The organism is Streptomyces longisporoflavus, from assembly GCF_014649775.1.
GTDB lineage: Bacteria > Actinomycetota > Actinomycetes > Streptomycetales > Streptomycetaceae > Streptomyces > Streptomyces longisporoflavus.
In genome coordinates, this window is the sequence record NZ_BMTR01000039.1 from 1 (window position 1) to 48,691 (window position 48,691).

The following is a 48,691-nucleotide window of genomic DNA, read 5'->3' on the forward strand; positions in this document are numbered from 1 at the left end:
ACACTCATCCAGTACGGCATCCAGGGCATCGGCGAACACCGGGTACTGGTCGGCCAGTTCACGGCCCATTCCGAGCCGCTGCGAACCCTGGCCGGAGAACAGGAAGCCCAGCAGGCCGGGGACGACGGTGCCCGTCGCCACGCCCGGCGCCTGCTTGCCCTCGGCGAGCGCGGTGAGGGCGGTCAGCCGGGTGTCCTCGTCCTCCGCGATGACGACCGCGCGCTGTTCGAGTGACGCCCGCGTTGTCGCGAGGGAAAAGCCGATATCCCTGGGGTCCAGGCCGATGATGCCGGAGATCAGTCGCGCCGCCTGGTCGCTCAGGGCCTCGGCGCTCCGTGCCGACAGGACCCACGGCACCGGTCCTGCCGCGGCGGACGCCACCGACGGGGTCGAATCCTCGAACTCCGGGGCCTGCTCGATGATGGTGTGCGCGTTTGTGCCGCTCACGCCGAACGACGAGATGCCGGCCCGCCAGGGCTGCCCCGTCCGCGGCCACGCGCGGGTCTCCGTCAGGAGTTCCACCGCACCGGCCGACCAGTCGACGTGCGTGGACGGTTCGGTGACGTGCAGCGTCTTGGGCAAGACGCCGTGCCGCATCGCCATGACCATCTTGATGACGCCGGCGACACCAGCGGCGGCCTGGGTGTGGCCGATGTTGGATTTGATCGAGCCGAGCCACAGCGGCCGCTCGGCGGGGCGGTCCTGGCCGTAGGTGGCGAGGAGCGCCTGCGCCTCGATGGGGTCGCCCAGTCTGGTGCCGGTGCCGTGGGCCTCCATGGCGTCCACGTCGGCCGGGGTCAGGCCGGCGCTCGCCAGGGCCTGGCGGATGACGCGCTGCTGGGAGGGGCCGTTGGGCGCGGTCAGGCCGTTGGACGCCCCGTCCTGGTTGACGGCGGAACCGCGTACGACCGCGAGGACCTGGTGGCCGTGCCGCCGCGCGTCGGACAGGCGCTCCACCAGGAGCATGCCGACGCCCTCGCCCCAGCCGGTACCGTCGGCGCTGTCGGAGAACGCCTTGCAGCGGCCGTCGGGGGCGAGGCCGCGCTGCCGGCTGAACTCGATGAAGGAGCCCGGCGTGGACATCACCGTCACGCCGCCGACCAGCGCGAGTTCGCATTCGCCCTGGTGCAGGGCCTGGGTCGCCAGGTGCAGGGCGACCAGCGAGGACGAGCACGCCGTGTCGACCGTCACGGCGGGGCCTTCGAGGCCGAAGGTGTAGGACAGGCGACCGGAGATGACGCTCGCCGAGATGCCGGTGCCCGCGTATCCCTCGACCTCTTCCCGCGCGGCCATCAGCAGGGCCCCGTAGTCCTGGCCGTTGGTGCCGACGAACACGCCGGAGCGGCTGCCGCGCAGGGAGTTGGGGTCGATGCCCGCGCGCTCGAAGGCCTCCCAGGAGGTTTCCAGGAGCAGGCGCTGCTGCGGGTCCATCGCCGCGGCCTCGCGCGGGGAGATCCCGAAGAAGCCGGGGTCGAACTCCGTTGCTTCGTAGAGGAATCCGCCTTCGCGGGCGTAGGTGGTGCCGGTGTGGTCGGGGTCCGCGTCGTACAGGGACTGCAGGTCCCAGCCGCGGTCGGTGGGGAATCCGGCCACCGCGTCGGCGCCGGACTCGACAAGACGCCACAGGTCCTCGGGCGACGTGATCCCGCCGGGGAAGCGGCAGCTCATGCCGACGATGGCGATCGGCTCGCTGTCCTTCTCCTCGACCTCGCGGAGACGTTGCTTGGTCTGCCGCAGGTCGGCGGTCAGGCGCTTCAGGTAGTCGAGGACCTTGTCGTCGGTCGACATGTGCTTGTTACCCCTCTGGGTGAGAGTCCGTGCCCGTGGTGACGGGAGTCCGTACCGGCTGGTCAGGGTGGTGGGGTCGCACTCCCGCCGATCAGGGGCGGGAGCACGTTTCCGCTGGTCAGGACTTTCCGAGTTCCTCGTCGATGATGTCGAAGACGTCGTCGAGGGTCGCCGAGGTCAGATCGTCCGTCGGGGCCTCGGGTTCGCTCTCGTCCCAGGTGGACAGGAGCGAGCGGAGCCGCAGCCGGATGTCTCCGGCCAGGGCGTCGTCCGGGTCGAGTTTGGAGATGGTGACCGTGAGCTTGTTCAGTTCGCCGAGCACCTCGGCGGCGGGTGAGTTGTCGCCGGTGAGCACCGTGGTGCGCAGGTGGGCCGCGAGTGCCGCCGGGTTGGGGTGGTCGAAGACCAGGGTGGCGGGCAGGCGTGAGTCGACTTCGGCGTCGAGCCTGTTGCGCAGTTCCACGGCGGTGAGTGAGTCGAAGCCGAGCTCCTTGAAGGCCCGTTCCGCCTCGACCGCCTCCGTTCCCGGGAAGCCGAGCACGGCCGCGGTGTGGGTGCGGACGAGCTGCACCAGGGCGCGGTCCTGCTCGGCCTCGGTGAGGCCGGCGAGTCGTTGGGCGAGCGGGACCGCGGTGGTGCCGCCGTCGCCGGAGCGTGCCGCTCGGCGGGTGGGTGTGGGTACCAGGCCGCGCAGGAGTGGCCGCACCTGTCCGGGGTCGGCCCGCAGCGCGGTGAGGTCGAGGGCGGCGGGTACCGCGGTGGCGGTGCCGGTGGTCTGTGCCGCGTCGAACAGTGCCATGCCGGTCTCGTTGGACAGCGGGGTCATGCCGCCTCTGGCCATCCGCTGTACGTCGGCGTCGTCGAGGTGGCCGGTGATGCCGCTTGCCTCGGCCCACAGGCCCCACGCGAGGGAGGTCGCGGGCAGGCCCCGCGCGTGGCGGTGCTGGGCGAGCGCGTCGAGGAAGGCGTTGGCGGCCGCGTAGTTGCCCTGACCGGGGCCGCCGAACACGCCGGCGGCCGCGGAGAACAGTACGAACGCCGTCAGGTCGTGCTCCTTGGTCAGCTCGTGCAGGTGCAGTGCGGCGTCGGCCTTGGGTGCGAACACCGTGTCGATGTGCCGCGGGGTCAGGGACTCGATGACGCTGTCGTCGAGGGCGCCCGCCGTGTGGACGACGGCGGTCACGGGGTGCTCGGCGAGGAGCGCGGCGAGCGCGGCGCGGTCGCTGACGTCGCAGGCGGCGACGGTGACGCGGGCGCCGAGTCCGGCGAGTTCGCGGCGCAGTTCGTCCGCGCCCGGGGTGGCCGGGCCGCGCCTGCCGGTCAGGACGAGGTCCCGTACGCCGTGGCGGGTGACGAGGTGGCGTGCGGTCATGCCGCCGAGTACGCCGAGGCCGCCGGTGACGAGCACGGTGCTCTCGGGGGTGAACGCCGGCTGCCGGGGGGCGTCGGCGGGGGCGGCGAGCCGCGCGAGCCTGGCCACCGTGGCGGTGCCGTTCCTGATGACGACCTGCGGTTCTCCGGTCGCCACGGCGGCGGGCAGCCTGCGCGGCGACTTCTCGTCGCCGTCCACGTCGACCAGGACGAACCGCCCCGGGTGCTCCGACTGCGCCGAGCGCACCAGGCCCCACGCGGGGGCGCGTACCAGGTCGGGTACGCCGTCGTCGGGGCCCGCAGGTACCGCCCCGTTGGTGACGAGGATGAGCCGTGACGCGGTGAACCGGTCGTCCGCGAGCCACTTCTGGAGCAGGTCCAGGGTGTGGTGTGCCGCCTCGCGCGGGGTCGTCGCGCCCTCGCCGGGTGTCACGGCCACGCACCGCGGTACGGGCAGGCCCGCGTCGGCGGCGGCGAGGAGCGCGGCCAGGTCGGCGTGCTCGTCCACGGGTTCGCCCGCCGTGGTGAGCGCGTGGGCCAGGCGTGCGGTGTCGCCGCCGATGACGGCCCAGGTGCCGGTCTCGGGAGCGGCGTCGGGCATCGGTGCCCACGTGACCTCGAAGAGCGCGTCGCGGTGGGCGGAGCGCGCGGCGTCGAGCTGGTCGGCGGAGAGGGGGCGCAGGCTCAGTTCGTCGACGGCGGCGACCGGCTCGCCGGAGCTGTCGGCGACGAGTACGGCCACGGTGTCCACGCCGACCGGTGTCAGCCGGACCCGCAGGGACGTCGCCCCGGTCGCGAGGAGCCGCACCCCGGTCCACGAGAACGGCAGCAGCCCCTGCGAGCTCGTCGCGAGCCCGGTGGCGTGCAGCGCGGCGTCCAGGAGAGCGGGGTGCAGGCCGAAGCCGGTGTCGGTGAGGTCGTCGGGGAGGGTTACTTCGGCGAACACCTCGTCGCCCTTGCGCCAGGCGGCGCGCAGTCCCTGGAAGGCGGGGCCGTGGTCGAGGCCGGACGCGGTGACGCTGGCGTAGTGCTGTTCCAGGTCCACCGGTTCGGCTTCGCTGGGGGGCCAGGCCACGAGGTCGCCGGTGACGGGGGCCGGCTGGGGGGTCAGGGTGCCGGTGGCGTGGCGGGTCCAGTCCCCGCCCTCGTCACCGCGGGAGTCCACGGTGAACGCCCGCCCGCCGGACGCGTCGGGGCCGTCGAGGCTGAGCCGTATCTGGACGCCGTCCCGTTCGGGCAGCACCAGGGGCGCTTCGAGGACCAGGTCGTCCAGACAGGCGCAGCCGACGTGGTCTCCGGCGCGCAGCGCGAGGTCGACGTAGGCGGCGCCGGGGAGCACCGCGGTGTCCAGGACGCGGTAGTCGGTGAGCCAGGGGTGGGTGCGCGGGGACAGTCTGCCGCTGAACACCAGGGCCTCGGAGTCGGCGAGTTCGGTGACGGCGGCGAGCAGGGGGTGGTCCACCCGGCCGAGGCCCGCCGAGGTCACGTCGCCGGAGGCGGTGTGCGTCGTGGTGGGCCAGAAGCGCCGGCGCTGGAAGGGGTAGGTGGGCAGGTCCACGTGCCGGGCCTCGGGCAGCGGCCAGTCCACCCGGCCGCCGCGTACGAACAGTCGGCTCGCCGAGTTCAGGAGCCGGTCCTTGCCGCCGTCACCGCGCCGCAGCGAGCCGACGACCAGGCCGTCGTTTCCGGTCAGTTCGCCGAGACCGGCCACCAGGACCGGGTGCGGGCTGACCTCGACGAAGGTGGTGAAGCCCGCCGCCACGAGGCCGACGACGGCGTCCGCGAACTCAACCGTCTGCCGCAGGCTGCGGTACCAGTACGAGGCGTCCAGTTCGCGGGTGTCCAGCCAGCCGCCGGCCAGCGGCGAGTAGTACGGCACGTCGCCGGAGCGCGGTGTGACGCCCGCGAGGCCTTCCAGGATGTCCGTCTCGACCTGTTCGACGTGGTGGGAGTGCGGGGCGTAGTCCGCCTTGACCCGCCGCGCCCACACGCCCTGTTCGGCGCAGACGTCCATCAGCTCGTCCAGGGCGTCGATGTCGCCGGAGACGACGACGGAGGCGGGGCCGTTCACCACGCCGACGGTGAGCTGTCCGTCCCACCGGGTGAGGAGTTCGCGTACGTCGTCCACACCGAGCGCGAGCGAGACCATGCCGCCCCGGCCCGCCAGCGCGGTCAGGGCCTTGCTCCGCAGGACGGCGAGGCGGGCGGCGTCCGGCAGGGACAGGGCGCCCGCGACGCACGCCGCGGCGATCTCGCCCTGGGAGTGTCCCAGTACGGCGCTGGGTTCGACGCCCCAGGAGCGCCAGGTGGCGGCCAGGGACACCATCACCGCGAACAGGGCGGGCTGGACGACGTCGAGGCGTTCCATCAGGACGGGGTCCTGGATCGCGTCGATGAGCGACCAGTCGACGTGTTCACCCAGTGCCTCGGCGCACTCCTCCATCCGCGTGCGGAACACCGGGGAGGAGTCGAGGAGTTCCAGGGCCATGCCGACCCACTGCGTGCCGTGGCCGGGGAAGACGAACACCGTGCCGGTGCCGCGGTTGTCGGCCGTGCCGGTCACGACGTCGGGTGCCTCGCGGCCTTCGGCGAGGGCGGTGAGGCCGGCGCGGAAGTCCTCGCGGTCCAGGCCCACCACGACGGCCCGGTGGTCGAACACCGAGCGGGACCGCAGCGAGTGGGCGACGTCGGCGACCGTCACGGACCCGTCCCCGCGCCCGAAGTCGTCGCGGAGGCGCGAGGCCTGCTCCCGCAGGGCTTCGGCGGACCGCGCCGAGAGCACCCACGGCACGACGCCCGGTTCCGCGGGCGCGATGTCGGGGGACGCCGTTTCGGGGGCCTGTTCGATGATGGTGTGCGCGTTGGTCCCGCTGAATCCGAACGATGACACGCCGGCCCGCCGCGGGCGGTCGACGGAAGGCCACTCGCGCGGGTCGGTGAGCAGTTCCATCGCGCCCGCCGACCAGTCGACGTGCGTGGACGGCTCGGTGACGTGCAGCGTCTTGGGCAGGACACCGTGCCGCATCGCCATGACCATCTTGATCACACCCGCGACACCGGCGGCGGCCTGCGTGTGACCGAGGTTCGACTTCACCGAGCCGAGCTGGAGCGGCCGGTCGGCGGGTCGGTCCTGGCCGTAGGTGGCGAGCAGTGCCTGGGCCTCGATCGGGTCGCCGAGGGTGGTGCCGGTGCCGTGCGCCTCGACGGCGTCCACATCGGAGGGCGTGAGGCCCGCACTGGCGAGTGCCTGGCGGATGACGCGCTGCTGGGAGGGGCCGTTGGGGGCGGTCAGGCCGTTGGACGCGCCGTCCTGGTTGACGGCGGAGCCCCGTACGACCGCAAGGACCTGGTGGCCGTTGCGGCGGGCGTCGGAGAGGCGCTCGACGATCAGCATGCCGATGCCCTCGCCCCAGCCGGTGCCGTCCGCGCTGTCGGAGAACGCCTTGCAGCGGCCGTCCACGGACAGTCCGCGCTGCCGGCTGAACTCGATGAACGCGCCCGGCGTCGACATCACCGTCACACCGCCCGTGAGGGCCAGTTCGCACTCGCCGGAGCGCAGGGCCTGCACCGCGAGATGCAGGGCGACCAGCGACGACGAGCACGCCGTGTCCACGGTCACCGCGGGACCTTCGAGGCCGAACGTGTACGACAGGCGGCCGGACATGACGCTCGCCGCGCTGCCCGTGGCCACGTGCCCGCCCACGTCCTCCACGGCATCGCCGAGTACCAGGCCGTAGTCCTGCACGTTGGAGCCGACGAACACGCCGACGCGCTCGCCGCGGACCGCGTCCGGATCGATGCCGGCCCGCTCGAAGGCCTCCCAGGAGGTCTCCAGGAGCAGCCGCTGCTGCGGGTCCATTGCCAGCGCCTCACGGGGTGAGGTTCCGAAGAAGGTCGCGTCGAAGTCCGCCACGCGGTCGAGGAAGGCACCTCTGCGTGAGTACGTCGTGCCGATGCCCGCGGGGTCCGGGTCGTACAGGGCCTCGATGTCCCAGCCGCGGTCGGTCGGGAACTCCGACACCGCGTCCCCGCCCGACATGAGCACCTGCCACAGGTCCTCCGGGCTCCTCACGCCGCCGGGGTAGCGGCACGCCATCGCCACGATCGCGATCGGCTCGTCGGACGCGGCCGACGGCGCGGCGGCCGGTGCCAGGGGTGTTTCGCCGTGCGGTTCCACGACGGCCGACAGCAGGTGGTCGGCGAGCGCCGCGGGGGTGGGGTAGTCGAAGACCGCGGTCGCGGGCAGGGTGAGGCCGGTCGCGGCCGTCAGCGCGTTGCGCAGTTCCACGGCGGTCAGCGAGTCGAAGCCGAGGTCGCGGAAGGCCCGTTCTGCGTCGACGGCACCGGCCGTAATGTGCCCCAGGACTTCGGCCGCCTGAGCCACCACCAGAGTACGCACCAGTTCGCCCTGCTTGGCCGCGTCGAGGCCGGTGAGCCGGGCCCGCAGCCGCGCCCCCTCCGTGTCGGAGCCGTCCGCTTCGGCGGGCCCGTCGGGACCGTCGTCCCGGCTCGCGACGGCGTCACGGGCTTCGGGCAGGTCGGCGAGGAGCGGGCTGGGCCTGGCGATGGTGAACGCGGGCGCGAACCTCTCCCAGTCGACGTCCGCCACGACGGTGCTCGCCGTGCCGGCGCCGACCGCGTCGGCGAGGGCGCCCACCGCGAGCTCGGGCGGCAGGGTCAGGAGCCCGCGCCGCGAGAGCTGCCGCTGTGCCTCGTCGTCGGCCATGCCGCCGCCGCCCCAGGGACCCCAGGCCACGGCTGTGCCGGGCAGTCCGCGGGCGGTGCGGTGCTCGGCGAGCGCGTCGAGGTAGGCGTTGGCCGCGCTGTAGCCGACCTGGCCGCCGCTCCCCCAGATGCCGGCGATGGAGGAGTAGCACAGGAAGGCGTCGAGCGGTGTGTCCGCGAGCAGTTCGTGCAGGTGCGCGGCGCCCGCGACCTTGGCGCCGACCACGTCCGCGAAGCGTGCGAGGCCGGTCTCCTGGACGGGGGTGCTGTCGTTGAGTCCGGCGGTGTGCACGACGGCCGAGACCCGGTCCCCGGCGGCGGCGAGGCCGTCGAGGAGCGCGGCCAGCGCTTCCCGGTCGGCGATGTCGACGGCGGCGACCGTGACGCGGGCGCCCAGCTGGGTGAGCTCGGCTTCCAACTCCGCGGCGCCGTCGGCCGCACCACCCCGGCGGCTCACCAGCACGACGTGCTCGGCGCCGTGCGCGGCCGACCAGCGCGCGGCCCGTGCGCCGAGGGCGCCGAGACCGCCGGTCACCAGGACGGTGCCGCGCGGCGTCCATCGCGATCCGGAGCCGGTCCGGTCGGCCCTGCGGAGCCGGCGCGTGAACACTCCGGTCCCGCGTACGGCGACCTGGTCCTCCGCCCCGCCGAGGAGCCCGCACAGCCGTGCGGCCACCCGCTCGTCCACCGTCTCCGGCAGATCGGCCAACCCGCCCCAGCGCGTGGGGTGTTCGAGCGCCGCGGCCCGGCCGAGGCCCCACACCATCGACTGCGCGAAGCCCGTGACGGTGTCGTCCGCGACCGCGGCCACCGCACCGGAGGTGACACACCACAGCGGCGCCTGTACGTCGGTGTCGCCGAGCGCCTGCACCAGCGCGAGGGTGGCTGCCACCCCGTTCGGCACCGCGGGGTGGTCTGCGTGCGGCGACTCGTCGAACGCAAGGAGCGACAGGACCCCGCCGATCTCCTCGTCCCGCGCGAGGGCCTGGCCGAGGGCTGTGCGCAGCGCGTCGGCGAGCCCCGCCCGATCCGTTCCTTCGACCTCGACCACGGCGAGCGCGAGGCCGCTGCCGGCCAGCAGTTCACTCACCGCGCGGGCCCGCTCGTCACCGGCGAACGCCACGGCCAGCCAGGTGCCCGCGGGAGGTGTCGTCGCCGGAATCCCGACGGGCCTCCAGCCGACGGTGTAACGCCACTGGTCCAGCGTCGACTTCTCGTGGCTCCGGCGCCGCCACGACGTCAGGAGCGGCAGCACGGCGCGGAGCGAGTCGGTCGCCCCGTCATCGGTGATGCCCAGGGACGCCGCGAGCGCGGTCGCCTCCTCGCTCTCCACCGCGGCCCAGAACCGCGCCTCGTCCGCGTTCGGCGCGGCCTCGGCGACGGAGGCTGGGGCGTCCATCCAGTAGCGCCGGTGCTGGAAGGCGTAGGTCGGCAGGTCCACCCGCCGGGCGCCACTGCCCGCGAAGTACGCGGCCCAGTCGACCGCCACGCCCCGCGTGTGCAGGGCGGCGACCGCCGTCACGAGCGCGGCCTCCTCGGGCCGCTCAGCGCGCAGCGCGGGCAGGAACACCGCGTCGGGCGCACAGCCCAGCCCCAGCGCGGCCAGGGTGCCACCGGGGCCGACCTCGACGAACGTGGTCACGCCCTCGTCCGTGAGTGTGCCGACGGCGTCGGCGAAGCGGACGGAGTCGCGTACGTGCCGCACCCAGTAGTCGGGGGAGGTGAGTTCGTCGGCGGTGGCTCGGGTGCCGGTCAGCGTCGAGACGATCGGGATGGCGGGTGCCTCGTAGGACACCCCTTCAAGTACCCGGCGGAAGTCGTCGAGGATCGGGTCCATCAGCGGCGAGTGGAAGGCGTGACTGACCCGGAGTCGGGACGTCTTCCGGCCCGCCGCACGCCACTTCTCCGCGACCGCCTCGACATCGGCGGCTACACCGGAGATGACCACCGAGGTGGGTCCGTTGACCGCCGCGATGCCGACCGTCTCCGACAGGTCCGGGGCGATCTCCGCCTCCGACGCTTGCACCGCCACCATCGCACCACCCGCAGGCAGCACCTGCATCAGCGCACCCCGCGCGGACACCACCTTCACCGCGTCCGCCAGCGACCAGACACCCGCCACATGCGCCGCCGCCAGCTCACCGATCGAGTGACCCGCCAGCATGTCGGGGCGCACACCCCAGCTCTGGAGAAGACGGAACAGAGCGACCTCGACGGCGAACAACGCGGGCTGTGTCACCCCCGTCTCGTTCAGCGCGTCGGCGTCCTCGCCGAACAGCACCTCACGCACGCGCGGATCACACTCGTCCAGTACGGCGTCAAGGGCATCCGCGAACACCCCGTAACGCTCGGCCAGTTCACGACCCATGCCCAGCCGCTGCGAACCCTGGCCCGAGAACAGGAAGCCGAGTCGTCCGGGTTCGCCGGCGACCGCGCTGACCACGGCGCCGTTTGTCCGGCCCTCGGCCACTGCCGTCAGGGCCGCAAGGAACTCCGATCGGTCGGCGGCGACCACCACCGCACGGTGGTCCAGCGCTGTCCGCGAGGTCGCGAGCGAGTAGCCGACGTCAAGGGGCTCGTGCTCGTCCACGAGGGACAGCAGGCGCTCGGCCTGTCCCCGAAGGGCACCCTCGTCGCCCGCCGAAAGCACCCAGGGCACCAAGCCGCCACGCACCCGCTGGGAAGCCTCTTCCGGCTCGACGCCGGGGGTTCGCAGGGCATCGGTGGCTTCCGGGGCCTGCTCGATGATGGTGTGCGCGTTAGTTCCGCTGAAACCGAACGACGACACACCCGCACGCCACGGCCGGTCCCCGACCGGCCACTCACGCTCCTCCGACAACAACTCCACCGCACCCGCCGACCAGTCCACGTGCGGCGACGGCTCATCGGCGTGCAAAGTGCGCGGCAGCACACCGTGCCGCATCGCCATCACCATCTTGATCACACCCGCCACACCGGCGGCGGCCTGCGTGTGACCGATGTTCGACTTCACCGAACCGAGCAACAGCGGCCGGTCGGCCGCACGGTCCTGCCCGTAGGTCGCAAGGAGCGCCTGCGCCTCGATCGGGTCACCCAGCCTCGTCCCCGTACCATGCGCCTCGACCGCGTCCACATCCGACGGCGCCAGGCCCGCACCGGCGAGTGCCTGGCGGATGACGCGCTGCTGCGAGGGACCGTTGGGGGCGGTCAGACCATTGGACGCCCCGTCCTGGTTCACGGCGGAACCCCGTACGACCGCGAGCACCGGGTGCCCGTTGCGCCGCGCGTCCGCCAGACGCTCGACGAACAGCATGCCCACGCCCTCGCCCCAGCTGGTGCCGTCGGCACCGGCTCCGAAGGCCTTGCACCGGCCGTCCTGCGACAGTCCGCGCTGACGGCTGAACTCGATGAACGCACCCGGCGTCGACATCACCGCCACACCACCGGCGAGCGCCATCTCGCACTCACCGGAACGCAGCGCCTGCACCGCCAGGTGCAGGGCGACCAGCGACGACGAGCACGCCGTATCCACCGTCACCGCGGGTCCCTCGAAGCCGAACGTGTACGACAGGCGGCCCGAAGCCACGCTGGCCGCGTTGCCTGTCGCCACGTAGCCGCCCACGTCCTCGCCCGCGCCGCCGAGGACGAGGCTGTAGTCCTGGGCGTTGGAGCCGACGAACACGCCGACGCGCTCGCCGCGCAGCGACGCCGAGTCGACTCCGGCGCGTTCGAGGAGTTCCCAGGAGGTCTCAAGGAGCAGGCGCTGCTGCGGGTCCATCGCCAGCGCCTCGCGCGGCGAGATCCCGAAGAAGCCGGCGTCGAAGCCGCTCACGTCCGACATGAAGGCGCCGGACCGCAGGTAGGTGGTTCCCACGGAGTCCGGGTCGGGGTCGTACAGCGCCTCGACGTCCCAGCCGCGGTCGGTCGGGAACTCCGTGACCGCGTCCCCGCCCGCCCTGAGGAATTCCCACAAGTCCTCGGGGCTCGCGACACCGCCGGGGAACCGGCACGCCATCGACACGATCGCGATCGGCTCGTCGGTCACACCCCGGGCAGCGGCCGGGGCGTGGGAGGCGGGTGTCGCGTCCGTGCCGCACAGCTCGACGCGCAGGTAGGCGGCCAGGGCCGCGGCCGTCGGGTAGTCGAAGACCAGGGTCGCGGGCAGGGCGATGCCGGTGGCGTCGCGGAGCCTGGTGCGCAGTTCGACGGCCGTCAGGGAGTCGAAACCGAGCTCCTTGAACGCGCGCGTCGGGGGTAAGGCGTCAGCGGACACGTGGCCGAGCACCGCGGCTGCCTCGTGGCGGACCAGCTCGGTGAGGTGGCGTTCCTGCTCGGCCTCGTCCAGAGCGGCCAGGCGCTGCGCGAGCTCCGACGTGCCGACCTGTCCCGCGGGAGCGGCGTCGAACAACGCGCGTACGCCGGGGAGTTCGCCGAGCAGGGCGCTCGGCCGCTGTGCCATGAACGTCCCGGCGAACCGGGTCCAGTCGACGTCGGCGACGACGATGTTCCCGTCACCGCGCTCCAGAGCGGTGGCGAGAGCGGCGACCGCCACGTCAGGGGCCATGGTCCCAAGGCCCCAGCGGTGCAGCTGGGTGGCCTGCGCGTCGGTCGCGACCATGCCGCCGCCGCCCCACGGGCCCCACGCGACGGCTGTGGCGGGCAGGCCCGCGGCCCTGCGGTGGTCGGCGAGGCCGTCCAGGTAGGCGTTGGCAGCCGCGTACGCGCCCTGCCCGCTGCTGCCCCAGACGCCGGCGATGGAGGAGAAAAGGACGAACGCGTCCAAGGGCGTGTCGGCGAGCAGTTCGTGCAGGTTCCGCGCGCCGTCGGCCTTGGCCGTCAGCACGTCGGCGAACCCGGTGAGGTCGTCCGGGTCGAGGTCGGCGAGGGCGGCGGAGCGTTCGATGCCCGCGGCGTGGAAGACCGCGGTGAGCGGGAACTCGGCGGGAACCGAGGCGAGTACGTCAGCCAGCGCGTTCCGGTCAGCCGCGTCACAGGCCGCTACCGTGACCCGGGCGCCGAGTGCGGTCAGCTTTGCGCACAGCTCGTCCACGCCCTCGGCGGCGGGGCCGCGCCTGCTGGTCAGGAGCAGGTGTTCGGCGCCCTTGCCGGCGAGCCACCGGGCGACATGCGCGCCGAGGGCTCCGGTGCCGCCGGTGACAAGGACAGTGCCACGCGGCGACCAGCTCTCTTCGGCTGCCTCGCCCACCGGGGCGGGCACCAGCCTGCGGCTCAGCACCTTGCCGCCGCGCAGCGCGATCTGGTCCTCGCCGCCGGTTCCGGCGGCCCCGGCCGCCGCGAGCACGGAGGCCAGCAGCTCGCCGGTCTCCTCCCGAGTCTCGCCCGCCGTGACATCCCGCGTCTCGGGCAGGTCGATGAGACCGCCCCAGCGGCCGGGCTGCTCCAGGGCGGCCACCCGCCCAAGGCCCCACAGCATCGACTGCTCGAACCCGGTGACCGCGTCACCGGTGCCGGTCGAGACCGCGCCCGACGTCACGCACCACAGCGGCACGTCCACATCGCCGAGCGCCCGCAGCAGACGGACCGTGGCGGCGACACCCGCGGGCACGGTCGACCCACCCGCGTCGGCGAGACCGAGCAGCGAGACCACGCCGGCCAGGACCGACGGCTCCCCCAACTCCCTTTCCCAGTCGGCGCCTCGCGGGTCCACGTGCAGGACACGCACGTCCGCGCCGTTGCGTGTCAGCGCGTCGCCGACCCACTCGGCACGCTCCTCACCGGCCGCCGCGACGACCAGCCAGACACCGTTCAATCGCCGGCTACCGACGGTCACCGGACGCCAGTCGACGCGATACCGCCACCCGTCGGCCGTGGACCGGTCACGCTGCTTCCTGCGCCACGCGGAGAGGCTGGGGAGCACGGCACTCAGCGGGTCGTCGGACGACACGCCCAGCGTACGGGCGAGATCCGCGATGTCACCCTCCTCCACGACCTCCCAGAACCGCGCCTCCTCCGGCGACACCCGCTCAGTGCCCCGGGCGGCGTCCGGGGTATCCAGCCAGAAGCGCTCACGCTGGAAGGCGTACGTCGGCAGGCCCACGCGCCGGGCACCACGGCCGGCGAAGAACGCGGCCCACTCGACCTCGACACCCCGTACGTGCAGTCGGCCGACAGCCGTCGTGGCGGCCACCGCTTCGGGACGGTCGCCGCGCAGCACCGGTACGAAGACCGCGTCCGGCGCGGACTCCTGGCCCAGCGCGGCCAGGGTGCCACCGGGGCCGACCTCGACGAACGTGGTCACGCCCTCGTCCGTGAGCGTGACCACGGCATCGGCGAACCGGACGGACTCGCGTACGTGCCGTACCCAGTAGTCGGGGGAGGTGAGTTCGTCGGCGGTGGCTCGGGTGCCGGTGAGCGTCGAGACGATGGGGATGGCGGGTGCCTCGTAGGACACCTCTTCGAGCACCCGGCGGAAGTCGTCGAGCATCGGGTCCATCAGCGGCGAGTGGAAGGCATGACTGACCTTCAGACGCGACACCTTGCGGCCTGCCTCGCGCCACTTCTCCGCGACCGCGTCCACATCGGCGGCCACACCTGAGACGACGACGGAGGTGGGTCCGTTGACCGCCGCGATGCCGACCGTCTCCGACAGGTCCGGGGCGATCTCCGCCTCCGACGCTTGCACCGCCACCATCGCACCACCCGCAGGCAGCACCTGCATCAGCGCACCCCGCGCGGACACCACCTTCACCGCGTCCGCCAGCGACCAGACACCCGCCACATGCGCCGCCGCCAGCTCACCGATCGAATGACCCGCCAGCACGTCGGGGCGCACACCCCACGACTCCAGGAGCCGGAAGAGAGCCACCTCCACCGCGAACAGCGCGGGCTGCGTCACCCCCGTCTCGTTCAGCGCCTCGGCGTCCTCGCCGAACAGCACCTCACGCACCCGCGGGTCACACTCATCCAGTACGGCATCCAGGGCATCGGCGAACACCGGGTACTGGTCGGCCAGTTCACGTCCCATGCCCAGCCGCTGCGATCCCTGCCCCGAGAACAAGAAGCCCAGCAGCCCGCCCGTGACGGCGCCCGTCACCACCCCCGCCGCCTGTCTGCCCTCGGCGAGCGCGGTGAGGGCGGCCAGCCGGGTCTCCTCGTCGTCCGCGATGACGACCGCACGCTGCTCCAGCGACGCCCGCGTCGTCACGAGCGAGAAGCCGACATCCACGGGATTCAGGTCGACCGCGTCGCAGAGCAGCCGTGCCGCCTGCTCCCGCAGGGCCCCGGCACTTCGGGCCGACAGCACCCACGGCACCGGTCCGGCGGGAGCGGCGGCGACAGCGGGAGCCGGCTCCTCGACCGTCGGGGCCTGCTCGATGATGGCGTGGGCGTTCGTACCGCTGAAACCGAAGGACGACACACCCGCACGCCACGGCCGGTCCCCGACCGGCCACTCACGCTCCTCCGACAGCAACTCCACCGCACCCGTGGACCAGTCCACGTGCGGCGACGGCTCATCGGCGTGCAAAGTGCGCGGCAGCACACCATGCTGCATCGCCATCACCATCTTGATGACGCCCGCGACACCGGCGGCGGCCTGCGTGTGACCGATGTTGGACTTCACCGAACCGAGCAGCAGCGGCCGGTCGGCGGGGCGGTCCTGCCCGTAGGTCGCAAGGAGTGCCTGCGCCTCGATCGGGTCACCCAGCTTCGTGCCCGTACCATGCGCCTCGACCGCGTCCACGTCGGACGGGGACAGGCCGGTGGTCTCCAGCGCGGCGCGGATGACGCGCTGCTGCGAGGGACCGTTGGGGGCGGTCAGGCCGTTGGACGCGCCGTCCTGGTTGACGGCGGAACCCCGTACGACCGCGAGGACCTGGTGCCCGTGGCGCCGCGCGTCCGACAGGCGCTCCACGAGCAGCATGCCGATGCCCTCGCCCCAGCCGGTGCCGTCAGCTTCGGCTCCGAACGCCTTGCACCGGCCGTCGGCCGCCAGTCCGCGCTGACGGCTGAACTCCACGAAGGCCGCGGGCGTGGACATCACCGTCACACCGCCCGCGAGGGCCAGTTCGCACTCTCCCGTCCGCAGCGCCTGCACGGCGAGGTGCAGGGCGACCAGCGACGACGAGCATGCCGTGTCCACGGTCACGGCGGGGCCTTCGAGGCCGAACGTGTACGACAGGCGGCCGGAGATCACGCTGGCCGCGCTGCCTGTGCCGAAGTAGCCGTCGACGCTCTCGGGGGCGGCCGTCATCAGCGTCGTGTAGTCCTGGCCGTTGGTGCCGACGAAGACACCGGACCGGCTGCCGCGCAGCGTTGTCGGGTCGATGCCCGCGCGTTCGAAGGCCTCCCAGGAGGTTTCCAGGAGCAGGCGCTGCTGGGGGTCCATGGCCAGCGCCTCGCGCGGCGAGATCCCGAAGAACGTCGGGTCGAAGTCGGCGACGCCGTCGAGGAAGGCGCCCCTGCGGGAGTACGTGGTGCCGACGCCCGCCGTCTCCGGGTCGGGGCTGTACAGCGCCTCGGTGTCCCAGCCGCGGTCGGCGGGGAACTCCGTCACGGTGTCGCGGCCCGACAGCAGGACCTGCCACAGGTCCTCGGGGCTCGCCACGCCACCGGGGAACCGGCAGGCCATGGCCACGATCGCGATCGGCTCATCGCTCACACCGGTCACGCCCGAGACGGTGCCGGTACCGGAGGCGGCGGGCGCCGTGCCCGACAGGGCCACACGCAGGTGGGCGGCCAGGTCGGCGGGCGTGGGGTAGTCGAAGACGACGGATGCGGGCAGGCCGATGCCGGTGGCCTCGCTGAGGCGGGCGCGCAGCTCCACGGCCGTCAGGGAGTCGAAACCGAGTTGTCTGAACGCGCGCTTCGCGGGGAAGGCGTCGGTGGACGCGTGGCCGAGTACGGCGGCGGCCTCGGAGCGGACAAGGTTGGTGAGGTGGCGTTCCTGCTCGTCCTCGTCCAGAGCGGCCAGGCGCTGCGCGAGCTCTGACGTGCCGCCCTGTTCCGCGGGAGCGGCGTCGAACAACGCGCGCACGTCGGGGAGTTCGCCGAGCAGGGCGCTCGGCCGCTGCGCCGTGAACGTGCCGGCGAACCGGGCCCAGTCGACGTCGGCGACGGTGACCTTCGTGTCGCCGTGTGCGACGGCGGAACCGAGGCCGGCGAGCGCCACGCCGGGGTCCATCGTGAGGAGGCCGAGGCGCTTGAGGTGCGCGGCCTGCCCGGAGTCCTCGACCATGCCGCCGCCGCCCCAGGGCCCCCACGCGACGGCCGTCGCGGGCAGGCCCGAGGCTCTGCGGTGGTCGGCGAGGGCGTCCAGGTAGGCGTTGGCGGCGCCGTAGGCGGCCTGGCCGCCGCTGCCCCACACTCCGGCGATGGAGGAGAACAGGACGAACGCGTCCAGGGGCGTGTCGGCGAGCAGTTCGTGCAGGTTCCGGGCGCCGTCGGCCTTGGCCGCGAGTACGTCGGCGAACCCGGTGAGGTCGTGCGGGTCGAGGTCGGCGAGGGCCGCCGGGCGCTCCACGCCCGCCGTGTGGATGACGGCGCTGAGCGGCGGCAGGCTCTCCAGCATCGCCGCGACGGCGTCCCTGTCGGCCACGTCGCAGGTGGCGAACGTGACGCGCGCGCCGAGGCCGACGAGCTCCGCCTCCAGGCCTTCGGCCCCTCGGGCGGCCCGGCCGCGGCGGGCGGCCAGCACGATGTGCTCGGCTCCGTGCGCCGCGAGCCAGCGCGCCACGTGGCCGCCGAGCGCGCCGGTACCGCCGGTGACCAGAACGGTGCCGCGCGGCGACCAGCTCTCCTCGGAGACCTCGCCCAGCGGGGCGGGCACCAGTCTGCGGCCGAGGACCGTGTGGTCGCGCAGGGCGATCTGGTCTTCGCCGGACGCGGCGACGGCTGAGGCGAGGAGGTCCCCGGTCCGCTCGTCCCACGCCTGCGCCTGCGCCTGCGCCTGGGGCAGGTCGATCAGGCCGCCCCAGCGCCCGGGGTGCTCCAGCGCGGCGGCCCGGCCCAGGCCCCAGAGCATCGACTGCTCGAACCCGTTGACCGCGTCGTCGGCGCCGGTCGAGACCGCGCCCGACGTCACGCACCACAGCGGGGCGTCCACGTCGCCAAGTGCTTGGAGCAGACCGATCGTCGCCGCGACACCGGCGGGTACGGGCCCCTCGCCCGCGTCGGCGAGGCCCAGCAGCGAGACCACGCCGCTCAGCGGCGGCAGTTCCGCCAGCCGCTCCGCCCAGTCGACCGTCCCGGCCCCCGGGTCAACGTCAACGTGCAGGACGTACACCTCGTCCGCACCGTTCCGCGTCAGCGACGCCCGTACCCACTCGGCGCACTCGTCGCCGGCCGGCGCCGCGACCAGCCAGGTACCGGCCGGTCGGCGCGTCCCGGCGGGCACCGCACGCCAGTCGACCCGGTACCGCAAGGCGTCGGCCGTCAGCCGGTCCCGCTGCTTCCTGCGCCACGCGGACAGGCGGGGCAGTACCGCGCTCAGCGGGTCGTCGGACGACACGCCCAGCGTACGGGCGAGGTCCGCGGGGTCACCCTCCTCCACGGCCTCCCAGAACCGTGCCTCCTCCGGCGAAGTACGCCCGGTGCTCTCCTCGGCCGCAGGGGCGTCCAGCCAGTAATGCTCGCGCTGGAACGCGTACGTCGGCAGGTCGACCCGCCGGGCCCCGCTGCCGTCGAAAAGGGCGGCCAGGTCCACCGGGACGCCGCGTACGTGCAGTTGGCCGATGGCGGTGGTCAGAGCGGCCAGTTCGGGGCGGTCGCCACGCAGGGAGGGTACGAAGGCAGCCTCCGGGGCGTTGACCTGACCGAGCCCGGAGAGCACGCCGCCAGGCCCGATCTCCAGGAAGACGTCAACGCCCTCCTCGCGCAGCTCCGTGACCGCGCCGTGGAAGCGTACGGCCTCGCGCACGTGCCGCACCCAGTACTTCGGCGAGGTCAGCTCATCGGCGCTCGCGCGGACGCCGGTCAGCGTCGAGACGAGCGGGATCGACGGCGCCTCGTACGACACGCCCTCAAGGACCCGGCGGAAGTCGTCGAGCATCGGCTCCATCAGCGGCGAGTGGAAGGCATGACTGACCTTCAGGCGCGACACCTTGCGGCCCGCCGTACGCCACTTCTCCGCGACCGCGTCCACATCGGCGGCCACCCCGGAAACCACCACTGAGCCGGGGCCATTGACGGCGGCCAGGCCAACCGTCTCCGACAGATCCGGGGCGATCTCCGCCTCGGACGCCTGGACCGCCACCATCGCACCACCGGACGGCAGCGCCTGCATCAGCGCACCACGCGCTGACACCACCTTCACCGCATCGGCCAGCGACCAGACACCCGCAACGTGGGCCGCCGCCAGCTCGCCGATCGAGTGACCGGCCAGCACGTCGGGGCGCACACCCCAGGACTCCAGGAGGCGGAACAGCGCCACCTCGACGGCGAACAGCGCCGGCTGGGTCACCCCGGTCTCGTTCAGCGCGTCGGCATCCTCGCCGAACAGCACCTCACGTACCCGCGGGTCACACTCATCCAGTACGGCATCCAGGGCATCGGCGAACACCGGGTACTGGTCGGCCAGTTCGCGACCCATTCCCAGCCGCTGCGAACCCTGACCCGAGAACAGGAAGCCCACCCGGTGCGGTGTCGCCTCGCCCAGGAGGACGCCGGGGGCGCCGCGTCCCTCGGCGAGGGCGGTGAGCCGGTCGGTGGTGGTGCCGCGGTCCTCGTCGGCGAGGACTACGGCGCGGTGCTCGAAGAGGGACCGTGTGGTGGCCAGCGAGAAGCCGACGCCCGCGGGGTCGAAGCCGGCGGAGGCCGTCACGGCGGACCGCAGACGGTCGGCCTGCGCGCGCAGTGCGTCGGGGGTCCTTGCGGACAGCACCCACGGTGTGACGGCGGGAGCCGACCGGTCGGTGGCCGTGGCGGAGGCGGAGACCGGCGTGTCTCCGTCGGTCGTGGCCAGGTCGAGTGCGGGGGCCTCTTCCAGGATGACGTGGGCGTTGGTGCCGCTGACGCCGAAGGAGGAGACACCCGCGCGGCGCGGTTCGCCGGTCCGGGGCCACGGCCGTTCCTCGGTGAGGAGCGCCACGGTGCCCGCCGACCAGTCGACGTGGCTGCTGGGCTCGTCGACGTGCAGGGTCCTGGGCAGCACGCCGTGCCGCATCGCCATGACCATCTTGATGATGCCGCCGGCCCCGGCCGCCGCCTGGGAGTGGCCGATGTTCGACTTCAGCGAGCCGAGCCACAGCGGGCGGTCCTCTTCGCGCTCGGCGCCGTAGGTGCCGATCAGGGCCTGGGCCTCGATCGGGTCGCCGAGGGTGGTGCCGGTGCCGTGCGCCTCGACCGCGTCCACCTGCGCGGGGGTGAGCCGGGCGCCGGCCAGGGCCTGGTTGATGACCGCCTGCTGGGCGGGGCCGTTGGGCGCGGTCAGGCCGTGGGACGCGCCGTCCTGGTTCACCGCGGAGCCGCGGATGACGGCGAGGATGGGGTGGCCGTTGCGCTGGGCGTCGGACAGGCGCTCCACCAGGAGCATGCCGACGCCCTCGCCCCAGCCGGTGCCGTCGGCGCTGTCGGAGAAGGCCTTGCAGCGGCCGTCGACGGACAGGGCGCGCTGCCTGCTGTACTCGACGAAGGTGCGCGGGGTGGACATGAAGGTGGCACCGCCCGCGAGGGCGAGGGAGCATTCGTCGCGGCGCAGCGCCACCATCGCCAGATGCAGGGCGACCAGGGACGACGAGCACGCGGTGTCGACGGTCACGGCGGGGCCGAGGAGGCCGAGGGTGTAGGCGACGCGGCCCGAGGCGATGCTGCCCGCGCTGCCGTTGGCGAGGAAGCCCTCGAAGCCTTCGGGTGCCCGGGGCAGCCGCGTGGCGTAGTCGTTGTACATGACGCCCGCGAACACACCGGTCTTGGTCTCCCTGGCCTGCGCCGGGTCGATTCCGGCGCGTTCGAACGCCTCCCAGGACGTCTCCAGGAGCAGCCGCTGCTGGGGGTCCATGGCCAGTGCCTCGCGCGGGCTGACCCCGAAGAACGCGGGGTCGAAGCCGGTGGCGCCCTGGAGGAATCCGCCGTGCCGGGTGATCGAGGTGCCCGCGTGGTCCGGGTCCGGGTCGTAGAGGCTTTCGACGTCCCAGCCGCGGTCGGCGGGGAACTCGGTCACCGCGTCGCGGCCCTCGGCCACCAACTGCCAGAGGTCTTCGGGTGATTCGATGCCGCCGGGGTAGCGGCAGCTCATCCCGATGATGGCGACGGGCTCGTTCTCCCGCTCCTCGACCTCGCGCAGGCGTCGGCGTGCGGTACGCAGATCGGTGGTGGCCCGCTTGAGGTAATCGCGGAGCTTGTCCTCGTTCTGCATCTGACGTGTGCTCCTTACGGCGGTGCGGGGGAGATCGTTGCGGTCCGGCCCGGTCACGAGGCCTCGAGTTCGTTGTCGAGGTAGCCGAAGAGTTCGTCGTCGGTGGCCGACGCGAGGTCGTCGGACTCGACGTCCTCCTCGGCGTCGTCGGCCCGTGCGTCGCTCCACCTGGCGAGCAGGGCCCGCAGCCGCAGGTCCACCTTGGTGGCGGTGCCGTCGTCGGCGAGGGCGAGCAGCGCGTTCTCCAGGTGGTCGAGCTGGTCGAGTACGCCGGTGTCGGGATCGGGTTCGGTGCGCGGGAGCAGCGTGAGCATGTGCCGGCTGATCGCGGCGACCGAGGGGTGGTCGAACACGAGGGTCGACGGCAGCCGCATGCCGGTCGCGTTGGTGAGCCGGTTGCGCAGTTCCACCGAGGTCAGCGAGTCGAAGCCGAGGTCCTGCAGGGCGCGGCCGGGCTCGATCCGGGCGCCGGTCGTGTGGCCGAGTACGGCTGCGACCTGTGCGCTGACCAGGTCGAGGACCGTCTGTTCACGGTCCTCGGCGGACTGGCGTGCGACGGTCTCGGTGAACGACCCGGCGGTGGCGGCGCTTGCCGCGGCGGCGCGGCGGGCGGGGGCGCGGACCAGGTTCCGCAGCATCGGGGGCAGTGTGCCGTCGGCCGCCTGGCCGCGCAGTGCGGCGGTGTCGAGCAGGACCGGTACGAGCTCGGGGCGGCTGTCCCTGGCCGCGGCGTCGAACAGGGCGAGGGCGTCGTCGGTGGGCAGTTCGAGGATGCCGGAACGGCCGAGGCGGGCCCGGTCGCCGGCGTCGAGTGCGGCGGTCATGCCGCTCGCGGCGGCCCACATGCCCCACGCGAGGGAGACGCCGGGCAGGCCCAGGGTGTGGCGGCGGTGCACGAGGGCGTCGAGCGTCGCGTTGGCGGCCGCGTAGCTCGCCTGTCCGGCGCTGCCGAGGACGCCGGCCGCCGAGGAGAACACCACGAACGCGGAGAGGTCGGCGTCCCGGGTCAGTTCGTCCAGGTGCAGGAGGCCGTCGACCTTCGGGGCGAACACGCGGACGACGCGGTCGGGGGTCAGCGACTCCAGTACGCCGTCGTCGACGATGCCCGCCGTGTGCACGACCGCGCCAAGCGGCTGGTCGAGGGAAGCGAGCAGCGCGGCCACCGAGTCGCGGTCTGCCACGTCGCACGCCGCCACGGACACGTGGGCGCCCAGTGTCTCCAGTTCGTCGCGGAGCGCCGCCGCGCCCTCGGTCGCCGGTCCCTTGCGTCCCGCGAGTACGAGGTTGCGTATGCCGTGCTCGGCGACCAGATGCCGGGCCACCAGGGCGCCGAGCGTGCCGAGGCCGCCGGTCACCAGGACGGGCCGGGCCGGGTCGAGGGGCGCGGGCACGGTGAGCACGACCTTGCCGACGTGGCGGGCCTGGCTGAGGTGGCGGAACGCCTCGGGTGCACGGCGGACGTCCCAGGCGCGCACCGGCAGGGGGCTGAGGGCGCCTGCCTCGAACAGGGCGAGCACCTCGACCAGCATCTCCTGGAAGCGGTCGGGTCCCGGCTGCGTCAGGTCGAACGTGGCGTACTCGACGCCGGGCGGCAGTGTGCCGGTGTCGCGCACGTCGGCCTTGCCCAGTTCGATGAACCGTCCGCCCCCAGGCAGCAGTTCGAGTGAGGCGTCGACGAACTCACGTACCAGGGAGTTCAGCACCACGTCCACGCCGCGGCCGCCGGTCCCGGCGGTGAACCGCGCCGCGAAGCCGGTGTCGCGCGAGGACGCCAGGTGGGATTCGGGTACGCCCGTCGCCCTTACGGTGTCCCACTTGGCGGGGCTCGCCGTGGCGAACACCTCGGCGCCCCAGTGGCGCGCGAGCTGTACGGCCGCCATGCCGACGCCGCCGGCCGCGGCGTGGACGAGCACGGACTCGCCCCGGCGCAGGCCGGCCAGGTCGTGCAGGGCGTAGTAGGCGGTGAGGAAGACCAGCGGCACGGACGCGCCGCGGGCGAAGGACCATCCGGCGGGCATCGGGGCGACCAGCCTGCGGTCGGTGACGGCGAGCGGCCCGAAGCCCTTGGTGACCATGCCGAGGACGCGGTCGCCCACCGCCAGGTCGGTGACCCCCGTGCCGATCTCGGTCACCACGCCGGCGACCTCGCTGCCCATGTCGGCCTCGCCGGGGTAGGAGCCGAGGGCGATCAGCACGTCGCGGAAGTTGAGGCCCGCGGCGCGTACGGCGATGCGCACCTCACCGGGCGCGAGGGGCGCGGCGGCGTCGGGGTGCGGCACCAGGGCGAGGCCGTCGAGGGAGCCGCGCTGCTTGATGTCCAGCCGCCACGGCCCGTCGGCGGGCGGGGTGAGCGCGTCGTCGTCGGTGGTGCGGACGAGCCGGGGCACTCGCACCTGGCCCGCCCTGACGGTGGTCTGGGGTTCGCCGGAGGCCAGCGCGGCGCGTACGGCGGCGGCGGGCTCCCCGGCGTCGTCGAGGTCGAGCAGTGTGAAGCGGCCGGGGTTCTCGGTCTGTGCCGAGCGCACCAGTCCCCATACGGCGGCCTGCGCCGGGTCGGGCGCCTCGGTGTCGACCGCGCCGCGGGTCACGAACACCAGGCGGGTGTCGGTGGTCCGCTCGTCGGCGAGCCAGTCCTTGAGGTGTGCCAGGGCCCGGGACACCATCTGCCTGGCGGCCTGGCCGTCGTCCTTCGCGGAGGTCGGCGGGCACGGGACGAGCAGGTCGGTGACGCCGTCGAGGGCCTCGGGGCCCGACACGGTCGGCGCGTCGACGCGCAGGCCGCCAGGGAAGCCGTCGCCGCTGTCCCCGTCCGTGGCGAGCACGGCGAGTCCGGCCGTATCGCCCGCTGTCGCCTCGGCTGTTCCCTCGGCGGGCGTCCACTCCAAGCGCAGCAGGGCGTCGGTGCTCGTGGAGGGGGCCGCGCGCAGTTCCGTCGGGCGCATGACCAGCGAATCGACGGTCGCCACGGGCCGGCCGACCATGTCGGCGACGGCCAGCGACATCGCGTCCTGTCCCTGCCCTTCGGGCGACCAGCGCACCCGTAGCGTCGACGCCCCGTGGGCGTGCAGCCGCACCCCCGTGAAGCTGAACGGCAGCCGGGGGCCGCCGCCGGTCTCGTCGAGGGCGCGCAGCACGGGTGCGTGCAGCGCGGCGTCGAGCAGGGCGGGGTGCAGGGCGAAGCCCTCCTCGCCGCTGTCGTCGGCCAGGCCCACCTCGACGTACACGTCGCCGTCGAGGCGCCACGCGGCGCGCAGGGCGCGGAAGACCGGTCCGTAGTCGTAGCCGAGCGCGGTGAGGCGGTCGTAGACGTCGTCGACGTCCATCGGAGTCGCACCCCGGGGCGGCCACACCGTGAGTCCGGCGGGCTGCGCGTCGCCCGCCGTGACCGTGCCGGTCGCGTGCTCGGTCCACGGCGCGTCCCGGTCGGCGTCCTCGGCCCGCGAGTGCACCCGGACGCCGCGCCTGCCGTCCTCCTCCGCTCCGACGGTCACCCGCAGGGCACGTCCGCCGCGCTCGGGCAGGACCAGCGGGGCGTGCAGGGTCAGTTCCTCGACGGTGTCCAGCCCGCAGTGGTCCGCGGCGTGCAGGGCGAGGTCGAGGAAGCCGGTGCCGGGGAAGAGCACCCGGTCGCCGACGCCGTGGTCGGCGAGCCACGGCTGGGTGCTCGTGGAGAGCCTGCCGGTGAAGACGACGCCGTCGGAGTCGGGCAGGGCGACGGCCGCGCGCAGCAGCGGGTGGTCGCCCGTGGCCAGACCGAGGGCCGCCGTCGCCCTGTCGCCGGTGGGGGCGACGGCCGCGGTCAGCCAGTACCGCTCGTGCTGGAAGGCGTAGGTGGGCAGCTCCACGCGGGTGCCCCGGCCGCCGGACAGGGCCGCCGGGTCCAGGCGTGCGCCGCGGACGTGCAGGAGTGCGGCGGCGAGGGCCAGCGACTCCGGCTCGGGCCGCTCGGAGCGCAGCGTGGGGACGAACGCGGCTTCGGGGGCGCTGTCCTGGCCCGTCGCGCTGAGCACGCCGCCGGGTCCGGCCTCCACCATCGTCGTCACGCCCATGGCGGCGAGCGACGTCACGCCGTCGGCGAACCGTACGGGCCTGCGCACGTGCTGCACCCAGTGCTCGGGCGAGGTCAGTTCCTCGGCGCCGACCGGTTGACCGGTCAGGGTGGAGATGATCGGCAGCGTGGGCGGGTGGGCGGTCGTGCCGGCCACGACGCGGCGGAACGCGTCGAGCATCGGTTCCATCAGCGGGGAGTGGAAGGCGTGGCTGACCCGCAGTCTGCTGACCTTGCGGCCCTGCGCCTTGAGGCGGTCGGCCAGCGCGAGCACTTCGAGTTCGCTGCCGGACAGGACGAGTGAGTTGGGGCCGTTGATGGCGGCGATGCCGACGTTCTCGGAGCACTCCGGCGTGATCTCGTCCTCGGTGGCCTGCACGGCGACCATGACGCCGCCTTCGGGCAGCGCCTGCATGAGCGCGCCACGCGCGGCGACGATCGTGCAGGCGTCGGCGAGGGAGAAGACGCCCGCCACGTGCGCGGCGGCCAGTTCACCGATCGAGTGGCCCGCGAGCGCGTCGGGCCGGAGGCCGAAGGTCTCCCACAGCCGGTAGAGCGCGACCTCGACGGCGAACAGGGCGGGCTGGGCGTACTCCGTGCGGTCGAGGGCACTTTGGTCGTCACCGAAGACGATGTCGCGCAGCGGCACGTCCAGGTGCGGGTCGAGGTGGGCGAACACCTCGTCGAGCGCGTCGGCGAACGCGGGCCGCGTCTCGTACAGTTCGCGGCCCATGCCCACGCGCTGGGAGCCCTGGCCGGAGAACAGCACGGCGAGCCGGCCGCCGTCGGGGGTGCCGCGCACCACGCCCGGGGCGTCCGCGCCCTCGGCCAGTGCCTGGAGTCCGGCGCGCAGGTCGGGTGTGCCGGTGCCCAGGACGACCGCGCGGTGGTCCAGGGCGGCCCGCCCGGTGGCGAGGGTCGCGGCGATGTCGAGCGGTGACAGTTCGGGCCTCGCGTCCACGGTGGCGGCGAGGCGGGCGGCCTGTTCGCGCAGCGCGGTGGTGTCGCGGGCCGACAGCGTCCACGCCAGGGGGCGGCCGTCGGGGTCGTCGGCCGGGGCGGGGGCCACGGGGGCGGGTGCGGCCTGCTCGAGGATGACGTGGCCGTTGGTGCCGCTGACGCCGAACGCGGAGACGGCGGCGCGCCTCGGGCGGCCCGCCTCGGGCCACGGCCGCTGTTCGGGAAGGAGTTCCACGGCGCCCGTCGTCCAGTCGACGTGCTCGGACGGGCGGTCGAGGTGCAGGGTGCGGGGCAGTACGCCGTGCCGCATCGCCTGCACCATCTTGATGACGCCCGCGATGCCGGAGGCGGCCTGGGTGTGGCCGATGTTGGACTTCAGCGCGCCGAGGAGCAACGGCCGCTCGGCGGGGCGGTCCTGGCCGTAGGTGGCGAGCAGCGCCTGCGCCTCGATGGGGTCGCCGAGCCGGGTGCCTGTGCCGTGGCCCTCGACGGCGTCGACGTCCGCGGGGGTCAGGCCGGCGTTCGCGAGTGCCGCGCGGATGACGCGCTGCTGCGCGGGCCCGCTCGGCGCCGACAGACCGTTCGACGCACCGTCCTGGTTGGTGGCCGAACCGCGGACGACGGCGAGGACCTGGTGGCCGTTGGCCTGTGCGTCGGAGAGCCGTTCCAGGAGGATCAGGCCCGCACCCTCGCCCCAGCCGACGCCGTCGGCGGCGTCGGCGAAGGGCTTGCACCGGCCGTCGGGGGCAAGGCCGCCCTGGAGGCTGAACTCGGCGAAGGGCGTCGGCGTCACCATGATCGCCGTGCCGCCCGCCAGGGCCATCGAGCACTCCCCCGACCGCAGAGCCTGCACGGCGAGGTGCAGGGCGACCAGGGAGGACGAGCAGGCGGTGTCCACGGTGACGGCGGGCCCGCGCAGGCCGAGGGCGTAGGCGATCCGGCCGGACACGACGCTCAGCGCGTCGCCGGTGAGCCGGTAGCCGTCCATCTCGGGGCTCGCCTGCTCCAGGGTGCCTGCGTAGCTCTGCGGGGAGGCGCCGACGTACACACCGGTGAGGCTGTCGCGTACGGAGGTCGGGTCGATGCCGGCACGCTCGAAGGCCTCCCAGGCCAGTTCGAGTACCTGCCGCTGCTGGGGGTCCATCGCCAGGGCCTCGCGCGGGGCGATGCCGAAGAAGCCCGCGTCGAAGCCGCCCGCGTCGTCGACGAAGGCGCCTTCCAGGGTCCGGCTGCGGCCCTGGCCCTCGGCGTCGGCCGGGTAGAGCCGGTCGGTGTCCCAGCCCCGGTCGTCGGGGAAGGGTCCGATGGCGTCGCGTCCTTCGAGGACGAGGGACCACAGGTCCTCGGGGCCGCGTACGCCGCCGGGGTAGCGGCAGCTCATGGCGACCACGGCGATGGGCTCGTCGGCGGTGCGCGGCGCGCTCTGGGCGGGCGCCGCGGTATGCCGCTCGCCGAGGACCACGGTGTGCAGGTGGCGGGCGAGAGCATCCGGCGTCGGGTGGTCGAAGACGACCGTCGCGGGCAGCCGTACGCCCGTCGCGGTGTTGAGGCGCTTGCGGAGCTCGATGGCGGTGAGGGAGTCGAAGCCCAGCTCGCGGAAGGCGCGGTCCGGCGTGACGGTGCCGGGTCCTTCGTGGCCCAGCACCGTCGCCGCGTGGCCGCGGACCAGGTCGAGCAGGAGCCGGTACTGGTCGGCGTCGGCGAGCCCGGTCAGCCGGTCGGCGAGCGCGCCGCCGGAGGCCGGCTGTTCCACCGCGTCCTGTGCGGCGAGGGCGACGACGTCGGGTATCTCGCTGATCAGCGGGCGCGAGCGGGCCGCCGTGAAGCCGGGGGCGAAGCGGGCCCAGTCGATGTCCGCGACCGTCACGGTCGTCTCGCCCGTCGCGAGGGCGGTGGCGAGCGCGCCGACGGCGAGCTCGGGCCGCATGGGCCGCAGGCCCCGGCGGCGCAGCTGGTCGTCGAGGTCGCCGGTCACCATGCCGCCGCCCGCCCACATGCCCCAGGAGACCGAGGTGGCGGGCAGTCCTTCGGTACGGCGGCGCTGTGCGAGGCCGTCGAGGAAGGCGTTCGCGGCGCCGTACGCGCCGAGTTCACCGCTGCCCCACACCGCGGAGCCGGAGGAGAACAGCACGAACGCGTCCAACTCGCGTCCGGCGCACAGCTCGTCGAGGTGCGCCGCGCCGACGGCCTTGGCCGCCAGGGCGTACGCGAGGTCCGAGGTGTCCGTGTCGGCCAGCGGCAGGGACGGGACGGTGCCCGCGGCGTGGAAGACCGAGCGGACCGGGGTGCCGTCGGCGTCGAGCCGGGCGAACAGGTCGGCGAGGGCGGCACGGTCGGCGGCGTCGCAGGCGGCGACGGTGGCCTTGACGCCGAGCCCGGTCAGCTCGGCCTCCAGCTCCTGTGCGCCGGGGGCGTTCGCGCCGCTGCGGCTGGTCAGGACGATGTGCTCGGCTCCGTTGCCCGCGAGCCAGCGGGCCACGTGGCCGCCGATGGCGCCGGTGCCACCGGTGATCAGTACGGTGCCCCGGGCGCGCCAGGCGGCTGTCGCAGCCGGTGCGGGTGCCGGAGTGAGGCGTCGCACGGACACTCCGGAGGCCCGGACAGCCAGTTGGTCCTCGTCCGCCTGCCCGGCCAGGGTTGCGGCGAGCCGTGTCGCGGTCCTGGCGTCGGGGGTTGCGGGCAGGTCGACGATGCCGCCCCAGCGGTCCGGGTGCTCGAGGCCGACGGCGAGGCCGAGGCCCCATGTCTGGCTCTGCGTCGGGTGGGTCAGCGGGTCGGACCGCCCGACGGACACCGCGCCGGTCGTGGCCAGCCACAGCGGCGCGCCGATCCCGGCGTCACCGAGCGCCCGTACCAGCTCCAGCGTGCCGGAAAGGCCGTTCGGGACGGTCGGCGCCGCAGGGTCGGGCCGTTCGTCGAGGGCCAGGAGAGAGAGCACGCCGCTGGGTACGACGTCCAGGGCGCGCAGCGAATCGGCGGAGCCGTCGGTCTCCAGGACGTCGGCTCCATGGGCGCGCAGCGCGTCGACGGCCGCCGACCGCCACGGGTGCTCGGCCTCGGACGGGGAGCCGATCACGAGCCAGGTGCCGCTCAGGGCAGGGGTCGTGGCGGTGGCGAGCGGGTTCCAGGTGACGCGGTAGCGCCACGCGTCGAGGGTGGAGCGCTCCTGACTGCGGCGGCGCCAGTCGGCCAGGCCGGCCAGTACGTCGGTGAGCGGCGCGTCGGCGGGCACGTCCAGGGTTGTGGCGAGGTCGCCGCGCTCCACCGAGGACCAGAATTCCTCCAGGGTGGGGTCGCCGGCCGCGGACGGGCGGGCCGTCTCCTCGAGCCAGAACCGCCTGCGCTGGAAGGGGTAGGTGGGCAGGTCGACGTGCTGCCCGGCGGGCACCACGGCACGCCAGTCGAACGGCAGGCCCTCGACGTACGCCTCGGCGGCGGACAGCAGGAACCGGTCGAGTCCGCCGTCGGTGCGGCGCAGCGTGCCCACGACCACGGCGTCGCCGCCGGTCGCGTCCAGCGTCTCGCGGATCCCGAAGGTGAGGACGGGGTGCGGGCTGCATTCGACGAACGCGCCGAACCCCTGGTCGAGCAGGCCGCGCGTGACCTCCTCGAACCGGACGGTGTTGCGCAGGTTCTGATACCAGTACTCTGCTCCGACCTCGGTCCCGGTCAGCCACTCCCCCGTGACCGTGGACAGTATCGGCACACTCGCCTGCCGGGGCTCGACCCCGGCGAGGACGTCCGCCAACGCCTCCTGGATACGCTCGACGTGCGGCGAGTGCGAAGCGTAATCCACCGGCACCCGCCGGGCGCGCACCTCATCGGCCGCACAGGACTCCATCAACTCGTCCAAGGCGTCGGCGTCACCCGCCACCACCACCGAGCGCGGACCATTCACGGCGGCGAGCGAAATCCGCCCCTCCCACCGCGCGATCCGCTCACGCGCGGCCTCCACCGTCACCGCAAGCGACACCATCCCGCCCTGACCCGACAGCGCCAGAATCGCCTTGCTGCGCAACGCCACCACCTTGGCGGCATCATCCAGGGACAACGCTCCCGCGACGTGCGCGGCGGCGATCTCCCCCTGGCTGTGGCCCACCACCGCGTCCGGCTCGACACCGTACGAACGCCACAGCGCGGCCAGCGACACCATCACCGCGAACAGCGCGGGCTGCACCACATCGACCCGCTCCAGCTGGGCCGCATCACCCAGCACCTCGTGCAACGACCAATCCACGTACGGAGCCAACGCATCGGCACACGCATCGAGCGAGGCGCGGAACACGGGCGAGGACTCCGCCAACTCCGCACCCATGCCCAGCCACTGCGAACCCTGACCCGGGAAAACAAACGCCACCTTGCCCACAGACCGCGCGACGCCGATCGCCACACGAGCGGCCTCCGTCCCACGAGCCACCGCCGACAACGCGTCCGCACCACCCGCCACCACCACGGCCCGGTGATCGAACACCGCTCGGGAGAGCAGGGCATGCGCCACGTCGGCCGGCGCCAGCGCCTCTGCCGCGGGGGCGAGTCGGGCGGCGTGGGCGCGCAGGGCGTCCCACGTGCGCGCGGACAGCACCAGGGGGGCGGGTCCGGACGCCGGCCGCGGGTCGGTCGGGGTGTCGTCGGGTGCCTGTTCCAGCACCGCGTGGGCGTTGGTGCCGCTGATGCCGAACGAGGACACACCGGCCCGCCTGGGCCGCTCGACATCGGGCCACGGCATGGTCTCGGTGACGAGCGACACGGCGCCCGACGTCCAGTCCACGTGCGGGGTGGGCTCGGTGATGTGCAGGCTCTGGGGCAGTACGCCGTGCCGCAGCGCGAGGACCATCTTGATCAGGCCCGCGACGCCGGAAGCCGCCTGGGTGTGGCCGATGTTGGACTTCACCGAGCCGAGCAGCAGCGGCCTCTCGGCGGGGTGCTCGCGGCCGTAGGTGGCGAGGATCGCGTCCGCCTCGATCGGGTCGCCGAGCCGGGTACCGGTGCCGTGCGCCTCGACGGCGTCGACCTCGGCGGCCGGGACACCCGCGTCGGCGAGCGCCTGCCGGATGACCCTGCGCTGCGCGGGGCCGCTGGGGGCGGTGAGTCCGTTGGACGCGCCGTCCTGGTTGATCGCGGTGCCCTTGATCAGCGCGAGTACGGGGTGGCCGTTGCGGCGCGCGTCGGACAGCCGCTCCAGGAGCACCATGGTGGCGCCCTCGGCGAGGCCGAACCCGTCGGCGCTCGCCGAGAACGCCTTGCAGCGCCCGTCGGGGGCGAGCGCGCGCTGCCTGCTGAACTCCATGAACATGCCCGGCGACGGCATGACCGTGACGCCGCCCGCCAGGGCGAGGGGGCACTCCCCCCGCCGCAGCGACTGCACGGCCAGGTGCAGGGCGGCCAGGGACGAGGAGCACGCCGTGTCGAGGGTGACGGCGGGACCGTTGAACCCGAACGAGTAGGAGAGCCTGCCGGAGGCGACGCTCGCGGTGTTGCCGGTGAGCAGATAGCCCTCAAGATCCGCGGGGGCCTCGTGAAGCCGCGGCCCGTAGTCCATCGTCATCGCGCCCACGAACACGCCCGCCTGGCTGCCCCTGAGCGTCGCCGGTGCGATGCCGGCGCGCTCGATGGCCTCCCAGCCGATCTCCAGGAGCAGCCGCTGCTGCGGGTCCATCGCCACTGCCTCGCGCGGCGATATCCCGAAGAACTCGGGGTCGAACTGCGGGGCGTCGTGCAGGAATCCGGCCTCGCGCTGGTAGTAGCCGCCCGCCCGCTCGGCGTCCTCGTCGTAGCGGCCGTCCAGGTCCCAGCCCCGGTCGGTGGGGAACGGGGTGACGCCGTCGCCGCCGGTGGACAGCAGCTCCCACAGGTCCTCGGGGCTGCGTACGCCGCCGGGCAGGCGGCAGCTCATCGCCACGATCGCGATCGGCTCGTCGTCGCCGACGGCTGCCGGGATGAGCGGCTCGTCGTCGTCATCCGGGGTGCCGAGCAGCACGCGGTCGATGTGCCGGGCGAGGCCGCGGCACGTCGGGTTGTCGAACACCGTCGACACCCGCAGGTTCAGTCCGGTGGCCGCGTTGAGCAGGTTGCGCAGGGTCACCGCGCCCGCCGAGTCGACGCCCAGCTCGAGGAGCGGCGCGTCCGCGTCGGCGGGCTCGGGCTCCCTGGAGGCGTCTGCGACGGTGGCGGCCACCTGCGCGCGGACCAGGTCGAGGAGGAACGCGGCGCGGTCGGGGGCAGCCGCGACGCGGTCGGCGAAGGACGGGGCGGGGGCGGCGGCGGGCGCCGCGTGCAGCGGGTAGGCGGGCAGCGGCACCGCTCGCGCGTCCCGGCCCTCGAACACCGCGTTCCAGTCGGGGAGCACGCCGTGCGCGTGCAGTTCGGCGAGCGCGGCGGTCATCTGGTCGGCGCCGCCCCGCTCCCTGCGCAGCGTGCCGACGACGGCGGCCTCCACGGCGGCTTCCTCGGCGGTTTCCTGGACGGCCCTGGTGAGGACCGGGTGCGGGCTCGATTCGAGGAACAGGTGGTGCCCGGCGGCCAGGACGGCGCGCGTGGCGCGCTCGAAGTCCGCGGTGCCGCGCAGATTGCGGCACCAGTGGTCCGCGGTGAGCGTGAGCGGGTCGACCCTGGCGCCCGTGGTGGCCGTGTAGATCGGCACGTCCGTCGGGCGGGGGGTGATCGGGGCGAGGTCGGCGCGCAGCATGTCGAGCACGGAATCGACCTGACGGCCGTGCGCGGCGAGACGGATCGCGATGCTCCTGGCCCTGACGCCGTCGGCGGCCAGTTCGGCGAGGAGTTCGGTGGCCGCCTCCTCGGTGCCGGAGACCAGGACCGAGGCGGGGGCGTGTACGGCGGCCAGGTCGAGATCCTCGTACCGGGTGAGCCGCTCGCGCACGTCGTCGGCCGACGCGAGGACGGAGAGCATCACGCCGTGTTCGAGCAGATGTACCTGCGCTTGGCTGAACAGGGCCACGGCCCGTGCGCCGTCCTCGACGGACAGCGCGCCCGCGACCGTCGCGGCCGGTATCTCGCCGACGCTGGAGCCGATCACGGCGCCGGGCCGCACACCCCAGGAGCGCCACAGCGCGGACAGGGACACCATCATCGCCCAGAGCGCGGGCTGTCCCACGTCCGGCCGGTCGAGGGAGGGTGTGTCCGCCGTGCCGCGCAGCACGTCGAGGACGGGCCAGTCGACGTACGGCGTCAAGGCATCGGCGCATGCCTGCAGTTGCTCGGCGAACACCGGCGACGTGGCGAGGAGTTCGTCGGCCATGCCCAGCCACTGCGGGCCGTGGCCCGGGAACACCAGGGCGATGTCGTCCGCCGCGGCCCGCACCGGCCTCCCGGCCGCGAGCCCCGGCACGGGTATTCGTCCCTCGCTGAGGGCGAGCAGTTTTTCGGCGAGCCGCGTGCGGTCCCCGCCGACCAGCGCGGTGCGCCGGGCGAGAGCGGGCCGGGTGGTGGCGAGGGAGAAGCCGATGTCCACGAGCGGCAGGGCCGGTTCGGCTTCGATCAGCGCGTGCAGGTCGGCGGCTCGCGCCCGCAGCGCGTCGTCGCTGTGCGCCGACAAGGTGATCGGGACGGCGGGGCCGTCCGCCGCGTCGCGGCCGGGCCGGGGCCGGCCCGATCCCAACGCGGCCTCGACCAATGCGGGCACGCCGTCGGACCATGCGTGGTCGGCGTCGAGCAGGTAGGCAAAGGTCGCGGTCCGTGTGCTGTCCGAGCGCGTGAGCACGGCGAAGGTGCCGTCGGCCCCGACCAGCGCCAGGTCGCACGCACCGGAACGTACGGCGGCCACGGCTTCGGTCAGCGGGTCTTGTCCGGTCCGGCAGGGGCCGTGGAAGCCGAGCACGCGTGCCAACTCGCCCGCCGGGTCCGTGCCGGCGGTGTCGGCGCCCACATAGACGCCGACGCCTGCCCGCTCGTCCGCGCCGATGCCCGCGTCCTCGCAGGCCGCCCACGCCGACTCCAGTTCCACCGTCCGGTCCGCGGGCAGCGTCATACCGGTCAGCTCGGCCAGTACACCGTGGTCGCGCTCCGCCCGCATCGGTGCCGCGGGCGCGGCCCCGATGACGGCGACAGTGCCGGTGTACACCCCTTCAGATAAGCGCATGGCAGCCTCTGCCTTCGTCAGTAATCCACTGGAACGGGATACACGCATGGTTGGCCTGAATCGGCTCGATGCTTTCTCGGCCACCTGGCCGCGACAACGATCGCAAGTCAAAGCCAGCTATCCAGAAATTGTCAACTGCGGCCTATTTTCGGTCTGTCGTCGGCGGAAAACACTCATAGGGCATGTGAAGGCGCGGGTCAGAGGCGCGTCATCGCGCACGCTTTACCGTACGGACTTCCAAAATTTACCCGGCTATAGACGCGCCCCAGAGAGGAACGAACCCGCCCGAGATACCCTGTCGCCAAGCAGCTCATGCCCTATCGCGCAGCGCCTTCTGCCCCGTCGCACAGGGGTGGCTTCGCGCCCGCGGGGATGGAATTGCGGCGTCACCCGTGCATCAACAACACGCCAACCCTTCGTCGCGATCCGGCCATACGGACCCCGTCAAGATTCGGCCCTCGCGCAGACCGCTTTGAAACACTGAATTAATAGGGGCAGAAACCAGCTCGCCGACCGCACGCGCCGAAGGCGGTCGAAGCGGGTAGAGACCAGCAAGGAAGGGCCTGCACAGGCCCGGGAGACAGGGGAGCGACCCGGCCGAGCGCCCCTCGCACCGTGGCGACGTTGCCCCGGAGCGGCACGCCCTGCCTCGGAGCCGGAGCCGGAGCATGGGCGCCGAGGTGGCCGGGACCAAGAAAGAGGACCGGCGCGGTAATGGCCGTGAGGGTGCAGGGAAGAGGTACCCCCGGCCGCCTCCACGAGACGTCGGCCGGGATCTCATTTCGCGACGGTCGGAGTTCGCGACCCATCAGTTGGTAGCCGGAGAACGACATAAGCCGTTCACGAGAACAGCGACTCCGGTTCGGGCACAGGAAGAGCCCTCGTGTTCCTCATACGTCAGCCGAGGCGGTATACCCGCAAGCGCCGACCCCGCGTCGCGGCTAGCTGATTCTTATCCCCCTTTTATACGGGCCCCGCGCAGTCGCAGGGATCGATACGGAGGACCGAGGGTGCGGTACTCCGAGAAGACCGAATCAGCCTGCGGATGGGTGGCACATGGTCGGTTCGAACGCGATACCCGTGGCCTCGCGCCTGGCCCGACAGTAGCCGACTGAGTGCAGCCCGCACCAGACTCTCCTTATGTGGCAATCGGAGGCCGAATAACACTTCTCCACTGGCGCATAGGGCACGTTGCCGGGCACGGTGAACGTGTCTGCGTATATGCCATCGCGAATGCCTGACACCTTCACCACCTGGCATCAATCACGGGAGTTCGCGTCCACGACTCCTGACTCGTGAGTATTCGAAGCCCACACTCCGTGTCCGAAAGCGGATCACCCCCGGAACCACCGTGCCCGTTTGGCCTCGCCCGCGCTCCGTCTTCTGACCGTTTCGGGCCCGCGAGCGGAATCTGTGCCGCCGGAGTGATCGGCGTCACTGGTCTTCCGCTCGTCTGAGATCTCCAGCAAAGCCAGGGGCGTTGCAGACTATGCCGCCGGACGCGAGGAGGGCTCGCGGCTCTCTTGCACTTCACCGGCATGAGCACGGGGGTGCAGGGTGCCATGCCACCGTCGCAACAAGCTCCACGGGTAGGTGCGGGACGAGTGCGTGAAGCCTGGTGGGAGTGGTGCTAGCTCTGCCCGCCCGCCCGAACCGCACTTGTGCTCGGGTCTCGTCGGTGATCGCCTGCCTGTGCTCGCCCGCGAACTCGGGAACGGTACTCGCCCGGAGGCATGCCCCGGGCACGCCGGAAGGCCCGGCTGAATGCGTGCGCAGAGGCGTAGCCGACTGCGCCGGAGATCGACTCGACCGGCTCGTCGGTGTCGCGGAGCCGGACGGAGGCCAGGTCCATGCGCCACTGCGTCACGTACGCGCCCGGCGTCTGCCCGAGGGCGGACCGGAAGTGCCTGGACAGCGTCGCTCGGGAGACCGCCGTCGCGGCCGCCAGGGACTCGGTGGTCCAGGGATGTTCCGGTCGGGCGTGGACACACGACAGGGCGTCGCGCACGACCGGATCACGCGTCGCGTCCAGCCATGAGCCGGGCTGCTTGTCCGGGTGACGGGCCAACCAGACGCGTACGAACTGGATGAGCAGAAGGTCCACGATGCTGTTGACGGCGGCGGTGGTGCCGATCTGCGGCTGCGCGAGCTCCGCCGTGAGAAGCTCGACGGTCTTCTTGAGCTGTGTGTTCTCCCGGCTGGTGACGTGCATCGGCCGGACGAGGGAGGTAAGCACCGGCGTACGCACCTCCAAGTCCTGCTGGTAGCGCAGGACGAGCACTTCCGTCTGCGTCGGCGCCGAGCCCAGGTGCAGGGCCCTGCCGTCGGCGAGGGCCTGGTTCGTCGCCTCGCGGTCACAGGGGCCCAGCGTCGTACTGGACCCGCCGGCTATTCCGTGGGCGGTACCCGGCGACAGCAGAACGGCGTCTCCCGCCCGGACCTCCAGAGGCTTCCCGCCCGGGACGTGGAGCCACATCGTGCCGCGGGAGACTACGTGCAGTGCCGCTCCGGGGGAGGAGTCAAGCCACAGGCCCCAGGCCCCTCCGGCCTTCAGTACGACCCCGAGCGCGCCTCGCGCGCCCGATACACGCAAGGCCTCCGCGAGTACGTCCATGGTTCCATTCTCGTCGACGGGCCTCAGAGCACATCAAGAACGATCTTTCCGTGCACCTTCCGCGCGAACAGTGCCCGGACGGCATCGTCCACCTCCTGCCAGCGGCCTCGCAGTCCGACCGGTGCCGTAAGCCTCCCGGCGGCCATGAGACCCAGCAGGTCCGTCAGGTCCCCGCTGGTCGGCGTCATGTCACCGTAGGTGGTGATGCTGCGGGGTTCACCGAAGCCGAACAAGGACCCTGCGGGGAACATGGTGTCCTGCCCCGAGGAGTAACCGACCAGGTGGATGGTGCCGCCCTCGGCGAGCAAATTCCACGCCAGGGCCAGCAGCGGCCCGCCGACCGTGTCCAGGACGACGTCGAACCGGTCCCCGGCCCCGGCCATTTCGGTCAGCACCCTGTCGGCGCCGAGTTCACGGAGTCCGGCGGCCCGCTCCGGCGAACCCACCAGCGCCGTCACCCGGGCGCCCGCCAGCGCCGCCAGCTGGACGGCGAAGTGCCCCACTCCCCCGCTGGCGCCGGTAATCAGAACGTCGCGCGCCAGCAGGGAACGCTTGCGCAGCACCCGGAACGCGGTGACTCCGGCGATCCCCAGCGCTGCGGCGTCGGCCAGGTCCACGCCCTCGGGAACGGTGCCGAGCGAGGCGGGGCCGGCTGCCACCCGCTCCGCCCATGCGTGGGAAGACATCCCCAGCGCGACGCGCGTACCCACCGGTGGCCCCGAGCCGTCGGCTGCGGCTCGCACCACGACACCGGCCGCGTCGTGGCCGTGCACAGCGCCGGCCGGCCACTGACGTACATAATTCAGCTCTCCGAAGTTGAGTCCGATGTGCCGTATCTCGACCAATGCCTCGCCGGTGGACGGTACGGGCTCATCGACATCGGCGAACCGGACAGGTCCGGCCTCACTGTGATCGACCACAAGGGCGCGCATAAGGGGTGGGCTTCCTTCTCTCGTGGATGCGCCTGAACACTCGGCGCGACAACAGACGCAGTGCGCGAATCCCGCACTGCCGCCTCCTTGAAAAACCCTACGCAGGACCAGCGCAGCGACCAGCCCCGTGAGAACCGATCAGTTGACGATCTGTGTCAGTGCGGCCCGCGCGCGGCGTCGAGCTCTGCACGCATTCGGCGGATGACGCCGTGACGGACCTAGGCACGCCCCCGCGCAGGCGAGGAGCAGCTGAGGGCCAGCGCTTTCCTCCTGCCCCCGCGCGATACCTTCCGCGGCCGCGACGCCGGCGAACTGCACACTCCCACCGCCCGACCGCGCGAGGCCCTGCCCGGCCTCCTGCGAGCCCACGACGTGCGTCCTGTCATCGACTCGGTCCTCGACCTCAGCGAGGCAGACCGTCGGGGGCAACTCCTCGCCCAGCGGCCCCTCCGGGCCCGGCCCGGAGGGGCCGGTATCCGCAGATGCCGGGTACTGCACCAGATCCCTGACGGCAACCTGTGGGAAACACTCCGTCCCTACGGTCTCCTCTACACCGGTCATGGCTGCAACGGCCGGTGTGCGCAGAGGCGCTCACCGCTCTCGGCGCTAACCAGCCGTCTTCCGCCGAGCTTTCAGGGAGGAACGATGGCTGTACCCACGCTTGCCGTCGCACCCGAGTCGGGCCCGCACCCCGTTGATGTCCGGCCGCCGATCCGCCGCCTGGTGCCTCTGAGCCTGCAGCACCTGCTCGTCGCCTACGCGGGCATGGCGACGATGCCGTTGCTGGTGGGCACCGCGCTGAACCTGCCCGAGGACCGGATACGACTGCTCATCAGCGCCAACCTGCTGGTGAGCGGGCTCGCCACGCTGCTGCAGTCGCTCGGCGTGAAGTGGGTCGGGGCCCGCCTGCCGATCGTGATGGGGTCGACGTTCACCGCGATCACACCCGCCGTGCTGATCGGCAGGGAGCACGGGCTCGCCGCCGTGTTCGGGGCGACGATCGTGTCAGGGCTGGTGACCGTGGCGGTCGCACCGTGGTTCGGACGATGCCTGCATCTGTTTCCGCCCTTGGTGACCGGGACCGTCATCGCCGTGATCGGATTCTCGCTGGTGCCATCGGCGGCCGGCCTCGTCAGCGGTGGCCACGGTGCCGGCGGCGGGCGCGGGCTTGCCCTGGCCGGGGTTACGGTGCTGCTCGTGGTGCTGGTGGAGCGGCTCGCGCCGCCCGCTCTGGCGCGGTTCTCGGTGCTCGTCGCGATGGCTGCGGGGACCGTGCTCGCCCTGCCGCTCGGCCTGTTCGACGGTTCGGGCATGACGGACACGCAAGCGGTGACGGCGCCGGATCCGACCGCCTTCGGAGCACCCACGTTCGTTGTCCCGGCGATCGCGGCGATGCTCGTCGTACAGCTCGTGAACATGGTCGAGTCCGTCGGAGACACGCTCGCCGTCGGGCAGATCGTCGAGCGCGGGGACGACGCGCCCACCGTCGTGCGGGCGCTGCGCGCGGACGGCGTGGCGACCACGGCGTCGGGAGCTCTCGCCTCCTTCCCCGTCGTGACGTTCGGGCAGTCGGTGGGTCTGGTCAGCGTGACGCGGGTGCGCAGCCGTCATGTCGTCGCACTGTCAGGCCTGTTGATGGTGGTGCTCGCGTTCGTTCCGGCTCTCGGGGCGGCCGTCGCATCCGTGCCGGGGCCGGTCCTCGGCGGAGTCTCGCTCGTCATGTTCGGCATGGTCGGCGCCGTCGGTCTGCGCATCCTGGCCCGGGCCGACCTCACCGACTCCCGCAATCTGCTGACCGCGGCGCTCGCCTTCGGTCTCGGGATGATCCCGGTAGGCGCTCCGGACTTCTACGCGCCGCTTCCCCCCTACGCGCGCACGGTTCTGGACAGCGGCATCGCGGTCACCGGCATCGTCGCCTTCGCCCTCAACCTGCTGTTCCACCACGCGCCCCGGCTCCGGAAGGACCACGCCCGATGACGACGCCCGACATCGACACGATCACCGACGTCACCGTCCTGAGCGAGCGAAGCTGGCACGCCGGGATGGACGTCCACCTGTCCGACGGCCGGATCACCGCTGTCGTACCAGCCGGCCAACTCCCCCGTGGGCCACGGGTTCTGGACGGTTGCGGCGGCCATCTCACACCCGGCTTGGTGAACACGCACACTCACCTCTTCCAGGCGGGACTGCGCGGCATCGGCGAGGGACTTCCGCTGCTCGCATGGCTCAGTGCCGTCGGCGATGAGGCGGCGATACTCACCCCCGAGCGGGCCTACGCGACCGCGGCCGCCGCCGCGGCGGAGGCGCTGCGCAGCGGCACCACCACGCTCGTCGAGCACATGTGGCCGCACCCGTCCTCCGAAGTGCATGACGCGGTGCTGCGGGCGCTGCGCGACAGTGGAGTGCGGGCGTTGCTGTGCCGGGGAGTGGCCGACCGTGCGGACCGCGGCCGCAAGTGGGGCTTCGACCCGCGTCTCATGCAGCCTCTGGAGGAGGCGCTCGCGCACACCGACGAGCTGATCGCGACGGCGCGCGGCAGCAGGGTCGGCGTCGGTGTCGCCGTGCCCAATCCGCGGTGTCTGACCCCTGAGGGGATGGCCGCTGTGCGCGACTACGCGGACGAGCGCGACCTGTCCGTCTCGCTGCATCTCCTGGAGACGACGACGGACGAGGCGATGTGCCGCGCACACGCGGGAGTCGGCGCCGTGGACTATCTGGAGCGAGCCGGGTTCCTGTGGGAGCGGCTGCTCGCCGTGCACTGCGTGGAGCTCGACGCCCCGGGCCGCGCGACACTCGCCCGGCACGGGGTCGGCATCTCCTACAACCCGCTCAGCAACATGCGGCTGGGCAGCGGGATCGCTCCGGTGCCGGAAATGCTGGCCGCCGGGCTGCGGGTCGGGCTCGGCGTCGACGGCGCGGCCAGCAACGACACCCAGGACATGCTGGAGGCGCTGCGCATCGGCGCGTACCTGCAGCGGGCCGCGCACCGCAAGGCCGATCTGCTCGGATTCCCCGAGATGTTCGAGCTCGCCACGAACGGCGCGAACCGGGTTCTGGGCCTGGAGGAACGCCCGGCCGGCATCCAGGTCGGCATGCAGGCAGACCTGGTCTTGCACCGCTTCGAGAAGGACTACGCCTGCCTTCCCGTACACGATCCGGGGGCCACGCTGTTGACGTGCGCAAGCAGCCGGACCGTAGCCGTGGTCATGGTCGGCGGCGAGGTCCTGATACGGGAGGGGGAGCATGTCCGTCTGCCCTCCTCGGAGTTGGCGGCCGGGCTCGGGTTTACTGCCGCGTAACACCATGATCGCCGGTGGAAACACACACCGGGCAGGCTGAACACATCGCGTGCGGGCCCCGGGACACCGGGGCTCGCACCAGCCCACGGCGCCGGACCCGCGAAGGGGTTCGCCGCGACCGTGCCCGCGGACCTCTGGGTGCCCGCGGGGGGGTGCAGGGGCGGTGACTGCATCCCGAGAACCCACGATCGCTTCGAAGGGGCGACAGCCGCGATGACTGAAACAAGCTACAGCCTGGCCGAACTGGCCAGGGAGACGCACATGGGCGGGGCCGGCACCGAGACCTCCGCCCGGGAGATCCGCCGGATCGACCTCAGCGACTTCGACACCCGCAAGGCCGAGATCACCGAGGAGCTGTGGGCCGCCGCCACCGACATCGGCTTCTTCCAGCTCGTGCACCACGGCATCGAACAGAGCGTCGTGGACGGGGCGTTCGCCGACGCCGAGCGGTTCTTCGCCCTGCCCGAGGAGACCAAAGCACGGCACGCCCTGAAGAAGGGGCTCAACGCAGGCTGGGAATCCATGACCCAGGTCCGTCCGTCAATCGGAACTCCCGACCAGAAGGAGTCGTACCAGCTGACCCGGCCGCACATGGACGGGCTGTGGCCAAAGGGCGCACTGCCCGGCTTCCAGGAGCGCACGCTCGCGTTCGAGGCACGCTGCCGGGAGCTGGCGATGCGTGTGCTGTCCTGCTTCGCCGACAAACTGGGGCTGCCCGACGGGTTCTTCGCCCGCGCCCACGACCCGGCCAGCGAGCAGTACCAGTCGACGCTGAGGATGCTGCACTACTTCGCGGTACCCGAGGACATCGAGATCCCGGCGGACGTCTGGCGGGCGGGCGCGCACACGGACTTCGACTGTCTGACGCTGCTCTTCCAGCGCGACGGACAGGGCGGGCTGCAGGTATGCCCCGGCAAGGAGGCACAGGCGCAGGAGTGGACATCGGTCGAGCCGGCCGACACCGTGATCACCTGCAACATCGGGGACATGCTGACGCGGTGGAGCGATGACCGGCTGCCGTCGAACTTCCACCGGGTCAAGTCGCCGGGTCCGGGCGACGACCGGTCGGCCCGCTACAGCATCGCGTTCTTCGCGCAGGCCGACCGTGACGTGGTGATCGAGGGGCCTGCCGGCCGCTATCCGCCGATCACGGCCGCGGACTACATCCAGCGGCGCATAGCCGCCAACTTCGCACGCTAGACAGGGGGCTTGACGTGACGATGCCCATGAAGGGCCCCGGTTTCGGACAGCTCGTGGTGCTCGGTCTGCAACACGTGATCGTGATGTACACGGGGTGTGTGACCGTGCCACTGGTGTTCGGTGCGGCGGCCGGTCTCGACGCCGCGACGGTCGCCGTGCTCATCAACGCCGATCTGCTCGTGGCAGGCATCGTCACGATCATCCAGGGGGCCGGGGTCGGCCGCATCCTGGGTGTGCGGATGCCGGTGATGGCGGGGGCGGCGTTCACCGCGGTGACCCCGATGATCCTGATCGCCGGGGAGTACGGCCTTCAGGCGGTGTACGGGTCGATGCTGGCCGCAGGCCTCTTCGGCCTGCTGGTGGCTTACCCGTTCGCGAAGGCCGTGCGCTTCTTCCCGCCGCTGGTGAGCGGCGTGGTGATCACGGTGGTGGGGCTGGCGCTGATCGGGGTCGGGGTGAATCTGGTCGTCGGCAGCGACCCGGAGGCCGCCGACCACGCCGCGCCCTCACGGCTCGCCCTCGCCGCCTTCGTCGTGATCGTGATCCTCCTCGTCGCCCGCTTCGGCCGTGGCTTCCTCGCCCAAACCGGCGTCCTTCTGGGCGTTCTGGCGGGCACAGCCGTCGCGGTGCCCTTCGGTCTGGTCGATGTCTCGACCGCGCGGACGGCGGACTGGATCGGGGTCAGCGCTCCCTTCCACTTCGGCGCACCGCAGTTCCCCGCGGTCGCCGTCCTCTCGATGTGCGTGGTGATGCTGGTGCTGTTCGCCGAGTCGACGGCGGATCTCCTCGCGGTCGCGGAACTCACCGGGAGGAAGCTGACGACCGCGGACATGGCACGCGGCCTGGCCGCGGACGGCCTCTCCGGTGTCCTGGGCGGTGTCATGAACGCCTTCCTGGACACCGTGTTCGCGCAGAACGTCGGCCTGGTGACCATGACGAAGGTCCGCAGCCGGCACGTCGCGACCGTCGCGGGCGGCATGCTCCTGGTACTCGGCCTGATCCCCAAACTGGGCGCGCTGGTCGCCGGATTGCCGCAGCCGGTGGTCGGCGCGGCCGGCCTGGTGATGTTCGCGACGGTCGCCACCGTCGGCATCGGCACACTCCGTACCGTGGACTTCGACGGCACGCACAATCTGTTGATCGTCGCCGTCTCGATCGGTGCCGGCATGGCTCCTGAGGTGGCCCCCGATCTGTACAGCAAACTTCCCGAGGGGGTGGGGATCGTGCTGGGTTCGCCGGTCACAAGTGCAACACTGGTGGCCTTCGGGTTGAATCTAGCGTTCAACGGAACGGGGCCGAAAGGCGCTCGGGACGCTGAACCTGTCGACGTCCCGGCATAGAGGCCCCAACAAAGCCGTCGGACGTGGCGGTGAGTGATCAGGCAGATCGCGAGACCGAGGGTCCTCGTTTCGCGATCACGGGGCGGATGCCGCGCTGCCAGAGCAGACGGCGGTACCTGTCGTAGTCGTAGCCGCCGTCGGCGAGAACCGCGTCAGGTCGTCGGCGCGTTCTGGCCCGCACCGACTTGGGCCTCGGCTCGGGCAGCGACGGCTCCATGAGCGACCTCAGTTCAACCGACACGATCCACGGCCCCATCCGCCCGCGCGCCCGGATTCTCGGTCTCCAGGTCGCCTCAGCGGTCCGCGCGCTTCTCGTGCGGTCCGGTGTCGGGGACCTCGCCCATTTCCGCCGCCGCAGGATCGAGTACGCGCGCCAGGAAAAGTCGGGTCCGCTCGTGCTGCGGGTCGCCCACCACGCGTTCGGGCGTGCCCTCCTCGACGATCACTCCGTCGTCCATGAAGACCACCCGGTCGGCGACCTCGCGCGCGAAGCTCATCTCGTGGGTGACGACCAGCATCGTCATCCCCTCCCGGGCGAGCGAGCGCATCACCGCGAGTACGTCCCCGACCAGCTCGGGGTCCAGCGCGGAGGTCGGCTCGTCGAAGAGCATCAGCTCGGGGTCCATGGACAGCGCCCGAGCGATCGCGACCCGCTGCTGCTGGCCGCCGGAGAGCTGCGCCGGATAGGACCGCTCCTTGCCGACGAGGCCCACTCGCGCGAGGTTGGCCCGCGCGATGCGCTCCGCCTCCTCCTTGCCGCGCCGCAGCACGCGGCGCTGCGCGATGGTCAGGTTCTCCAGTGCCGTGAGGTGCGGGAAGAGGTTGAAGGACTGGAAGACCATGCCGATCCGGCGGCGTACGCGATCGATGTCCACATCGGGGTCGGTGACCTCTGTGCCGGCCACCGTCACCGTGCCCGACGTGGGCTCTTCCAGGAGATTGACGCAGCGCAGCAGGGTCGACTTGCCGGAGCCCGAAGGGCCGATAACACAGACCACGTCGCCGCGCCCGACCGTCAAGTCGATGCCCTTGAGCACCTGCAGATCGCCGAATGACTTGCGCAGGTCGCGTACCTCGATCGCCTGGTCCGAGGGCGCGGGGGTGTCGGGTGCCTTGTCCGACTTCATGGTGCTCACCTGGCTTTCGCCGTACGGGCTTCGAGCCGCCGCACCAGATGGCCGAGCGGGAGGGTGATGACGAGATACAGCAGTCCGGCGATCAGGATCGGGGTCAGGCTCTTGTGCTCGTTCAGCGCGTCCCGGCCGAAGTTGGCCAGCTCGAACTGGCCGAGCGAGAGGCCGAGCAGATACACCAGTGAGGAGTCCTTGGTGAGCAGGATCAGCTCGTTGGTCAGCGGCGGCAGCACGATCCTGAACGCCTGCGGCATCACGATCGACACCATCGCACGCCCCGGTGACATGCCCAGCGAACGGGCCGCCTCCGTCTGCCCCTTGGGCACCGCCAGGATGCCCGCGCGGATCGTCTCGGCCATATAGGCGGCGCCCACCAGGCCCAGAGACAGCATCACCGTGATGTCCATGTCGAGCGCGACCTCGAAGGCCAGCGGCACACCGAAGCCGAGCGCGATGAACACAAGGAGGGAGGGAATGCCGCGGAAGAACTCGATATAGGCGATCGCGATCCAGCGGTACGGAGGCACCGTGGACAGCCGCATCAGCGCAAGCACGATGCCGAGCCCCAGGCCGAAGCCGAAGCCGAGCAGCGTGTAGTAGGCGGTGTTGACCAGTGCGGTGGTGATCACCTCGGGGAACAGCGCCTTGGCGATCTCCACGTCGAAGAATGCCTGGCGCAGTGTCCCCCAGTCGGCCACCAGCGCCAACACGGCTATGGCGATGAGCAGCACGGCGTACTGGACGCCGCGGAACAGCCGTGCCCGCCGCCGTCGGGACATGGTCATACGTGCAGAACTCCTCTGGTCAGCCGTTTGGATCCTTGAGGTCAGCTCTGCGGAGTGGTGCCGAACCACTTCTTGTAGATCTTGTCGTAACTGCCGTCGGTCCGGGCCTTCTTGAGGACCTTGTTGACCTTCGTGCGCAGGGAGTCGTTGCCCGTGCGGAAGCCGATTCCGTACTTCTCGCCGGTGTCGAACTCCGCGGTCACCTCGGTGTCCGGGTTGTCCTTGATGTATTCGAAGAGCACGCCGTTGTCGTTGATGCCCGCGTCGACCTTGCCGGCCTTGACCGCCGTGAGCAGCAAGCCGACGTCCTCGTACTCCACGAGCTCCATGTCGAGGCCCTTGCTCTCCTTCTTGGCGTAGATGCCGCCGGTGGTGGCCTTCTGGTAGCCGAGCTTCTTTCCCTTGAGATCCTCGAAGGTCTTGTAGGGCTGCCCCTTCTTGGTGATCAGCGCCTGGGTGGCGTTGAAGTAGGGGTCCGAGAAGTCCATGACCTTGTCGCGCTCGTCGGTGATCGTCATGCCCGCGGCGGCCAGGTCGCATTTGCGAATGTTGAAGTCCTGGCCGGTTTCGATGCCCTCGAAGGGGGTGTTGACGATCTCCTGCTCGACCCCGAGGTCCTTGGCGACCAGGTCGACCAGATCCACGTCGAACCCGACGATCTTGCCGTCCTTCTTCGACTGGAACGGCGGATAGGGCAGATGCGTGCAGGTCTTGATTTTGCCGGACGAGACGAGCTTGATCCCCGAGGCGCCCTTGTCGCCGTCGCTGTCGGACTTGGTGCTGGTGCAGCCCGTCATCAGCAGGCCGGCGACTGCGGTCAGGGCTATGGCAGTTGCCGGGGAACGAACGGACTTCGGGGGACGAGCGGACACAGGACCTCCAGGGCGGGCTCGAACCAGGGCGCGAGCGAGATCAACAGCGCTGTGTGCTGCGCAAGCTGCGGTGCATCCTGCCACCGCCCGGGGCTCTTGTCCTGCCCTCGGGGTTGCGTATGGGTAACACACTCGATCTCCGCAGCATCAACTCACCTCTGCAATTTGGGGCTTACTGCCCGTCAGCTCCCGAATCGACGGTGAGGGGCGGCCGGGAACGCAGCGAGGGCATGTCCCCGTAGCACGCGGCAGGGGACGAGCCCCGACTCGTACGCGACTCACCGGCCCCAGCGATGCGGCGGCCAAGCAGCCGAGGACGTGCGCGTGTATCGGACTGGCCACACAGGCCCGTACGCCGGCGCCTGTCCGCCGCCCACCTGTCGAGACAGGGCGCGGCCCCCGGCCCGGGATGCGCGCCGCCGGCAGGTCATGACGGCGTCCCGGATCAGTTCGCGGGTGGTGGAACGGCCGGGGCAGAGCTTGTCGAGGTGTTCCAGGTGCGCTGCGGCTTCCTCGGCACGGTCCGGCAGGGCTTCCCGCTTCTCGGTCTCGTCCAGGCGGTGTGTGGCGTCTTCGCACACGGTCTGGAGTCGGGCCAGGTTTGCGGTGGCGATGACCTTGTCCACGGCCAGGTCGAATGCGTTGCTCAGGTACGCCCCGACGCCCTGCCAGCGGGGAAGATCGCCGGGGTTCCCGCGCCCCTCTCGGCGCCTCTGTGCGCCCCACAACAGCTTGGAGCGTCCGCCGCCGGGCGAGGCTTTGGCGCGGCGTCCGCGAGCGGTGCGGCCGGGCCTGCCGCGCCGCACCGGGCCGTCCGGGCCCGCGGCCCGTCTCGCGAGCTCGGCGACGCGTTCCGGTGCGCTCATAGTCCGGCTGGAGCACCAGGGCAGCCAGCGGGTCTCGGCGCGCTCGCGGGCCGCGTCCGTCACGCCCGCAAACCGTCCACCGCCGTGTCGATCGCAGTCAGCGCCGCGCTCTGATCGAGCCCCGCCCTCGATACGAGTGACAGTCCCTGGACGATGTAGAGCAGGAGCTGAGCCTGGGCCTCGGGGGACGAGGCGTCCGTGACCTCTCCGGCGGCCTGTGCGCGGCGGAGTGCGGCGGCGACGATGTCGGTGAAGCGGCGGTATGAGCGGGTGACGATCTCCGTGGCTTCGCTGTCCCTGGGGACGAGTTCGGCGGTGGTGTTGCCGACCGACTACCCCGCTGCCGGCACGAACGACGACGCGAAGCCGCCGGAGAGATCTTGAAGGACCCGGGACGGGGCCATCCGCGAGAAATGCTGCGACACCTCGGTGTGGCAGACCCGACAATCGTTCGATGACTGCCACGAAGCATTGCCTCACCCTCCATGTTGTTGTTCCTGAGCGTCCGCAGAGGGGCGCCAGCGTGGAGGTCCGACCGCTGGTCGACAGTGAGGACATCTTGGCTGGGGTATTCACACAAGGGCCGGGCGAAGATCCCAAGTACCTCTTGCCGCCGGACGGCCCTCTCACGGCTGGTCCCGATCCGCACGAGGTGCGGCTGGCCGAGGCAACGTGTACCGAAGGGTGCTGCGGCGCTCTCTACGTGACCATCCGGCGCGACGGCGACCACGTGATCTGGAGCGAGTGGCGCAACCCCGACGAGGACACCGTTGACCTGCCTGAGTTCTGGTTCGATGCTCAGGAATACCAGACAGAGGTGGAGCGAGCCGTTGCCGACCACAGTTGGGAGTGGCCGGCACGCACCGTTGCCCGGCTGCTGGAACTGGACCTCAGAAAGCGCGCCGGCTGGCTTGCACGATGGGAATGCGAACTCGGCGGTGTGTCCGGCTGGCTTTGGGAGCCCGGCCAGATCAACCTCTTCCTCTTCCATCCGGGCCGCTCGGCCATCGGGGAAGACCGCCCATGGCTGCAGTTCCGGATGGTGCTCGACGTCTCCGATGACGACCCTGAACGTCAGGCCGTAAGACTGGCGGAGCAACTCGCGGCGGGTGACCCGCGTGAGGCAGCCGAGGTCTGCGGCGGATCTCCGGAGTACGCCAGACAGCTTGGCTACCCGTGGCCGCAGCGGCGGAGGGCCTGAACGCGAGGAACACCGCACCCGGACGGGGACAGTGCAGACACCTCAGCGTCCTAGTTCGTCAAGCGGCGGCGGCGATTGGGGTGGGGTATGCGGTCTGCTCGTCGAACAGCTCGCCCGCCTGGAGGCAGTGGTAAAGCTGGCCGAGCATGCGGTTGAAGAGGTTGCGCTGAG

The 48,691-nt window shown here is 72.2% G+C and carries 15 protein-coding genes; 5 read left to right on the forward strand and 10 right to left on the reverse strand.

Features of this window, described 5'->3' with window-relative positions; translation table 11 throughout:
• From IE226_RS39310 to IE226_RS39375, 5 genes are all read right to left on the reverse strand, one after another.
• On the reverse strand, positions 1-1,758 hold a 1,758-nt coding region (locus IE226_RS39310; protein WP_444546092.1), incomplete at its 3' end, for a type I polyketide synthase.
• 148 nt (positions 1,759-1,906) lie between these two features.
• Positions 1,907-21,175, reverse strand: coding sequence for a type I polyketide synthase (locus tag IE226_RS39315; protein WP_190086326.1), 19,269 nt, complete (start codon positions 21,173-21,175; stop codon positions 1,907-1,909).
• A gap of 53 nt (positions 21,176-21,228) precedes the next feature.
• Positions 21,229-34,278, reverse strand: a complete 13,050-nt coding sequence (locus tag IE226_RS44475) for a type I polyketide synthase (RefSeq protein WP_229871851.1) — start codon at positions 34,276-34,278, stop codon at positions 21,229-21,231.
• Positions 34,279-35,908: 1,630 nt separating this feature from the next.
• Positions 35,909-36,892: an AraC family transcriptional regulator gene (locus IE226_RS39370; RefSeq protein WP_190086327.1), complete on the reverse strand. Its 984-nt coding sequence runs from the start codon at positions 36,890-36,892 to the stop codon at positions 35,909-35,911.
• 23 nt (positions 36,893-36,915) lie between these two features.
• Positions 36,916-37,824 (reverse strand): zinc-binding dehydrogenase, encoded by a 909-nt coding sequence (locus tag IE226_RS39375; RefSeq protein WP_190086328.1) that lies wholly within the window; start codon positions 37,822-37,824, stop codon positions 36,916-36,918.
• 645 nt (positions 37,825-38,469) lie between these two features.
• On the opposite strand from IE226_RS39375, the gene IE226_RS39380 reads away from it, so the two are divergent.
• The 4 genes from IE226_RS39380 to IE226_RS39395 all read left to right on the forward strand — a co-directional run bounded on the left by IE226_RS39380 (position 38,470) and on the right by IE226_RS39395 (position 43,663).
• Entirely contained in the window at positions 38,470-39,801 is a 1,332-nt protein-coding gene (locus tag IE226_RS39380) for a uracil-xanthine permease family protein (protein ID WP_190086329.1), read from the forward strand.
• The gene (locus tag IE226_RS39385) at positions 39,798-41,123 is read left to right on the forward strand and encodes an amidohydrolase family protein (protein WP_190086330.1); all 1,326 of its coding nucleotides are present in this window, start codon (positions 39,798-39,800) and stop codon (positions 41,121-41,123) included. Before IE226_RS39380 ends, IE226_RS39385 begins: the two co-directional genes overlap by 4 nt.
• A gap of 213 nt (positions 41,124-41,336) precedes the next feature.
• Positions 41,337-42,323, forward strand: coding sequence for an isopenicillin N synthase family dioxygenase (locus IE226_RS39390; RefSeq protein ID WP_190086331.1), 987 nt, complete (start codon positions 41,337-41,339; stop codon positions 42,321-42,323).
• Between the two features lie 20 nt (positions 42,324-42,343).
• Complete coding sequence (locus IE226_RS39395) at positions 42,344-43,663, forward strand: nucleobase:cation symporter-2 family protein (RefSeq protein WP_190086337.1); 1,320 nt, start codon at positions 42,344-42,346, stop codon at positions 43,661-43,663.
• A 37-nt stretch (positions 43,664-43,700) separates the two neighbouring features.
• Here the strand turns inward: IE226_RS39395 and IE226_RS45480 are convergent, their stop codons facing one another.
• From IE226_RS45480 to IE226_RS39420, 5 genes are all read right to left on the reverse strand, one after another.
• Complete coding sequence (locus IE226_RS45480) at positions 43,701-43,904, reverse strand: hypothetical protein (protein ID WP_190086332.1); 204 nt, start codon at positions 43,902-43,904, stop codon at positions 43,701-43,703.
• Between the two features lie 52 nt (positions 43,905-43,956).
• Positions 43,957-44,790, reverse strand: a complete 834-nt coding sequence (locus IE226_RS39405) for an amino acid ABC transporter ATP-binding protein (RefSeq protein WP_190086333.1) — start codon at positions 44,788-44,790, stop codon at positions 43,957-43,959.
• 5 nt (positions 44,791-44,795) lie between these two features.
• Positions 44,796-45,581: an amino acid ABC transporter permease gene (locus IE226_RS39410; protein ID WP_190086334.1), complete on the reverse strand. Its 786-nt coding sequence runs from the start codon at positions 45,579-45,581 to the stop codon at positions 44,796-44,798.
• Positions 45,582-45,622: 41 nt separating this feature from the next.
• Positions 45,623-46,378, reverse strand: a complete 756-nt coding sequence (locus IE226_RS39415; RefSeq protein ID WP_190086338.1) for an ABC transporter substrate-binding protein — start codon at positions 46,376-46,378, stop codon at positions 45,623-45,625.
• A gap of 353 nt (positions 46,379-46,731) precedes the next feature.
• Positions 46,732-47,382: a hypothetical protein gene (locus IE226_RS39420; RefSeq protein ID WP_190086335.1), complete on the reverse strand. Its 651-nt coding sequence runs from the start codon at positions 47,380-47,382 to the stop codon at positions 46,732-46,734.
• A 391-nt stretch (positions 47,383-47,773) separates the two neighbouring features.
• Here IE226_RS39420 and IE226_RS39430 point away from each other — a divergent pair, with 391 nt between their 5' ends.
• The gene (locus IE226_RS39430; protein ID WP_190086336.1) at positions 47,774-48,520 is read left to right on the forward strand and encodes a hypothetical protein; all 747 of its coding nucleotides are present in this window, start codon (positions 47,774-47,776) and stop codon (positions 48,518-48,520) included.
• The last annotated feature ends 171 nt before the right edge of the window (positions 48,521-48,691 follow it).

What these genes read in the sequence shown, in the direction of transcription:
- IE226_RS39370 (WP_190086327.1), bottom strand. Translation starts at nt 36,892, where the DNA reads ATGGACGTACTCGCGGAGGCCTTGCGTGTATCGGGCGCGCGAGGCGCG.
- IE226_RS39315 (WP_190086326.1), bottom strand. Translation starts at nt 21,175, where the DNA reads ATGCAGAACGAGGACAAGCTCCGCGATTACCTCAAGCGGGCCACCACC.
- IE226_RS39430 (WP_190086336.1), top strand. Translation starts at nt 47,774, where the DNA reads ATGACTGCCACGAAGCATTGCCTCACCCTCCATGTTGTTGTTCCTGAG.
- IE226_RS39375 (WP_190086328.1), bottom strand. Translation starts at nt 37,824, where the DNA reads ATGCGCGCCCTTGTGGTCGATCACAGTGAGGCCGGACCTGTCCGGTTC.
- IE226_RS39410 (WP_190086334.1), bottom strand. Translation starts at nt 45,581, where the DNA reads ATGACCATGTCCCGACGGCGGCGGGCACGGCTGTTCCGCGGCGTCCAG.
- IE226_RS39395 (WP_190086337.1), top strand. Translation starts at nt 42,344, where the DNA reads ATGCCCATGAAGGGCCCCGGTTTCGGACAGCTCGTGGTGCTCGGTCTG.
- IE226_RS44475 (WP_229871851.1), bottom strand. Translation starts at nt 34,278, where the DNA reads ATGCGCTTATCTGAAGGGGTGTACACCGGCACTGTCGCCGTCATCGGG.
- IE226_RS39415 (WP_190086338.1), bottom strand. Translation starts at nt 46,378, where the DNA reads ATGACGGGCTGCACCAGCACCAAGTCCGACAGCGACGGCGACAAGGGC.
- IE226_RS39390 (WP_190086331.1), top strand. Translation starts at nt 41,337, where the DNA reads ATGACTGAAACAAGCTACAGCCTGGCCGAACTGGCCAGGGAGACGCAC.
- IE226_RS39380 (WP_190086329.1), top strand. Translation starts at nt 38,470, where the DNA reads ATGGCTGTACCCACGCTTGCCGTCGCACCCGAGTCGGGCCCGCACCCC.
- IE226_RS39405 (WP_190086333.1), bottom strand. Translation starts at nt 44,790, where the DNA reads ATGAAGTCGGACAAGGCACCCGACACCCCCGCGCCCTCGGACCAGGCG.
- IE226_RS39385 (WP_190086330.1), top strand. Translation starts at nt 39,798, where the DNA reads ATGACGACGCCCGACATCGACACGATCACCGACGTCACCGTCCTGAGC.